This is a genomic window from Thiorhodococcus fuscus, from assembly GCF_042682685.1.
GTDB lineage: Bacteria > Pseudomonadota > Gammaproteobacteria > Chromatiales > Chromatiaceae > Imhoffiella > Imhoffiella fuscus.
The window spans coordinates 1-56,335 of the sequence record NZ_JBHUHX010000039.1; the positions used below are offsets into that span (position 1 = coordinate 1).

The 56,335-nt window shown below is 60.8% G+C and carries 55 protein-coding genes (1 of these 55 cut by a window edge); 33 read left to right on the plus strand and 22 right to left on the minus strand.

Annotated elements, in window-relative coordinates; translation table 11 throughout:
* Positions 1–48: 48 nt before the first annotated feature.
* From ACFSJC_RS13590 to ACFSJC_RS13650, 13 genes are all read right to left on the minus strand, one after another.
* A complete protein-coding gene (locus ACFSJC_RS13590; protein ID WP_386027483.1) occupies positions 49–1,023 on the minus strand; it encodes a glycosyltransferase family 2 protein in 975 nt (324 codons plus the stop codon).
* Positions 1,023–2,315, minus strand: coding sequence for a methyltransferase domain-containing protein (locus ACFSJC_RS13595; protein WP_386027485.1), 1,293 nt, complete (start codon positions 2,313–2,315; stop codon positions 1,023–1,025). Before ACFSJC_RS13595 ends, ACFSJC_RS13590 begins: the two co-directional genes overlap by 1 nt.
* The gene (locus ACFSJC_RS13600; protein WP_386027487.1) at positions 2,272–3,378 is read right to left on the minus strand and encodes an FkbM family methyltransferase; all 1,107 of its coding nucleotides are present in this window, start codon (positions 3,376–3,378) and stop codon (positions 2,272–2,274) included. Before ACFSJC_RS13600 ends, ACFSJC_RS13595 begins: the two co-directional genes overlap by 44 nt.
* Positions 3,379–5,148: a thiamine pyrophosphate-binding protein gene (locus ACFSJC_RS13605; RefSeq protein WP_386027489.1), complete on the minus strand. Its 1,770-nt coding sequence runs from the start codon at positions 5,146–5,148 to the stop codon at positions 3,379–3,381.
* A gap of 50 nt (positions 5,149–5,198) precedes the next feature.
* Complete coding sequence (locus tag ACFSJC_RS13610) at positions 5,199–6,275, minus strand: NAD-dependent epimerase/dehydratase family protein (protein ID WP_386027491.1); 1,077 nt, start codon at positions 6,273–6,275, stop codon at positions 5,199–5,201.
* A 3-nt stretch (positions 6,276–6,278) separates the two neighbouring features.
* Positions 6,279–7,886 carry a lipopolysaccharide biosynthesis protein RfbH gene (gene rfbH / locus ACFSJC_RS13615; protein WP_386027493.1) on the minus strand — a complete coding sequence of 536 codons (1,608 nt, stop codon included), beginning with the start codon at positions 7,884–7,886 and terminating at the stop codon, positions 6,279–6,281.
* On the minus strand, positions 7,876–8,127 hold the full coding sequence (locus tag ACFSJC_RS13620) for a hypothetical protein (RefSeq protein WP_386027495.1): 252 nt from the start codon (positions 8,125–8,127) through the stop codon (positions 7,876–7,878). The genes rfbH and ACFSJC_RS13620 overlap by 11 nt, the downstream gene beginning before the upstream one ends.
* A complete protein-coding gene (gene rfbG / locus ACFSJC_RS13625; RefSeq protein WP_386027496.1) occupies positions 8,103–9,257 on the minus strand; it encodes a CDP-glucose 4,6-dehydratase in 1,155 nt (384 codons plus the stop codon). The genes ACFSJC_RS13620 and rfbG overlap by 25 nt, the downstream gene beginning before the upstream one ends.
* A complete protein-coding gene (gene rfbF, locus ACFSJC_RS13630) occupies positions 9,254–10,027 on the minus strand; it encodes a glucose-1-phosphate cytidylyltransferase (RefSeq protein WP_386027498.1) in 774 nt (257 codons plus the stop codon). Before rfbF ends, rfbG begins: the two co-directional genes overlap by 4 nt.
* A gap of 18 nt (positions 10,028–10,045) precedes the next feature.
* Positions 10,046–11,965, minus strand: coding sequence for a tetratricopeptide repeat protein (locus ACFSJC_RS13635; protein WP_386027500.1), 1,920 nt, complete (start codon positions 11,963–11,965; stop codon positions 10,046–10,048).
* 162 nt (positions 11,966–12,127) lie between these two features.
* Positions 12,128–12,559 carry a pilin gene (locus tag ACFSJC_RS13640; protein ID WP_386027502.1) on the minus strand — a complete coding sequence of 144 codons (432 nt, stop codon included), beginning with the start codon at positions 12,557–12,559 and terminating at the stop codon, positions 12,128–12,130.
* Positions 12,560–12,948: 389 nt separating this feature from the next.
* Positions 12,949–13,545 (minus strand): zeta toxin family protein, encoded by a 597-nt coding sequence (locus tag ACFSJC_RS13645; protein WP_386027504.1) that lies wholly within the window; start codon positions 13,543–13,545, stop codon positions 12,949–12,951.
* Positions 13,542–13,958, minus strand: a complete 417-nt coding sequence (locus ACFSJC_RS13650; protein ID WP_386027506.1) for a TA system antitoxin ParD family protein — start codon at positions 13,956–13,958, stop codon at positions 13,542–13,544. Before ACFSJC_RS13650 ends, ACFSJC_RS13645 begins: the two co-directional genes overlap by 4 nt.
* Positions 13,959–14,270: 312 nt before the next feature.
* Between ACFSJC_RS13650 and ACFSJC_RS13655 the strand changes: the two genes are divergently transcribed.
* The gene (locus ACFSJC_RS13655) at positions 14,271–15,521 is read left to right on the plus strand and encodes a TIGR03790 family protein (protein ID WP_386027508.1); all 1,251 of its coding nucleotides are present in this window, start codon (positions 14,271–14,273) and stop codon (positions 15,519–15,521) included.
* On the opposite strand, the gene ACFSJC_RS13660 is transcribed toward ACFSJC_RS13655, so the two are convergent.
* Genes ACFSJC_RS13660 through ACFSJC_RS13670 form a run of 3 tightly spaced genes read right to left on the minus strand, consistent with a single transcriptional unit; the run spans position 15,473 to position 16,633 of the window.
* Positions 15,473–15,724 (minus strand): cysteine-rich CWC family protein, encoded by a 252-nt coding sequence (locus tag ACFSJC_RS13660; RefSeq protein WP_386027509.1) that lies wholly within the window; start codon positions 15,722–15,724, stop codon positions 15,473–15,475. The two genes, ACFSJC_RS13655 and ACFSJC_RS13660, sit on opposite strands and share 49 nt — an antisense overlap.
* The gene (locus ACFSJC_RS13665; protein ID WP_386027511.1) at positions 15,721–16,044 is read right to left on the minus strand and encodes a c-type cytochrome; all 324 of its coding nucleotides are present in this window, start codon (positions 16,042–16,044) and stop codon (positions 15,721–15,723) included. The genes ACFSJC_RS13660 and ACFSJC_RS13665 overlap by 4 nt, the downstream gene beginning before the upstream one ends.
* Before the next feature lie 4 nt (positions 16,045–16,048).
* Positions 16,049–16,633: a cytochrome c3 family protein gene (locus ACFSJC_RS13670; RefSeq protein WP_386027513.1), complete on the minus strand. Its 585-nt coding sequence runs from the start codon at positions 16,631–16,633 to the stop codon at positions 16,049–16,051.
* Between the two features lie 319 nt (positions 16,634–16,952).
* On the opposite strand from ACFSJC_RS13670, the gene ACFSJC_RS13675 reads away from it, so the two are divergent.
* From ACFSJC_RS13675 to ACFSJC_RS13685, 3 genes are all read left to right on the plus strand, one after another.
* Positions 16,953–18,104 carry an adenosylcobinamide amidohydrolase gene (locus ACFSJC_RS13675; protein WP_386027514.1) on the plus strand — a complete coding sequence of 384 codons (1,152 nt, stop codon included), beginning with the start codon at positions 16,953–16,955 and terminating at the stop codon, positions 18,102–18,104.
* Positions 18,095–19,057, plus strand: a complete 963-nt coding sequence (gene cbiB / locus ACFSJC_RS13680; protein ID WP_386027516.1) for an adenosylcobinamide-phosphate synthase CbiB — start codon at positions 18,095–18,097, stop codon at positions 19,055–19,057. Before ACFSJC_RS13675 ends, cbiB begins: the two co-directional genes overlap by 10 nt.
* Positions 19,058–19,330: 273 nt before the next feature.
* On the plus strand, positions 19,331–21,346 hold the full coding sequence (locus tag ACFSJC_RS13685) for a sensor domain-containing diguanylate cyclase (protein ID WP_386027517.1): 2,016 nt from the start codon (positions 19,331–19,333) through the stop codon (positions 21,344–21,346).
* A 21-nt stretch (positions 21,347–21,367) separates the two neighbouring features.
* Here ACFSJC_RS13685 and murJ read toward each other — a convergent pair whose 3' ends face one another.
* On the minus strand, positions 21,368–22,915 hold the full coding sequence (murJ, locus tag ACFSJC_RS13690) for a murein biosynthesis integral membrane protein MurJ (RefSeq protein WP_386027518.1): 1,548 nt from the start codon (positions 22,913–22,915) through the stop codon (positions 21,368–21,370).
* A 275-nt stretch (positions 22,916–23,190) separates the two neighbouring features.
* Between murJ and rpsT the strand changes: the two genes are divergently transcribed.
* Entirely contained in the window at positions 23,191–23,454 is a 264-nt protein-coding gene (gene rpsT, locus ACFSJC_RS13695) for a 30S ribosomal protein S20 (protein WP_007041363.1), read from the plus strand.
* 174 nt (positions 23,455–23,628) lie between these two features.
* On the opposite strand, the gene lgt is transcribed toward rpsT, so the two are convergent.
* From lgt to ACFSJC_RS13710, 3 genes are all read right to left on the minus strand, one after another.
* On the minus strand, positions 23,629–24,474 hold the full coding sequence (gene lgt / locus ACFSJC_RS13700; protein WP_386027520.1) for a prolipoprotein diacylglyceryl transferase: 846 nt from the start codon (positions 24,472–24,474) through the stop codon (positions 23,629–23,631).
* Between the two features lie 14 nt (positions 24,475–24,488).
* Entirely contained in the window at positions 24,489–26,405 is a 1,917-nt protein-coding gene (locus ACFSJC_RS13705) for a glycoside hydrolase family 17 protein (protein ID WP_386027521.1), read from the minus strand.
* Between the two features lie 92 nt (positions 26,406–26,497).
* A complete protein-coding gene (locus tag ACFSJC_RS13710; RefSeq protein WP_386027523.1) occupies positions 26,498–27,052 on the minus strand; it encodes a Smr/MutS family protein in 555 nt (184 codons plus the stop codon).
* Positions 27,053–27,467: 415 nt separating this feature from the next.
* Here ACFSJC_RS13710 and surE point away from each other — a divergent pair, with 415 nt between their 5' ends.
* The 22 genes from surE (at position 27,468) to ACFSJC_RS13820 (ending at position 48,977) form a co-directional block, all read left to right on the plus strand.
* Positions 27,468–28,217 (plus strand): 5'/3'-nucleotidase SurE, encoded by a 750-nt coding sequence (gene surE / locus ACFSJC_RS13715; RefSeq protein ID WP_386027524.1) that lies wholly within the window; start codon positions 27,468–27,470, stop codon positions 28,215–28,217.
* On the plus strand, positions 28,208–28,879 hold the full coding sequence (locus tag ACFSJC_RS13720; RefSeq protein ID WP_386027525.1) for a protein-L-isoaspartate(D-aspartate) O-methyltransferase: 672 nt from the start codon (positions 28,208–28,210) through the stop codon (positions 28,877–28,879). The genes surE and ACFSJC_RS13720 overlap by 10 nt, the downstream gene beginning before the upstream one ends.
* Before the next feature lie 170 nt (positions 28,880–29,049).
* Positions 29,050–29,817, plus strand: coding sequence for a peptidoglycan DD-metalloendopeptidase family protein (locus ACFSJC_RS13725; RefSeq protein ID WP_386027526.1), 768 nt, complete (start codon positions 29,050–29,052; stop codon positions 29,815–29,817).
* A gap of 30 nt (positions 29,818–29,847) precedes the next feature.
* On the plus strand, positions 29,848–30,873 hold the full coding sequence (gene rpoS, locus ACFSJC_RS13730; RefSeq protein WP_386027527.1) for an RNA polymerase sigma factor RpoS: 1,026 nt from the start codon (positions 29,848–29,850) through the stop codon (positions 30,871–30,873).
* Positions 30,874–31,135: 262 nt separating this feature from the next.
* Positions 31,136–32,569, plus strand: coding sequence for a cytochrome-c oxidase, cbb3-type subunit I (gene ccoN / locus ACFSJC_RS13735; RefSeq protein WP_386027529.1), 1,434 nt, complete (start codon positions 31,136–31,138; stop codon positions 32,567–32,569).
* Between the two features lie 19 nt (positions 32,570–32,588).
* The gene (ccoO, locus tag ACFSJC_RS13740) at positions 32,589–33,335 is read left to right on the plus strand and encodes a cytochrome-c oxidase, cbb3-type subunit II (protein ID WP_386027530.1); all 747 of its coding nucleotides are present in this window, start codon (positions 32,589–32,591) and stop codon (positions 33,333–33,335) included.
* Positions 33,328–33,543, plus strand: a complete 216-nt coding sequence (locus ACFSJC_RS13745; protein WP_386027532.1) for a cbb3-type cytochrome c oxidase subunit 3 — start codon at positions 33,328–33,330, stop codon at positions 33,541–33,543. The genes ccoO and ACFSJC_RS13745 overlap by 8 nt, the downstream gene beginning before the upstream one ends.
* Positions 33,530–34,426: a cytochrome-c oxidase, cbb3-type subunit III gene (ccoP, locus tag ACFSJC_RS13750; RefSeq protein ID WP_386027534.1), complete on the plus strand. Its 897-nt coding sequence runs from the start codon at positions 33,530–33,532 to the stop codon at positions 34,424–34,426. The genes ACFSJC_RS13745 and ccoP overlap by 14 nt, the downstream gene beginning before the upstream one ends.
* Positions 34,427–34,530: 104 nt before the next feature.
* Entirely contained in the window at positions 34,531–34,680 is a 150-nt protein-coding gene (locus ACFSJC_RS13755) for a hypothetical protein (RefSeq protein ID WP_386027535.1), read from the plus strand.
* A gap of 129 nt (positions 34,681–34,809) precedes the next feature.
* Entirely contained in the window at positions 34,810–36,234 is a 1,425-nt protein-coding gene (gene ccoG, locus ACFSJC_RS13760) for a cytochrome c oxidase accessory protein CcoG (RefSeq protein WP_386027536.1), read from the plus strand.
* Positions 36,235–36,273: 39 nt separating this feature from the next.
* Positions 36,274–36,783, plus strand: coding sequence for a FixH family protein (locus tag ACFSJC_RS13765; protein WP_386027537.1), 510 nt, complete (start codon positions 36,274–36,276; stop codon positions 36,781–36,783).
* 3 nt (positions 36,784–36,786) lie between these two features.
* The gene (locus ACFSJC_RS13770; protein WP_386027538.1) at positions 36,787–39,300 is read left to right on the plus strand and encodes a heavy metal translocating P-type ATPase; all 2,514 of its coding nucleotides are present in this window, start codon (positions 36,787–36,789) and stop codon (positions 39,298–39,300) included.
* A 14-nt stretch (positions 39,301–39,314) separates the two neighbouring features.
* The gene (gene ccoS, locus ACFSJC_RS13775; RefSeq protein WP_386027539.1) at positions 39,315–39,533 is read left to right on the plus strand and encodes a cbb3-type cytochrome oxidase assembly protein CcoS; all 219 of its coding nucleotides are present in this window, start codon (positions 39,315–39,317) and stop codon (positions 39,531–39,533) included.
* Positions 39,534–39,654: 121 nt separating this feature from the next.
* On the plus strand, positions 39,655–39,948 hold the full coding sequence (locus ACFSJC_RS13780) for a PilZ domain-containing protein (protein WP_386027540.1): 294 nt from the start codon (positions 39,655–39,657) through the stop codon (positions 39,946–39,948).
* A gap of 237 nt (positions 39,949–40,185) precedes the next feature.
* Positions 40,186–40,410, plus strand: a complete 225-nt coding sequence (locus tag ACFSJC_RS13785) for a DUF2835 domain-containing protein (RefSeq protein ID WP_386027541.1) — start codon at positions 40,186–40,188, stop codon at positions 40,408–40,410.
* Positions 40,411–40,518: 108 nt separating this feature from the next.
* Positions 40,519–41,679 (plus strand): DUF5610 domain-containing protein, encoded by a 1,161-nt coding sequence (locus tag ACFSJC_RS13790; protein WP_386027542.1) that lies wholly within the window; start codon positions 40,519–40,521, stop codon positions 41,677–41,679.
* Between the two features lie 942 nt (positions 41,680–42,621).
* Entirely contained in the window at positions 42,622–42,990 is a 369-nt protein-coding gene (locus ACFSJC_RS13795; RefSeq protein ID WP_386027544.1) for a response regulator, read from the plus strand.
* Positions 42,991–43,008: 18 nt separating this feature from the next.
* Positions 43,009–43,344 carry an STAS domain-containing protein gene (locus ACFSJC_RS13800; RefSeq protein ID WP_386027545.1) on the plus strand — a complete coding sequence of 112 codons (336 nt, stop codon included), beginning with the start codon at positions 43,009–43,011 and terminating at the stop codon, positions 43,342–43,344.
* A complete protein-coding gene (locus ACFSJC_RS13805; RefSeq protein ID WP_386027547.1) occupies positions 43,331–45,547 on the plus strand; it encodes a chemotaxis protein CheA in 2,217 nt (738 codons plus the stop codon). Before ACFSJC_RS13800 ends, ACFSJC_RS13805 begins: the two co-directional genes overlap by 14 nt.
* 82 nt (positions 45,548–45,629) lie before the next feature.
* Positions 45,630–47,585, plus strand: coding sequence for a methyl-accepting chemotaxis protein (locus ACFSJC_RS13810; RefSeq protein WP_386027548.1), 1,956 nt, complete (start codon positions 45,630–45,632; stop codon positions 47,583–47,585).
* Between the two features lie 13 nt (positions 47,586–47,598).
* Entirely contained in the window at positions 47,599–48,156 is a 558-nt protein-coding gene (locus tag ACFSJC_RS13815; protein WP_386027550.1) for a chemotaxis protein CheW, read from the plus strand.
* Between the two features lie 203 nt (positions 48,157–48,359).
* The gene (locus ACFSJC_RS13820; RefSeq protein ID WP_386027551.1) at positions 48,360–48,977 is read left to right on the plus strand and encodes a chemotaxis protein CheD; all 618 of its coding nucleotides are present in this window, start codon (positions 48,360–48,362) and stop codon (positions 48,975–48,977) included.
* A gap of 141 nt (positions 48,978–49,118) precedes the next feature.
* On the opposite strand, the gene ACFSJC_RS13825 is transcribed toward ACFSJC_RS13820, so the two are convergent.
* Both ACFSJC_RS13825 and ACFSJC_RS13830 read right to left on the minus strand, forming a co-directional pair.
* Complete coding sequence (locus ACFSJC_RS13825) at positions 49,119–50,735, minus strand: methyl-accepting chemotaxis protein (protein ID WP_386027553.1); 1,617 nt, start codon at positions 50,733–50,735, stop codon at positions 49,119–49,121.
* A gap of 160 nt (positions 50,736–50,895) precedes the next feature.
* Positions 50,896–51,501 (minus strand): YfbR-like 5'-deoxynucleotidase, encoded by a 606-nt coding sequence (locus ACFSJC_RS13830; RefSeq protein WP_386027554.1) that lies wholly within the window; start codon positions 51,499–51,501, stop codon positions 50,896–50,898.
* 123 nt (positions 51,502–51,624) lie between these two features.
* Between ACFSJC_RS13830 and ACFSJC_RS13835 the strand changes: the two genes are divergently transcribed.
* The 6 genes from ACFSJC_RS13835 to ACFSJC_RS13860 all read left to right on the plus strand — a co-directional run.
* Positions 51,625–53,409, plus strand: coding sequence for an AAA family ATPase (locus ACFSJC_RS13835; RefSeq protein ID WP_386027555.1), 1,785 nt, complete (start codon positions 51,625–51,627; stop codon positions 53,407–53,409).
* Between the two features lie 123 nt (positions 53,410–53,532).
* Positions 53,533–54,321 carry a putative metalloprotease CJM1_0395 family protein gene (locus ACFSJC_RS13840; protein ID WP_386027556.1) on the plus strand — a complete coding sequence of 263 codons (789 nt, stop codon included), beginning with the start codon at positions 53,533–53,535 and terminating at the stop codon, positions 54,319–54,321.
* Positions 54,322–54,389: 68 nt separating this feature from the next.
* Entirely contained in the window at positions 54,390–54,734 is a 345-nt protein-coding gene (locus ACFSJC_RS13845) for a hypothetical protein (protein ID WP_386027557.1), read from the plus strand.
* 39 nt (positions 54,735–54,773) lie between these two features.
* Positions 54,774–55,139 carry a PilZ domain-containing protein gene (locus ACFSJC_RS13850; RefSeq protein WP_386027558.1) on the plus strand — a complete coding sequence of 122 codons (366 nt, stop codon included), beginning with the start codon at positions 54,774–54,776 and terminating at the stop codon, positions 55,137–55,139.
* A gap of 273 nt (positions 55,140–55,412) precedes the next feature.
* Positions 55,413–56,168, plus strand: a complete 756-nt coding sequence (locus ACFSJC_RS13855; protein WP_386027559.1) for a hypothetical protein — start codon at positions 55,413–55,415, stop codon at positions 56,166–56,168.
* 161 nt (positions 56,169–56,329) lie between these two features.
* Positions 56,330–56,335, plus strand: partial view of an HDOD domain-containing protein gene (locus ACFSJC_RS13860; RefSeq protein ID WP_386027560.1) — the 5' end (the start) only. 1,206 nt of this gene lie beyond the right edge of the window; only the first 6 of its 1,212 coding nucleotides appear in the window; its start codon is at positions 56,330–56,332; its stop codon lies beyond the right edge, outside the window.

A 56,335-nucleotide genomic window follows, 5' to 3' on the forward strand; every position in this document is an offset into this window, starting at 1 on the left:
TATCGACCCGTATCCGGACTTTCAGTCCGTAGCTTCAACCCACCAGCTTTAGCTGGTGGTTGTTGAGTCCATGTCGAAATTAACGCGCTCTTTCTCAACCACTAAAGGGCGCCTCATGACGTGCGTATGAATTGAAGCGACATACTCACCGATGATGCCGATAAAAAACAATTGCACGGAGGCAAAGAAAAAGACGCTGATCAGGATCGGCGCCGTTCCGACCGTGAAGTAATCCCAGAAAAAAAGCTTAAGCACCAAATACATAATCGATACGCCCAGGCTGAGCAGGGCCAGCACAAACCCCGCCATTGTTGCCAAGCGAACCGGTACCTTGGAATGGCTGGTGATGCCGAGCATTGCTAGGTCATAAAGGGTGTAGAAATTATTTTTGGTGATGCCGCGCAGGCGTCTTGGCTGTTCGAACGGGATGGTCGCGTATTCGAAACCAAGCTCGGAAATGAGGCCGCGAAAATACGGATAAGGGTCGTCAATCTTTCTGATTTCCTCGATCACTGAGCGATCGTATAGCCCGAAGCCAGTGAAATCAGGAATCAACTTGACATCTGAAATGCGCCCGATAGTTCGGTAATAGGTGCGGCGCACGAGAGCCATCAAGAAAGTCTCTCTCGACTGCGGCTTGACACCAACAGCTATTTTATAGCCGGATTCCCATCGCTCTAAGAATTTACCAATCAATTCGGGTGGGTCCTGGAGGTCGGATGCCATCGCAATGACCGCAGCCCCCCTTGCCTGCATGATTGCATGAACCGGCGAGCGGATGTGTCCGAAATTTCTGGTGTTGACGATCAGCTTGATTCTTGGGTTGTTGCGGGCAATTAGCTTGATTTTTTCAACTGTGTGATCAGTCGATGCATTGTCGATAAAGATATGTTCATAGTCATATTTCGTAAATTGTGCCAGCGCCGCTCCTATTCTTGCTGCAAGTTCGGCGACATTATCCTCTTCGTTGAAGCAGGGGGTGATAATGCTGATGAGCACTGGGGATTCAGATTCGTCAGACATCAATGCTCGCCCTCGGTAATCGAATGAAATGGGTGCGCGAAGCCTAATGCAATGTAGTCCTCTTTAATTTGATCGGCGGTGACCGCAGCAGCGCAAATAACCAGTGTATTATCCGGCAGATTCTGCAGCCCAATCTCCGGACTAAGGATGAGTTTACCCGCGAAGCGCAATCCTTGTTTTTTACTGTCACGATCAACGACAGCCAGAAGAGAATGCAGAGGGAACCAAGGTTCAGTAATGAGCCGCTGCGCGAGAGATCCGGCACCCCACAACACAAATGGCGTTTTATCGCCCATAAGCGCAAGCAGGTGGGTACGCAGTTGTGTGACGCCTTCGATGCTTTCCTCAACGTATTTTGCGAGTGAAGAATACAGCGACTCACCCGGTTCAAAAGCGGTCATGCCTGTTTCAAAAAGGCCGAAAATTGCGGGATAGTCGACCCCGTTCTGGAGACAAATTTTTTTCTGTCCCATTTCAACAATCGACAGTCCCAGCGCATGAGCGAAATATGTTAGCGATCCCCGTCCAAAATGATTGATGTGCTCGGGGTCGAAGAAGTAAAGAGGCGGAAAATTCTGTAGATCGTATTCTGTGGGATCCGGTAATTCGATATAGATTTTGCCGCCAGGAGCGAGCAAGGCGAGCACCGATTTCAGCACGGCCTGCGCGTCGAATACGTGTTCAAGTACATGGCTGAGAATGATCAGGTCGAAAGATGGTTCGTTGTGATCGCTCCACCAAAGATGTTCTGCCGGCAGCACAATAGTGTACGCATTCATTCCAGTAGCACGAATTTGCTCCACGCAGACTCGTGATGGGTCAAATCCCGTCAGATCCTCGAAACCATTTTTCCTTAATTCTTTAAGCAATCCACCATTGCCGCAGCCAATGTCCGCGATACGCGCGCCTGGTGGCGCATGGCGCGATAGAAATGCGGCTAATATTTCAAGACGTTGACGATCCATCGGCTCATCACCGCCGCCAGTGGCAACGCTTGGATCTTCGTATTTTGAAAATGATCGGTAATGATCATCGTAGTCAGCTGCCCGCGCCTCTGAGTCGGCGAACCCGCTTCCACATCTCCGGCATACCGCTACATCATAGTGCGCAGGCAAAGGTGACGTTTCCGGCAGAACGAAATGCATCTTATGCAGGTAGTGGCACTCATGTGAATGACATGCTGGACAGGGTCGAGTGGATGTCGCCAGGACGACATCCTGTTTTTGTGTTTGCAGAGAGACTCGTTTTTCAGCAAACGGCATAAAGCACACTGTCAAAGGTATTGGATTCATGAATCCGATATGTCAGTTGATACCGGGGCTCAATGCGTTGCAGAAACTCAGGGATTTTCCAGATGTCGTCCCAGCGGTGATAGGCGGCAATCGCCAAGACTGGCCGGTCCCTGGCGATGATGCCTTGTGCACCTTCGAGGGCGGCGAGTTCGTGGCCTTCGATGTCGAGCTTGATGTAGTCGATGCGCTGATTCATGAGACAGTCATCCAGTGTCACGCACTGGATGCGGCTTTCGCCGCTGGACATGATCGCGCTGGCCTCACCATTTTCGCATGAGAAAGCAAGCCATTCTGTGGCGTTCGATAACCCGCAAGGAAAGCCGGTTACCGGAAAACCGAAAGTCCTGGTTTTCCGGGCAAGTTTGGAAAAGTTTGCCGGATCGGGTTCGAAGACGTAGGCGCCGGCCAGTTGGAGTCGTTCAGCGGCCTGCATCAGGGTGTCGCCATCGTAGGCACCGCCATCGACGTAGACGACCGACCGGCCAGCCGATGCGAAACGGGCAATGACCTCATCCGGATAATACTGGCAGGTGCCCGATGGCTGAGGCGCCCTTTCTGGCGATGCACCAAGCCGAAAACGCAGCGTATCCATAAACTGTTGTCGGCTTTGGTCGTCACCGAGCATCTGCAAGGCGCGTTCGATCTGCGGGCGCTTGTCGGCGTAGTGTCTGCGATCAGTCAGCCAATAGCGCCAGCCCATTTGTTGCTCGATCACCTCGAAATAATCCTGAGGCAGTCGCAGGCGGTCGATGCCCCGAGCATGGCAAGCGGCCGCCAGCAGACTGAGATCCGATGCCGCGCTACGATTGAACACCGCCAGCCACATCGGCAATGCACAGAGATTTCTATCCAGATCCTCCAGGGATACAACCGGGACATTGTCGATCATGCCAGCCGATTGGCCAGACACCACGAACGCACGCACCGGAATGCCGAGATCCTGCAGAGCGGAAAACACCGCACGCGCGAAATGACCCGCACCGAAGAGCGTAACCCCGTCATGCCTCGCCTCGTCGATTGTCGCGTTGATCTTTGAACCGATCTCGAAAAAATCGAACATCATTCAAACCTCCTCGCTTCCAGGGACAGAGCGGCGTGGCTTCGCACATTGCGCCACCGCTTCCGCCCGCACGGCTGCAAGCTCCTCGCTTGGAAGAAACGGAAACATATCGTCGAGTTCAGGCGTGGCGAATGTGCCGTCTTCCAGCATGCGCGATTTGATGCGGGGCTCAAAGGGCTGCTCGGGATCGACATCAATATGGATCAGCGCGGGACCGTCGAGCGTTAACATTTCATCCAGTTCAGGCAGATCTTCGGGGCCGGAGATACGGGCGGCCTGGAGTCCGTAAGCGCGCGCGAGGGCCGTGTAGTCCGGGAACTCAACGCCCGAGGCCGGCGTGGCGCCAACGATGCCGCCGAAGAAATTCTCATGCGTCTGGCGGATCGACAGATAGCCGTCGTTGGCGATCAAGATCACCAGCACCCGCGCGCCCAGCGTCTTCAGTGTCTGCAATTCCTGCACGTTCATCTGGAGGCTGCCGTCGCCGGCCAGGCAGATCACGCGTTTGGTGTCAGCGCCCATCGCGGCACCGATCGCTGCCGGCAGGTCGTAGCCCATCGAGGCCGAACCCGAGTTGCTGAACAGGCGTTGCCCGGCGTGCAGTCGGCCAACCTGGAATGGCAGGATGCAGGCTGAGGCATTGCCGCAGACGACGATGTCGTCATCGCGCAGTTGGCCGAAGACATGATCGACGATGGCATAAGGATTCAGGCGGGGCGCGAGTCTGTGATGCGGTTGCAAGACCGGATAACGGTCCTGCAAGGCATGACACCAGCGCGCCCAATCGCTGTAGTCGGGCAGGGCGGCGAGTTCGATTTCGGCGGCCAGGGTGTCAATGAAACGGGCGGCGTTGGCAACGATTTTCAGCGAGGGTCGAACGAACGGTTTGTCGAGTTCGGCCGGATCGATATCGATCTGGATGATGTCGGCATTCTGGGCGAACGTGGACCAGTTATAGCTGACCTGACGGATGTTGAGGCGAGAGCCGATCACCAGCAGACAATCACAGGCTTGCAGACAGAAATTCCCCGCTCGCGTGCCGATCGTGCCGGGACGCCCGGCAAACAGCGGGTGATCGCTGGCGATGAGGTCGTGGGTCCAGGCGGTGGCGATCGGAATCCCGGTCGCTTCGGCGAGTGTGAGCAAACTGGCCGTTGCGCCAGCGATGCGCACGCCGCTTCCGGCCAGAATCAGCGGCCGTTGTGCGGCGCGCAGGCGCGCGATGACCTGTTCGCAATCGCCGATCAGGGTCGGGGATGCCAGCGCAACCGGTGACGGGACGGACGGTATCTCTAGTGCAACGGTCGCGGACTGGATATCGAGCGGAACCTCAACCCAGGCCGGGCCGGGGCGACCGACCGTCGCCGCCGCGAGCGCGGCGGGGAGCAGGGTGATCAGGTCTTCGGGCCGGCGGGCTACCTCCGCGTATTTCGTGACTGGCTTCGCCATGTGGATGACCGGGCCTTCCTGATCGCCGAGCTGACGCAAGCCGGGGACCGGAACGAAATCCAGGCAGGTTTCACGTTTGACCTGTCCGGACAGCACCAGCATCGGCACCGAATCGGTATAGGCACCGAACACGCCGTTGAGCGCATTGATACCGCCGGGACCGGTGGTGACATTGACCACGGCGGGTTTGCCGGCGACACGCGCGTAACCCTCGGCCGCCATCGCACAGGCTTGCTCGTGGTGCATGTAGGTGCAGCGCAGTCGGGGATGAGTGCCGAGCGCATGATTCAGAAACATCGCCCCCCCGCCGGTGACGCAGAACACCTGCTCGATTCCCTGAGCAACCAACCAGTCGGCAATCTGTTGAGAAACATTCATGAGGCGTCCGCCTGGATTGCGTGAATGTTGGGGGTGCGCTCAAAAGACGGATCCTGCGCGCGCGCCCAACGCAAGGTGCGCTGTAGCGCCTGATCGAGCGGTGTCCATACCTCCAGGCCCAGCTCATCGCGAGCGCGTGTGATCGATGGCACATAGCGCGTCGGCGGTTGTCCCGATGGCGTACCCTGAATCCGCACGCGGTCATCGCCGCCGGCAGTCGCAACCGCATGGGCGAGATCGGCAATGCTCACCGCCACATCGGATCCGACGTTGTAGGGGCGATTCGGCTGGCCGTCGAGCAGCACCGCGAGCAGCCACACCACCAGATCGGCCGCGTACAGATAGGAACGGTAGGGCGTGCCGTCGCCCTGGATGTCTATAGGTCTGCCGTGCAGCAGGTCGCGCATGAAATTGCCCACGGCAAAATGCGCGTCGAAGGGCAGGAAGGGGCCAACGAAGGCGAAGCCGCGCGCGATCTTTACCGGCAGACCGGATGCGGCGCACAGGAACTCAGCCGCGCGCTTGCCTTCGCCGTAAGCGGATGCCGGAGAATTTGGATCGGGAGCGCCTGGGTGGCTTTCGTCCAGGCGCTCGATGTGTGCCGGCTGGGGGCCATAGACAGCGCCCGAACTCGTCAGCAGCATGGCGGTGCAGCCTGCGTGATCGGCGAATTCCAGTACGCGGCGCGTACCGCTGGTGATGGTGTCGAACATCAACAGTGGTTGCGTGCGGTTGAGTTGTTCGCTCGCGGCGGTCGCGGTATGGATCACGAACGGAAAGCTGCCGGGAGGCGGAGTGAAATCCCGCACGTCACCGCGCCACCAATCGAGCGAGTGATGTGTTGCCAACACGCTGGCTCGACGGGTAAATGTCTCGGGATCCCGGCTCAGCACCGTGATACGCAGACGCAGATCCAGCCGGTCATCGGCCCAGGTCAGCGCTTCGAGTAGCCAGCGACCGAAGAAGCCGGTGCCGCCCGTGATGAAAAGCCGCTCGCCAGCGAGTCGCCGCAGCCAAGGCTCGGCACGGGAAACGATGTCGTCGAGATCTGCGGCGAGTGGATTGAGTGACATCGCTTATTCACCTACGGCGAAGAACTCGCCGAGTCTGTCGACGGTGTAATCGAGCATCTCCCGCGTCAGTCCCGGCCACAAACCAATCCAGAAGGCATCGTTCATCACCCGATCGGTGCCTTCGAGCGAACCGGCAATGCGGTACTCGCGTCCAGCCATCGATGGCTGACGGATCAGATTGCCGCCGAACAGCAGGCGAGTGCCGATCTTGTGCGCGTCCAGGTATTTGATGAGATCGACCCGCGCGATATTCGCTTCGGGTTTGAGCGTGATCGGATAGCCGAACCAGGAGGGGGCGCTGTCCGGCGTTGCCTGCGGTAGTTCGAGCCATTCGGCGAGCGGTGCCAGGCGTTCGCTCAGGTAGGCGAAGTTGTTTTTGCGCGCCGCGATGAAATCCGGCAACCGATCGAGCTGCGCCAGCCCGCAGGCGGCCTGCATGTCGGTGATCTTGAGGTTATAGCCCAGGTGCGAATAGGTGTACTTGTGGTCGTAGCCTGGCGGCAGCGCGCCGCGCTGCCAGTCGAAGCGTTTGCCGCAGGTGTTGTCGCAACCGGGCGCGCAATAACAGTCACGTCCCCAGTCACGCAGGGATTCGAGGATCTTGCGCAACCGTCCACTGTTGGTGAAGACCGCGCCGCCCTCGCCCATGGTGATGTGGTGAGCGGGGTAGAAGCTCAGGGTGCCGATGTCGCCGAAGGTGCCGACCAGCTTGTCTTGATAGGTCGAGCCGAGCGCGTCGCAGCAATCCTCGATCAGCCACAGATCATGCTCTCGGGCGATGCGGGTGATCGTGTCCAGGGCGAAGGGGTTGCCGAGTGTGTGTGCGAGCATGATGGCGCGGGTGCGCGGCCCCAGCGCGGCTTCGATCTTGGTGATATCGATGTTGTAGGTCGGGATCTCGATATCGACGAAGACTGGCACGCAGCCATTCTGCAGGATCGGGTTCACAGTGGTCGGAAAGCCGGCGGCAACCGTAATGACCTCGTCGCCTGGCCGCAGGGCACGATCGCCAAGTGTCGGCGAGGTGAGCGCGCTGAAGGCGAGCAGATTGGCCGATGAACCCGAATTCGTCGTCAGCACATGGCGCACGCCGAGAACGTCGGCGAGACGCGACTCGAAGGCGGCGTTGAAACGCCCGGTGGTTAGCCAGCCGTCGAGGGCGGCCTCGACCATGTTCTGCATCTCGGGGGCGCCGATTACCTTGCCGGCGGGTGGCACCGGCGTTGCACCCGGTTCGAACGGACCGAGGGCTTGCTTCAACATGGCAAAGTGGGGGATCTCCCCCGTCATCAAGCGACGGTACACCTTTGCCAACGCCCCATCGTTCAATGTTGCCAATGGCTTCAGCACCAGGCTCTCGTGCAGCAGGAACGGCGTGTCCAAGCGCAAGACGCTGGGAAAGGGGAGCGGCGGTCCGAGGTAATCCGCCGTCTCTAGGACATATCCCTGCTCTGGATCGTTCGCCGATGTCGTGGTAATGAACAGAAAGCGCACATCACCGTTCGCATCCGGTGCGTTCAGTGCCAGCGCCGGCCTCGCCTGCCGGGCCGATCGATCGGTGAACGGAAACGGCAGCTTATAGATGCCACCGGCTCGAATGCTAAAGGTCATTCCACACATCCTCGGCGGGATCGGCCAAGACTTGTCGGGCAAAGCCGCTGGTTGCCTGCAAACGGGTGAGTACGATGGCTTCCTCCAACGCCACCGCCGAGTCTCCGGGCCGCGCGTCTCCGGCTTGGGTGTCTTGCTCCTCGATCACCACCACACGGATCCGTGTGCCCACCGGCCGTGCCACGCGCAGGACGACGGTACCGTTTTCACCGACCGTTAGGGTGTGTGACGTGATGGACATCCGAATGCATCCTCCCTATCGATGGTCAGGTCGTCGACCCTATCAAGAAAAGCGGCTGGGCCGACCGCTTGGTTTTCATAGGCGGCGATTTCCGCCAGCGACCAGGCGCGCATGTCAGCCCCCGCGTCCAGCGCTCGCTGCCAGGCAACGATGCGGTCTATGGTCTCGGTCAGCGGCCAGCGGGACGTCCAGCCTAGGCGGTGTCTGGCCTTGGCGCAATCCAACCGGAGTGCGTGAGCCTCGTGGGGCTGGCGCGAATCGTCGACGCACCAATGCGCACCCTCGCCCCAGGCGGCGGTCAGACGGTCGGCCAGCCACTGCACGGGACGGCTGTCGGCGTCGTCAGGTCCGAAATTCCAGGCTTCCGCAAAGACCGCGCCCTCGGTCAACAGCCGTTCGGCCAGCCGTAGATAGCCGGATAGCGGTTCCAAGACATGCTGCCAGGGACGAACGGCCTGCGGGTTGCGGATGATGGCCGGTCGGCCCGCCGCGATGGCGCGCAGAAGGTCGGGAATCAGCCGATCCTCGGCCCAGTCGCCGCCGCCGATGACGTTGCCCGCGCGAGCGCTGGCAAGAGCGACGCTGTGTCCAGGATCCGACGCATTGAAATAGGAATCGCGCCAGGCGCGCGTGATGAGTTCGGCGCACCCTTTGCTGCTGCTGTAGGGGTCATGACCGCCCATAGGTTCGTCTTCGCGGTAGCCCCACAGCCATTCGCGGTTGTCGTAGCACTTGTCGCTGGTGACGTTGACCACGGCGCGGACGCTGGCCGTGTGGCGTACCGCCTCCAGCAGATGCACGGTGCCCATGACATTGGTGGCGAAGGTGCCGACCGGATCCGCGTAGGAGGCCCGCACCAGCGGCTGCGCCGCGAGATGGAAAACCACCTCCGGGCGGTGCGCGGCGAGCGCTACGGCGAGCCGGTCGCGGTCGCGGATATCGGCGATGTTCGAGGTCATGTGCTCGCCGATGGCCGCGAGTTCGAACAGACTCGGACGGGTGGGGGGCGCCAGGGCATATCCGGCCAGATCGGCCCCCAGCGATTGCAGCCACAGCGACAGCCAGCCGCCCTTGAAACCGGTGTGCCCGGTGATGAAGACGCGCCGACCGGACCAGAACGACGGGGTCATGGCCAGATCTTCCAGGGCGCGTGACCAGTCGCCCAGAGGTCTTCGAGCAGGTTCTTTTCTCGCAGCGTATCCATGGGTTGCCAGAAGCCGCGATGGTGCCAGGCGGCAAGCTGGCCGTCGTTGGCGAGGGCTTCGATCGGGTCCGATTCAAAGGCGCAGGCGTCGCCGTCGATCAGGTCGAGCACCGCCGGTTTGAGCACGAAAAAGCCCCCATTGATCAGACCGCCATCGCCATGCGGTTTTTCCTTGAAGGACACGACACGGTCGGCGGCGAGTTCGATGGCACCGAAGCGCCCCGGCGGGGAGACTGCGGTCACGGTGGCCAGAACCCGTTGCGAGCGATGGTAGGCGATGCTCGCGCCGATATCGATGTCGCCGACGCCGTCCCCGTAGGTGAAGCAGAAGTCCTCGTCGTGTTCGACGTAGCGGCGCACGCGTGCCAGACGCCCCCCGGTTTGCGTCGCCTCTCCGGTGTCGACCAGGGTCACGCGCCAGGGTTCGGCGTGGCGTTCGTGGACTTCCATGCGGTTGTTGGCCATGTCGAAGGTCACGTCCGACATGTGCAGGAAATAATTCGCGAAATATTCCTTGATGACATAGCCGCGGTAGCCGAGACAGATGACGAAGTCGTTGATCCCGTGCGCGGCATAGATCTTCATGACGTGCCAGAGGATCGGCCGGCCACCGATCTCAACCATGGGTTTCGGCTTGAGCTGGGTTTCCTCGCTGATCCGGGTGCCGAGTCCGCCGGCCAGGATGACGGCTTTCATGTGCGGTCTTTCTGCTTGCTATGGTTTTGCGCGTTCGAGTTCGGTTTCCCAGTGGGCACAAACATCTTTTGGCGACATGGGTAAAGTGCAGATCTGGCTCAAGACTTGAGTGCGTCTTGACTGCGCATCCAGCTTCCCATCGGGAATGAAGTAATCGCTAGCTTGTGCAAAAGAAGCTTCAGCTTCTTTCCATCGATCAAGGCCGTATAGCGAGAGGGCTTTTAGTAGCCATCCGTTAGGATAAGTCGGGGCATACATCAATACTGTACGAGCGTCAGAAAAAGCCTCGGTAAATTTTCCTAGCATTAAATTTGCGGTAGCAAAATCAGTATAGATCGAGCGATAGAAGAAAGCGGCATCAAAACCGTCGATGCTCTCAATGTCTAGCTCGGAAATTCCCATGGATTGGATAAATTGATGGGGTGGCGCTGGGCTCATCTCCAAAGCGTCGCGGAACGAAGCTAGTGCTTTCTCCGGTTGATTTTTTTTTAGGTAGTATTCGCCTTTTAATAATTTTGTGATTGCGTACTGTCGTTCTAGTGTTCTGTTGTGGTTAATTGCGTAAAACGCATCTAGCTTTTCTAAGATGAGTTCTGCTCTTGAGATATCATTAAAACGCAAAGCTGACGCCGCATAGTTATTTTGAATGGCTGGAACACTCGGGTTTCTGGAGTCGGCCCAGGCCCAGAGGCTTAGTTCGTTATTCCATAGCGGAATAGTAATTCTTATGTTAGCGATAGCGGCGATAATTACCAGTAAACTCAATACGCCTGCGAAGATGGGCAGGCTTCGATGCATGGAAGGAGATAACTCAATGAACTTAAAATGTAGCGTTGCAGCACTTAAGGCCAGAAATGCAAGCGGCATTGTCAGGAAGCGTTCATGGCCGATACTGCCGCCGATGGGTAGCGGAAGAATATTGATGACGGGAAGTAATGATATACCCCAGCAAGCAAGAAGAATGGCTGGCCAGCGTCGACTCCTAATCAGGAACCCGAATGTGAGAATGCCGATAATAGCAAGCGAAATGCCGATCAAGTGCGCGCTGTGGCTCATGTTGATGGCATTGAATGGGTGTTGTGGGTTGATGTCAGTGAAGGGCCAGAGACTCATTTTTGCGTAAAAAAGCAGTGTTTGGCCTACAAATCCGATGTGGTGCCAGATGTCTTCAAATCCTGCGTTGACGCCTTGATCGCGGCTAGTGATTTGACCAAGGAGTGCATAGCGCAGCATCAGTATCAGTGCGGCTGTCGCGGCTAAGAGAGAATAAAGCCGCCATTCGCGTGAGCGGAAAAAAGAAATAATCAATGTGCGCCAAGGCGTAAGGGATCCTTGTTGCCCTAAGTAGAGTAATAGCAGTAATGCGGGTAATGTTGCTGCCATCTCTTTGCTGAGGGCCGCGAATAAGAAGCAGATGGTTACCCATAAATCTCGGCGCCAGCCATCAATCGCAAGGTACCCCCAGACGGCTAGCAATACAAAGAAAGTAACCAATAAATCAAAGCGACCGGAGATCCAAGTCACTGGCTCGATCAGCGCCGGATGTAGAGAGTAAACGAGGGTCGCAAGTAAAACTCGCCACGCCCTTGCTTTGAATTCTCTGTTCGCTGTTAAACGGATGGCAATCAACCCAACAAGCAGTGAATTGGCAAGATGTAGGCTGATATTAACAGCATGGGATATGGCCGAGTTGACTCCGGAAAGCCAAAACTCCAAGGCAAAAGAAGCCAGAGTAACGGGGCGAATATAGGCTGTTCCTGGCAGAATCGGCTCAAATAGAGCTTGCCAAAACAATTTTGGCACGCGAAGTGCTGGATTGTTGGCAAATAATTGCCAGTCATCCCAGACATATTGCGCGTCGATGGCGGGCCAATATGTCAGAGCGGTCAGGGTGATGGCCGCGATGATTAGTGCGGGAAGCCGGCGGTCAGGGTGCATAAGTTGGATTGCCCGCAATCTTAGAACTAAACCGCAAACGCCTCAATTAGTGAGGCGTTTGTGGGTGCAAACAAAAATTTTTCTGATTGAATATCCAGAACTTTCTATCGCTCAAGCGCGCATAGTTCGCATCTGGTTTCAATCTGGTCAATCAGGCCGATATTAGCGGCAGTTCGAGGGGACATACTTTGCTTTTGCGTTGTCAGAAACCTTACACGTCCATGTCATCTGGGTTGCGGTTAGATTGGGCGTGTTTGCTACAAATACCGGTGTTGGACTCAGAGTTAGGGTAACGGCACCAGCCTTCGCGGATGTGGCAATGGTGATTACACCGTTAGAGCCATCGACTGATACAGCCGAAATATTCTCGGTCGTGCCTGGAGCGTTCCATCCCACACTAGCCGTCGATGCGCCTGCATAGGCATTTTCGGCAATCGTCGCTTTTGCTGCGGAGCCGATCGACAGACCCTCAGTCACGCGGGCGCGGATGAGGTAATCCTGATACGCAGGAACTGCAATCGCCGCCAAAATACCAATGATCGCCACGACGATCATGAGTTCGATTAGTGTGAAGCCTGCTTGATGCTTTTTCATAATTCAATCCCAGTTTAAGTGATGATATCGGCTTGGCATGGAGTCCAATGCGGCCCCCTGTCTTTAGCCGCCTTTTGCTGGTCTCCTGCCAAATTTTAAGCAGTGGTTGTGCCAACCTAAGCCTGGTAGCTTGCGCAATGCCATAAGGTTATGGATTACAAGATCTAAAAACAAACGCCCTAAGGCGCTCTGCGCCTTAGGGATCACGTTTCCATTGGTTCTAATTGACGAAGTTCGTCAGATTCCGACGATAAATGTCAACTGGGGCCTGTTAACGCAAACGTAGAGCATCAGCAATCCGTGTCACAGAGTCATGAAGGCGGCAAACATGACGATGTGGCCTATGACGAGGTTACGGGGGCAGGGTTAGTCTCGCATCTCGACAATCTCTACGACGCAGTAAATTGATCTCCCAACAACCAATCGGCCCAGTCGGGCAGGGCACTGTCTGTCAGGATCTCGGCTTGGCCGGCGCGGATCACCGCGATTTGACGGAAGGGATCGTCGGCGCTGGAGTTATCCAGAATGCGGACGTGATCGCAGAGCGGGAGCGCGGTCTTCACGTGGTCGAGTAGGCGTGGGATCCGGGCCGATACCTTATCGGCCGGCACCGAATGGCCGCCTTCGCTGATGCGCTGGGCGACGCGGGCCTGGTTGAGCGCGATGGTTTCGAGATGGATGAAGACCAGCACGATCCGGTAGCCGAGTGTCTTGGCTTGGGCAATGAAATCGATCTTCGACGGGTGCGAGAAGACGGTTTCGAAGCAGAAGCTCCGTCCTTCTTTCAGGAGCCGTTGGCGCAGTTCGGTTGCGACCCAGGCGGCGTCGTAACTGCGGGCCTCGGGGGCGTCGGGATAGAGGTCTCGGGCGATCAGGTCGGCGTTGATGAAGGGCAGCCCGAGCGGGGCCAGGTGTAGGCGATAGAAGGTGCTTTTGCCGGCGCCGTTGCCTCCGGTGAGGAGCCACAGCTGCCTGCCGTCGTTCACGATTCGAGCTCGGTCGCCACGACGAATCGCCCTCCCTCGAACTGGCCGACGTCGATTTGTCCGCCCGCGCCGATGCGTTCCAGATAACCCGGATGCGCTCGGGAGGTTTGGTAGCGGATCTGGCTGGATGTCACGGCTGCGCCGAGGGTGCCTTGTGTGCGTGTTTGCTCCAGTGAGTCGAACACCTCATCTGGGTCCAATGGTGCCGTGGTGACGGGCTCCACGCGGACGCGCGCCAATCCGGCCGTGATCGACAGCAGCGCGTCCGGGTGCAGCAGGTGCGAGACCTGGCGCCCGATGCCGGCCCAATATTCGATCTGCTCTGCCGTGCTGCGATGAAAGCGCTCGCCCGTCACGGCGGCGGCCTGCATGAGTTCGCGTTGTAGGCGAATCGGTGAAGCTGATTTGGGCATGGTCGAGGCACCAAATGAAGAGGATTGAGGAAAACGTAGCAGAATGCTACGCCTGCTTCAATGCGGTGACTGTGAAGAAATCGACAGGTTCTCGACCGTCGCGGAAATCGCGTCCCGATATCTTGAGCACCTCAGGCGTTTCAGGCATATGGTGGGTTGATGTCGGTGCGCATGCATGTGCACCGACGAAAATCAGGCATCTATTCGATGCCTTTGAGCTTCGATGCAACCCAGTATGAGGTCGACCGACTGGTGTTTCGTTTCTTGAAAGCAGGCGCGTGGCGCTTGCCTGTTTCTCGTCCGGCGAACTTGATGCTGGCTGGGCTCATGCTTTGGGTGTTGCCGATTCTGGCGCTCGCCGACGCACCCGCCTTTCCTCGACCGGAGCTCATGCTGCCGACCCAGTCTCTCGGTTCGGCTGAGTTGGCGGTCGTCGTGAACGATCGGGATCCCTTGAGTCGGAGAATCGCCGATTACTACGTGGGGCGTCGCGCTATTCCTGCGGCGAATCTGGTTCATGTGGCGTTCGATCCGGGCCGGAGTGTCATGCCGGTGGATGAGTTCGCGGCCCTGCGGGCCGAGGTGGAGCGGGCGACTCCGGCGACGGTTCAGGCCTATGCGTTGACCTGGGCGGCGCCCTATCGGGTCGGTTGCATGTCCATCACGACGGCCTTCGCGGCGGGTTATGACGCGGCGTTTTGCGCCAAGAGCTGTCGCCTGACCAAGCCGAGTCCCTACTATGGCTCGGACAGTGCGCGTCCGTTCGACGATCTGGGATGGCGACCGACGATGGCGCTCGCGGGCACTAATTTCACCGAGGTCAAGGCGCTGATCGACCGTGGTGTCGCCGCCGATGGCACCCGTCCGGCTGGCACGGGTTACCTGGTGAAGACCAGCGATGCGGCGCGTAGCGTGCGGGCGGCGAGCTTCGATCGAGCGCGATCGCTTTTCGGCTCGGCGGTGAGGCTGCGGCGGATCGACGCGGACAGCATTTCGGGTCGCCAGGATGTCCTGTTCTATCTCACCGGTGCGAAACAGGTCCGCGAGATCCGCGCCAATCGCTTTCTGCCGGGGGCGATCGCCGATCATCTGACCTCGACCGGAGGGAAGTTGACCGACAGCCATCAGATGAGCGCGCTGGAGTGGCTGCGCGCCGGGGCGACCGGGAGTTATGGAACGGTCGTCGAACCATGCAATTTCACCAGCAAGTTCCCGGATCCGGTCGAGCTGATCGGCCATTATCTAAACGGTGCCACTCTGATCGAGGCCTATTGGAAGAGTGTGCGCATGCCGGGGCAGGGGATCTTCATCGGCGAGCCGTTGGCTCGCCCCTTCGGCGGCTATGGTGTGGCATTCGATGGAGCGCGCTGGGTCATGACCCTCTATGCGCTCACGCCCGGGCGCTACCGGCTGGAGGGCGCCGAGCAGCCCATGGGGCCTTATCGCTTCATCGCGGGGTTCGAGAAGTCGGGCGCGGAGCCGGTGCGGATTCGGACGGATCCGGGTGATCCGACCTATTTCCGGGTCGTGCCCGATACGGTTTCTGGTTCGGCATCGGATTGAGCGGTCGGGGTGTCGGCGCTCAGATCTTGCAGGCAGGCCGCGCAGAGGCAGTCGTCGTATCGATCTTGGATGCTAGCGGTTGTGGCGGGCGTGAGCGGGAGCTTCATGCAGTCGCAGCGGGCGATCTGCGCTGCGTGACAGAGGAAGGTCCGACCGCAGCGCGGGCAGACCTTGCGGATCCCTTGATCCGACGGGATGCTCAATGCGCCAGCATGAAGGCGGTGAGGTCGGCGATCTCCTGCTCGGTCAGCTCGACTTTGGGCATCGTCGCGCCGGGCAGGGTGCCTGTCGGATCCTTCAGATAGGCCCGGATCCAGGCGGCGTCGCGTTTGCTGCCGAGGTTGTCGAGCGAGCCGCCCATCTCGGCCATGGGGCCGGACTCACCGGCCAGGGTATGGCAGAGGTTGCAGGTCTTGGCGGCGTAGAGCCCGGCGCCCCTCTGGACGTTCCCGTCCTGGGCGAATGCGCCCGCGCTGATGAGGGCCGAGCCAATCAGCACGGCGGTGAGGCGTGGATGGATCATGCAACTACTCCGATGGGGTGTCCGCTGTGCCGGTCGTGGTCTCCGTGGATGTCTCCGGGGTCGGACTCAGGTGTTTGAGAAGATCGGTGTGGCCGACGTGCATGTGGCAGGTGACGCACTGCATGCGACCCTCGCTGGCGAAATAGCTCTGGTGGCCGAAGGCGGCGGCGGGTTGTTGGCCGGGTGCCTCGGCTAGATGGGTGTGGCAGGTCAGGCAGCCGGAGTCGTAGACGAAGGTGCCGCGATGCTCCAGATTTGCGGTCCAATCCGGCTCTCTGAATAGAGAGAGAAATTCGCCCCAGACGTCGACGATGCCGGTCTTCGCCTTGGCGACGATATAGTCGGTCTGTCCGGTATGGGGCAGATGGCAATCGGCGCAGGCCGCCGTCAGACCCTTGGGGTTGGCTCCACCGTGGATGTCGGCGGCATAGGCCTCGGCGAATGGCTTCATGGTGTGACAGACAGAGCAGAATTCCTCTCCGGCGGTCGATTCGAGCGCGCTCTGGGTCAGGATCCAAGAGCCGATCACGAACATCGGCGTCAGTAGACAGAGTCCTAGGACGAGAAACATCCAGTTGCGGGTTTTCATTGGTCTTCGATTCGGTTGTTCGATGCCTGCGATGTTACGCCTCCCAAATCCGTGTCGCCAGGGTCGCAGCCGTGCTTTAGAAGTCGCTAATTTAAGCGTTTTCATGTGGTTGGCAGGGCGATTGGTATCCTTGTGTGTGAGGGACTTGGGCGTTGTTTTCTGGATGCTTTGCTGCGTTGCAGTCAAGCTATCCTGGGCCGGGGTGTCGATTGCGACTCGCCTGTCTGTTGCCGTAACCTGATGCAAGCCCCTTGGAAACCGTCCGCTCGTCGATGGCGGCCACTTTCGGATCAGTCCGCCTTCACGATCGAGGCCAGGTATGTTGCTCGAAGACACCGACCGCTATGCCCTGCGTCGGCAGGGACGCTATCTCTACGCTGATCTCAAGCGTCCGCATCGCGTGCTCAGCACCTGCCGCGTCAACGGCGGTGTGCGCGAGGATCTGACCCACATCGCCAATCATCAGAGTTGCGAGGGTGTCGGCCATCTAGTGCCGCCCGGAACCGACCTGAGTCGGGAGGCGGTTCACGCCCGGGCCTGTTCGGAGGCAGGACTTCCGCCCGCGACCACGGCGCTGATGGCGACCGCTGCCAATATGCAGTGCGCGGTGCTCGGGCACGCCGCGTATGCCGATCTGAGCGTGACGGTGGCGGCAACGGCCGGGGTACTGAGCAACGCGACACGTGCGGGCGACCCCGCCGGCTGGCACGAGTACCCGGAGGGCAGTCGGCCCCTGGAGCGCGTGCCCGACTCGGACGTCTCTCCGGACGCGCGCGGTTCTGGCACCATCGTGACCCTGGTCTTCATCAGCCAGCCTTGCACTCCGGCCTGTCTGGTGCGAGCTGCGACGCTGGTCACCGAGGGCAAGAGCACGGCCGTGCTGGATCTGCGCATGCCGAGCATCCAGTCGTCCGGGCTCGCGACCGGGACCGGAACCGACCAGATCGCCATCGCCGCGCCTTTGGCGCGCGGTGACGACTGGGAGCGTCACTGGGCCGGCGGCCACAATACGCTGGGCGAATTGCTCGGGCGTGCGACCCACGATGCCGTGACGCGTTGTTTGCTGCTCCAGAACGGTGTCTGCGCCGAGTTGCGCCGCTCGCTCTGTAGCGCGCTGGGCCGGCACGGGTGTCACGAGACGGCCCTGTGCGAGCGCGCCCGTGCCGAGCTGGACCCGGAGACGGCGCTGCTGTTCGAGCGCAATCTGCTCGCCATCATCCACGATCCGCAGAGTGCGGCTGCGGCCTATGGTCTGGCCGAGATCGTGGATCTCACCCGTGCCGGGGTGCTGCATCGCGAGGTGGCGCGTGAGTCCATCCTCAACCAGGCCGCGCTGCTGGCGGCGGCGGTCGCGGTGGCGCCCGAGCGGTTCGCCGAGTTTCGCGACCTGTTGCGCCATCGGCATGCCCTGGATCCCGCCGATTTGGCGGCACTGGCCGTGGTCACCGGGTTTGCCCATAAATGGATCTGAGCGCACATCTGGGCCTGATCCTCGCGGCCTTCGTCTTGGATCTGATCTTAGGGGATCCCGTCTATCGATTCCATCCGATCCGGCTCCTGGGCGCCTGGAGTCTGGTCTGCGAACGCGGGCTGTTCGGGCTGGGTTTGAACGGCCGGTTCGGCGGCGTGCTGCATTGGCTGATGGTGGTCGGCGGCGCGCTGGGTGTCTGGTGGGGAGTGCGCGAGGGGCTTGGCTGGGTGCATCCCTGGTTGGCCTGGTGCTGGGATCTGTTTCTGGCCTACAGCCTCCTGTGTCTGCGCGATCTGCTGGTCCATGGTTGGCGGGTGCTGGAGGCGCTGCCGGATCTGGAGCGCGCGCGGCATGCGGTCTCGATGCTGGTGGGGCGGGATACGGATCGGCTCGGGCGCGACGGGGTCGTGCGCGCCACCATCGAGAGCCTGTCGGAAAATCTGACCGACGCGGTGCTGACCCCGCTGTGGACACTCTGTCTGTTCGGGCTGCCCGGCCTCATTCTGGTCAAGGCGGTCTCCAATCTGGACTCGATGGTGGGCTTCAAAGACGCGCGCTATGGCCGCTTCGGTTGGGCCGGGGCGCGCTCGGACGATCTGGCGCACTGGCTGCCAGCCCGACTGTCGGCCCCTTTGATCGCGCTCGCGGCGGCGCTGATGCGTCTGCATCCCGGTCTCGCGCTGAGCGCCGCATTGCGCTACCACGCCGTTCTGCCCAGTCCTAACTCCGGCTGGAGCGAGGCCGCCTTCGCTGGCGCACTGCGGGTACGGCTCATCGGTCCCATTCATGTCGGCGGTCGCCTGGTCGTCGATCTCTACATCGGCGACCCGAACTGGCCGGCCGACCTCGACGCCGGCCATTTGCGCCAGGCGCTCTGGCTCATTCTGTTCAGCGCGCTGCTGGCGCTGGCGTTTGGACTCGCTTTGGCGACCCTGCGTTCGGTCATCGGGTGAAAACCTTTACCGTTAAAACACTGCGCGCGCACAGTGGCCCGGGGATTTTTCAGTCATCCAGCGTGTCTCGGAGGGGTGTCGGCATGACCGACGGCACACTCGACGTTCCGGGGCGGGCTGGTTATAACGTCTAGGCACGCGGCTGAATGATCTTTGAGCTGCTTCACGGTTAGTCGACGCCGAAGAGGGCAGGATAGGGCGTGTGGCGACCACCGACTGGACCACCTCCGCAACATCACACTCTAGGCAACGGATCAAGTGCGATTCGATTGCATGACGGGGCCACAGGGATTGGACGATCCGAGAGATACAGCAGCAGCGGTTCGCGCGGCTTTGCGGGACGATGTCGAGGATCTTCCTCCGGCCCCGGCCGCCGCCGTCAAGCTGTTGCGCCTGACGCGAGAGGAGGACGGCGACGTCTCGACCATCGCGCACCTGATCGAGACCGAGCCGGCACTGGCTGCGAAGGTGTTGAAGATCGTCAACTCGGCCTTTTACGGTTTTCCGCGCAATATCCAGTCGATCCATCGCGCCGTCACGCTCCTGGGTCTCTCCGCTGTGCGTCAGGCGGCCGTTCAGGTGCTCTTCTTCGACAGCATGGTGAGGCGTGGCGGCAAGGGCGCGTTCGATCGGCTCTTCTTCTGGCAGCATAGTCTGCTGGTCGCCATCCTCAGCCGGGGGCTGGGCGAGCGGCTCGGTCATCCGGATCCGGACTCGCTCTACGCGGCTGGTCTGCTGCACGATCTTGGCAAGGCGATCCTCGAATCCCAGGGACGCATTCGATATAGCGACTTCCTCACTGCGTCCGCGAATAGCGGCAATCCGACGATCGAGGACGAGCGTACCTTCTTCGGCGTCTCGCACGATCTGGTCGGGGCCCTGGTGTGCGAACGCTGGGGGCTGCCTGAGATGGTCTGCCGCGTTCAGGCGCTGCATCACACGTCCGATCTGTCCCAAGCTCCGAGCCAGGAGGCGGCCCGGGAGGTGGCGATCGTGGCCATGGCCGATTTCATCGCTTGGACCCAGGGAATCGGTTCGATCGATAACTTGAGCGGTCCACCGCTGGCCTCGGACGTATTGGATCAGGTGCCTCTGGATCAGATCGATCTCTCGACCTTGCTGGAGGCGGCCGATGCGGAGATCACCGAGATCGGCCGCTTCTACGGGCTCGAATTCCCGACCTCAATGCAGCTGCGGGCGAGGATGGTCGGCACCGCCATCAGTCTGCGCCGGACTTCGACGCCAGAGAGCGGTCGGGCACGATCCGAACCAAGGGCGAGCTATACCCTTCCGCATCACAGTCTGGATCCAGACGAGTTCATCCCAAGCACGCTGGAGGCATTGCGGGACGAGTTCGGTATCGGGTCTCTGCTGATGATGCAGGTCGAGCCCAGGCGGCGCAGTTTGGTGGCGACCCATACCTGGCCCGAAACCGCGTTCGGCGCCTCCGCCCGGCTGCGTCTTGAGCTTCCGGTCGACACATTGTCCGGCGATATGGTGCGCTGTCTTCGCGAGCGTCGACCGACGCTTATCGGTGCGTCGGTCGAGAACGACGTCGTGTTGGCGGCACTCGGAGCGACCGTGGCCGCCGCCGTCCCTGTCCTGAATAACGGCCGTCTCTTGGGGGTCCTCTGGTTGGCCAACGACCCCGGAGCCCCGCCTTTTGAGGTCGGGTTGTTGCTGGAGGTTCAGCGCGTTGCCGGCGAGTTGGGAATCGCTCTGGATCGCAGTCGCGTCTTCGCCCTGGAGCGGGCCAGGGCCGAGATCGATGCGCTGACTCGGCTTTCCAACCGCGCGGCCATCGATCGGTTCCTGGATCAGGTGTTTCGCCAGTCGGCCGAGTCCGGTCTGCGTTTCGCCGTCGGTCTGGTGGACGTGGATCGCTTCAAGGACTTCAACGATACCTTCGGGCACCTGGCTGGCGACGATGTTCTGCGTATCGTGGCGGACAGTCTGCGCGGCATGACGCGTCCGAGCGATTTCATCGGCCGCTACGGCGGCGAAGAGTTTCTCTTCGTCCTGGTCGATTGCGACGGTCCTGGCGCCTTGAGCTATGCCGAGCGCATCCGGGCGGGGATCGAGCGACGCGGCCAGTTGCTCCTCGAACGTTTCCCTGGGCATCCCCTGACGGCGAGCATCGGCGTGGCGCTCTGTGACGGCCGAGGCGGGGATCCGGCTCAGGTCGTGGGTGCCGCAGACCGCGCCCTCTATCGCGCCAAGGCCGAGGGACGCAATCGGATCGTGCCGGCCTGGATGCGTGGCGATTCGTCTTCTGTCGCTCCCGCCTAAAAGGGTCGTTGAAGTGCGCCGTCAGGCGCTCGAACCCGAGTCGGGCTTCAGATGTGACGGACGGATTCCGAGCGCCAGCAGGGCGATCGCGTAGAGCATGCCGCCGACGAGGATCCAGGTGAAGAGGTGTGCGATCCGCGTCCAGGTGTCCATCGCGATCCAGTCGGCGGTCGCGCCCGTGCCGAGGATGAGCGTGAGTCCCATGACGAGACTCGCGAGCGATCCCTTGAGTAGCAGGGCCGGCCATTCGGATCCTGGCCGTAGGACTCCCGATCGCATGAGCCCATGGAGCAGCAAGCCGGCGTTGACCGTGGCAGCGACGGCGGTGCCGATGGCCAGTCCGGCATGCCCAAGCGGGTACATGAGGGCCAGGCTAACCCCGATGTCCACCACCAGGGCGATGGCGGCGATTCGTACCGGCGCACGGGTGTCGTGGCGGGCGTAGTAGCCGGGCGCCAGAACCTTGATCGCCATGAAGCCGACGATTCCGGGCGCATAGGCCATGAGGCTGTAGCTGGCCATGACGACATCTTGGGCACCGAATTCGGACGAGTGGAAGAGCGTGGCCATGAGCGGCCCCGAGAGTGCCAACAGGCCGATGGCCGCCGGCAACCCCAGCAGCAGCACCCACCGCAGTGCCCAGTCGAGCGTCGCCGAGAAGTCGGCAGGATCCTTGTCGGCGTGGCGTTGCGATAGACGCGGCAGGATAACGGTCCCGAGTGCGACGGCGAGGATGCCGAGCGGAAATTCCATCAGACGGTCGGAATAGTAGAGCCAGGAGATGCTGCCGGTGGTCAGCAGCGAGGCCAGCAGAGTATCGAGCAGCAGACTGATCTGGGCGACCGAGACCCCGAAAATGGCCGGTCCCATCGTGCGGATGACGCGCCTGACGCCTGGGTCGCCGGCGTTAACGCGCGGTCGTGGCAACAGTCCGATCCGATGCAGGAAGGGTAGCTGAACGGCGAGCTGTACGATGCCGGCGATCAGTACGCCCAGCGCGAGCGCTATGATCGGCTGCTCTAGATGCGGGGCGAGCCAGATAGCGCAGCCGATGAGACTGATGTTGAGGATGACCGGGGTGAGGGCGGGGACGCCGAAGCGTTCGTAGGTGTTGAGGATCCCGCCCGCGAGCGCCGTCAGCGAGATGAATAGCAGATAGGGGAAGGTTATCCGCAGCATTTCCACGGTCAGCTCGCGCTGGCTGGCGTCCGTGGCGAATCCAGGGGCGAACACCAGCACCAGCACGGGCGCGCCCAGGACGCCGAGCAGGGTGATGAGCGCCAGTCCGGCGCCGAGCGTGCCGGCCATGTCGTCGACGAATCTCTTGAGTGCGGTGAATCCGCGCTGTTGGCGGTATTCGTTGAGCACGGGGACGAAGGCGATGGAGAAGGCGCCCTCGGCGAAGAGGCGGCGCATGAAATTGGGGATCTTGAAGGCGACGAAGAAGGCGTCGGTCGCGGCATCGGCGCCGAAGAGCCGGGCGACGACCAGGTCGCGGCTGAATCCCAGGATGCGCGAGAGCAATGTGCTGCTGCCGACCTTGGCGAGCGATGCGGCGAGTGAGACCACGCGGCGGCTCCGAAAAAGGCGCGATTATAGGGCCTCTCGCGCTCCGTCGCGGCGGTTGGCAAGCGCTGGCGCTGGGCGTCTTTCGTTGGCGCGCGACCGATGTTTCGGGCTCGCCCCATGTCGCGGAGCGAGTGGTCCGACGGACGGCGGTGCGGACCGTGTTAGAGGGGGCGTTCGGTGCGATAAGGGGTTGACAGCTATGGGGGGATCATGAAAAATGGGCGGTCTCGAATTTACCACGCAGATTCAAGCAGCCGGATTCTCAGGAGACCCACTTGGCCAATTCACCACAAGCCCGTAAGCGCGCGCGTCAGGCAGAAGTTCGTCGTCAGCGTAACATGGCGCAGCGTAGCGCGTTGCGCACCTTCATCAAGAAGGTGGTCAAGGCGATCCGGGCGCAAGACAAGGATGCCGCTATCCAAGCCTTCAAGGAGGCTGTGCCTCAGATTGATCGCGCCGCCCGCAAGGGTGTGATTCACGCAAATAAGGCCGCTCGTCACAAGAGCCGTCTGAATGCGCACATCAAGACGATGGCCTGATACGGCAGTTTTCGGGAAGGTTCTTGCAGTGACCCAATCGGGGCCGTAGCCCTTCCTGAAAAATAAAAAACCGGCTTTAAGCCGGTTTTTTTGTGTCTGCAAGATCAATGGAATCCGAGGTGTCGATCCAGGGCGGCGAGCGGAAATCGGATCTTCACCGATTCCGCCTCATGATCATATCGGTTGCGTCTTGTGGCTGGGGCGCGGGCGGTAGGCGAGCCCTAACAGCAGCAGTCCGCTGAGGATCATGGGGGTCGAGAGAATCTGCCCCATGGTGAGCCAGTCGAAGGCGAGATAGCCGATGTGGGCGTCCGGCGTGCGCACGAATTCCAACAGAAAGCGGAAGCTGCCGTAGCAAGTCAGAAAGAGTCCCGAGACCGCCATCATGGGGCGGGGCTTGCGCGAGAAGCTCCAGAGGATTGCGAACAGCACCAGCCCTTCCAGCGTCGCTTCATAGAGCTGAGAGGCGTGCACGGCCGGGCTCAACAGGGTGCCGGGCGGCTGGTCCAGGCATTGTCCGGGGAAGTGCTCGCAGGGCAGTTGCATTCCCCAGGGCATCTCTGTGCGGTGTCCCCAGAGCTCGCCGTTGATGAAGTTGCCGATGCGCCCGGCGAACAGCCCGGGCGGGACCAGTGGTGCCAGGAAGTCTGCGACCTGGAAGAAGCGCATGCCCTGACGTCGGGCGAAGAGGAAAATGGCCACCAGGACGCCGATCAATCCGCCGTGGAACGACATGCCGCCTTCCCAGACCTTGAGGATGTTGAGCGGGTTGGCGAGGATCTGATCGAAGCCGTAGAAGAGCATATAGCCCAGGCGTCCGCCAGCGATGGTGCCCAGAATGCAATAGAAGACGAGGTCGTCAAGTTTGTCCGCGTTCCATAGGGCACCCATGCGGCCGATGCGCCAGCGCCCGAGCCCCCAGGCCGTGGCGAAGCCGATGAGATACATAAGGCCGTACCAATGGACCTTGAGTGGGCCAATGGCGAGCGCAATGGGGTCGATGTCGGGATAGGTCAGCATGGTTGCGGATGGTATCAGTGAGAGATGACAGGTTTGAACGCGGCGGCCGTTTCTGCAAAGTCGAACTCGGGGAGCTTGGAATAGAGGCGCCCTGAGAATTGTCCCGCCCACTTCTGCCCCTTCCCAAGGGGCGCGCGCAAGGTGGAGCCGGGGAGAATCCTGGTCCGAGTCGTCTGGGTGTGGAAACTGGCGACGCCTGTGTAGCCGAAAAGTCCGTAAAAGCCCTCTGCGCCTTGATTCCCTTGGGAGCTGAGCAGCGATTCGGTGTCGCTCAGGCCGGGGAGCGGAATATTCTGGCCGAATTTGTAGGGTTCGTCGAAGGCCTCGAAGAGGTGGATCTGGACGCCGTTCTTCCGCGACCAGGCGAACGCATCCGTGACGAAGGCGGTCGTCAATTCGGGGTTGCAGTAGCGGCGCATGATGGTGAGACCCTCATGGGTCAGGCGTCGCGCGTCCCGGTCGATATGAGCGGAGAGTTGGGCGGTGGCCGATCCGGCGGCTGGCGTCCTCAGGTTTGTCTGTCCCGAGAGGTTGAATGGGATGCCGTTGGTGGGCTGGCCGATCTCTCCGATCATGAGTTCGATGGAACGGCCTTCGGCGAGTTCCGAGAGGGTGTGTGTCAGACGCGTCCACTGGATGTCGAGTTCACCGGTCTTGGGCGCGAAGAAGATGTCCCAGTTGCCGGTTCTCGCGGCGATCTCCAGTGCCTCGGGGCTGGGATAGATGTTCTCCATCAGAAAGTCCACGTCCGCGAGAAGGTCCTTGACGTCACGCGTGAACTGCTGGATCGCCGGATCGCTCGACCTCGGATCCAGCGCGCGAAACTGATTGCTGCGGACCCCGACCTTGAGTCCGAGTCCGGCGAAATCGCCGCCGGGTGCCATCTGTGCCTTGGCGAAACGTACCATCTCGGTGACCTGCTCGGTCGGGGTCGGCTGACCGGGCGTCTTCGCGGCGATGGTGGCGTATTCGTTGCTGACGATGAGGTGGGTGACCGTGCCGGGGAAGCGCTCGTTCGCGACCTTGGCCTGGGCGAGTGCCGAGAGGATGGCGAAGCGCATGCGGTCGTTGATCAGGGTGCCGTAGACGGCGACGTTCTCGACGCCTTGCTCGATGGTCAGGAGGCGCTTGCCGGCACGGGCATTGATCTCGGCCGCCGCCAGGGCGATCTGGCCGTTGGCGTCTCCGGCGAAGAATCCCGGATTGAGTCTGGCGTCCGGGTCCTGTTTGCGGGCTGGCGCGAACAGCCGGAGATGCACCGTATCGAGTTTCAGGTCGCGCCCCGGTTCGCCCTGGGTTTGGATCAGGATTCGGCTCGGGTCCGGTTTCACATAGGCGGCGGTCGGCGGGAAATGGAAATGGAGTGCGTCGATCGAGCGATTGGTCGTCGTTGGGCCGCCGTCGCCAGGATGGAAGCGAACCCGGTTATCGGTCCAGACCGGAAGCGTGGCATAGCCTTCGCCGTCGAGTTCGCGCCAGTAGCCGGATTGAAAGCCGGCGCCGTAGGTTGCCAGCGTGAGCGGTGCGCCTTGGGCGGCTTCGGCCAGGTATCTGAGCTGGCGAAAGACCGAGGCCTGGTTGTCGACCTCTTGTGCCGGTCCGGGTTTCTGTCCGTCGAAGAAGCGGAAGAGGGTGCGGCTCCATTGGGCGTCGGAGGCATCCTCTAAGGCCGTCGGGTCGAAGTCGAGCCGGCCGCTGGCCTCGACGGATCTGAGTCGACCGTTTTGGGCGAAATAGAGGTCGATCCGTTGCTCGGCGCGCAAGAACGCGTGCGCCGGATCGGCAATCGAGATGCCGCCGACATAGGTGTTGAACGAGGGCGTATAGAATCGGCCGCTGGCGTAGGGGTTATCCGGGGTCTGACTCCATTGGCCGATATAGGGCTGATAGGCGAGCCCCATCTGCGGTGTCTCCGCCAAGGCTGGGGTCATGCATCCGATCCATGCGAGCAGAGCGACGAGGCCGCGCTGCTTGGCGGCTGTGGCTCTCGGTTGTGCGAAGAATGAGGTGATCGGTGAGGTAATCAGCGGCGTGCTCCCTTGTTGGCCTTGTCGGGGTTGCGTAACAACACATAGACGGCGCCGGTGCCGCCGTCGCGCTGGGGCGTCGAGCAGAAGGCCAGCACCTGGTCGTAGAGCCGCAGCCAGTAGTTGATCTTGCCCTTGAGCACGGGTTGGCGGTCCGACGACCGATGTCCCTTGCCGTGGATGATCCGTGCGCAGCGCACGCGGCGGTGGCGGCATTCGCTCAGGAATTCGCCGAGCAGTTGCCGGGCGTGCTCGGACTGGAGGCCGTGCATGTCGACCTCCAGTCCGATCTCGATCGCGCCGCGTTGAAGGTCGGCGAGCAGGCGTCGCTGAATTCCGGGCCGCGCGAACAGGAGGTACTCCGGCGTCTCGATCTCCGATTCCGACAGGCCGGCGATGCCGTCCTCGTCGGGGAGCGCGGACTCGCGCGGGCGCGGCCGGGGCGGCGGCCTCTGGCGGTAAGGCTCGGCGGTTTCCCGAGTCAGGCGCGAAACATCCCGCATCTCTCCTCGAAACAATTCCAGCTCGGATTCTTGGATCTGTTTCTTCATGTCGTGGTGCGAGATGGCGGCTCGGGTGATGGCTGGGGGCGGTGCGCGTGGCGGCCAGTATATCAGCGTGTATCGGGTCTTGAGCCCCGTGTCGGTCGTCGAGTCGAGGGCGTCCTCGCATGAGACGCCCTCGGGGGATCGAGGTTCAATCGGGGGGCGAGGCGGAGTTTCAGCGCGCACGAGTCGCCTGGGTTTGGCGGGCGGCTCGTGTGTTGGGCTCCGGGCGTCGCGGCGAGGGTGTCGGTCGCCATGCTTTTGGGTATGATCTCGGTGCTTCACCGTCGCTGTGGTCGGGATGGCCGGTTCCCGGCATCCCAGCATCCCCGTTATCGGGTCAGGATGTGCTCGGCTCATCGGGTCACCCGTATGCCTTCAGCGATCCAAGCGTCAGCCACATAGGGGCAACCGTAACTTCATGAAGATCCTCGTCAGCAACGACGATGGCTATCAGTCGCCAGGATTGATCGCCCTCGCCGGCGCGCTCGGTCAATTGGGTGAGGTGCTGGTCGTGGCGCCCGAACGTGACCGAAGCGGTGCCAGCAATTCGCTCACCCTGGAGTTTCCGCTGCGGGCCAAGCGGATGGCCAACGGCTATATCCGTGTCGATGGAACCCCGACCGACTGCGTGCATCTGGCGCTCACCGGGTTGGCCGAGTCCGACCCGGATATCGTGGTTTCCGGCATCAATCATGGTCCCAATCTGGGCGACGACGTGATCTATTCGGGTACGGTCGCGGCGGCGACCGAGGGGCGTTTTCTGGGCCTACCCTCAATGGCTGTGTCGATCGCGGCCCACGAGCCTCGCCATCTGGACACGGCGGCGCGTGTGGCCGTCGAGTTGGTGTCGCGACTGCGTGAGTCGCCGCTCGAATCGAGCATCATCCTCAATGTGAACGTGCCGGATCTCCCCTATGCCGAACTCGCGGGATTCAAGGCGACTCGACTCGGGCATCGTCACAAGGCCGAGCCGGTCATCGCCTCTCAGGATCCGAGGGGCAGGGCCATCTATTGGGTTGGTCCCGCCGGACCCGAGCAAGACGCGGGGCCGGATACCGATTTTCATGCCATCCGCAACGGATACGTCTCCATTACGCCTTTGCAGGTGGATCTGACCCGACATTCCGCGCTCGAATCGCTTGGCTGCTGGCTGACATCATGCAACTGATGGCAGACCCGATCGAATCGGGCATTGGCATGACCTCGCGCCGCACACGCGAGCGTTTGATTCGACGTCTGTCCGATGCCGGGATCCAGTCGCAAGAGGTGCTGCAGGTGATGCGCCATCTGCCGCGTCATCTGTTCGTCGACGAGGCATTGGCCAGTCGCGCCTACGAGGATTCGGCCCTGCCGATCGGTCGTGGCCAGACCATCTCGCAGCCCTATACGGTCGCCCTCATGACGCAGGCGCTGTTCGAGCGCTGTCGGCCGGATACGGTGCTTGAGGTTGGCACCGGGTCCGGTTTTCAGACGGCGGTGCTGGCCTCTCTGGTTCGGCGGGTCTACAGCGTCGAGCGGGTGTGCGAACTGCTCGAACGCGCCCAGCGGCGGCTCGGCGAACTCAAGATGCGCAACATCCGTTTTCGCCATGGCGACGGGGCCGAGGGTTGGCGCGAGTACGCACCCTTTCAGGGGATCATGGTGACGGCTGCGCCGCGCGGCGTACCCCGGATGCTCGCCGAGCAGCTCGCGCCCGGAGGGGTGATGGTGATGCCGGTCGGCGAGGGGAGTCAGCAGATGCTGGTGCGGGTGGTTCGTGGCGCCGATGGGTTCGAGCAAGAGGTATTGGATTCGGTCAGTTTCGTTCCCTTGTTGTCCGGGATCGCCTGATGGCGTGAGGCGGGCGAATTGTGCGCTGCCCGGTGAACGCCTGTCATGCGGGAGAAGGCATGCTGGATAAAGACCTGGATTCGACGCTCGATTCGATCTTGTTCCGACCGTTTCGGTCCCCATCTTGGTTGTCGAGTCGTGTGTGGGTTGCTGTGTTGGCCGTGTTATCGATGCTGGTGGCCGTACTCCTCGTCGAGGGCTGCGCCTCCAGCAGACCGGCTCCGGTCTACGGCTGGAACTGGGAGGGGCCGGTGCCGGATGGCTTCTACCTCGTGCGGCGAGGCGACAGTTTGAGCGTGGTCGCGGAGCGGCTCGGCATCAGCTCGCGCAGGCTTGCGAAGTGGAACCGTCTCAAGCCTCCATACACTATCTATGCGGACACCCTGCTGAGAACCGCGCCTCCTGGAAAGACGCCTGTGCGTCGTCCGGCGGCCACTGTTGCTTCGAGGGCGGCGGCGACGCCAACGCCTTCGGAATCTCGCCAACCGGTGTCTCGGCAAGGGGAGGGGCAGACTGCTGGACGCGGCGGTCGCGAAGGCGCCGGAAGCCGTCGAGCCCCTTCGGGGGTGGGCTGGTCCTGGCCGCTTGATGGCCCCTTGGTCCAGACCTTCAGGGAGGGAGATCGCACGCATTCGGGGATCCGTATCGGCGGCTCTCCAGGAGATATCGTGCGGGCTTCGGCAGACGGCCAAGTGGCCTATAGCGGTGGTGGACTCAAAGGTTACGGCAACCTTATCATCATCAAACATAACGATAAGTATTTGAGCGCCTATGGCTTCAATCGCCGGCTGCTGGTGGTGGAGGGGGATCGCGTCAAACGTGGGCAGGCGGTGGCGGAGGTCGGGCAGGGGGCCGAGGGCCGATACCTGTTGCACTTCGAGGTTCGCCGCAATGGAACGGCGGTCGACCCCGTACTCTACCTGCCGCAGCGCGACTGAGCTGACCGGCATAATGGAGAGAGAGGGATTATGCCCATCGCTAAAGATCGCGAGGTCAACGAACGTTCGGCGGAGATCGACAGCGAGTCCTTGCTCTTGCTTCGCGAGGACTCGGATTCGATCGAGACGGAGGATGCCGAGGAGATCGATTCGGCGAGCAGCGAGCCGATCGATGACAAGGATGAGAGCGAGATTTCGACCGAGCGGTATGCCTCTAGCGAGAGCGACTTCGACGCGACACGTCTCTATCTCAACGAGATCGGCGTATCCAAGCTCCTGAGCGCAGAGGAGGAGGTCTACTTCTCTCGTCTGGCACAGTCGGGCGACAATGCAGCCCGTCAGCGCATGATCGTCAGCAATCTGCGGCTGGTCGTGAAGATCGCGCGGCGCTATCTCAACCGCGGGCTGCCGTTGCTCGACCTGATCGAGGAGGGCAACCTGGGCCTGATTCGGGCGGTGGAGAAGTTCGATCCGGAGCGAGGCTTTCGTTTCTCGACCTACGCCACCTGGTGGATCCGCCAGACCATCGAGCGGGCCATTATGAATCAGACCCGCACGGTTCGTCTGCCCATCCATGTCGTCAAGGAAATCAACGTCTATCTCAAGGCGGCTCGCAAGCTCGCCCAGCAACTCGATCACGAGCCGACGACCGAGGATATCGCGGGTCTGCTCGACAAGCCGATCGGTGACGTCAAGCGCATGCTCGGGCTGAACGAGCGCATTGCTTCGGTCGATACGCCTTACAGCAAGGACGCCGATAAGCCTCTGGTCGACATGCTGCAGGACGAGGCGGCCAACGATCCCTCGGACCGCATTCAGGACGACGACATCCAAACCAATCTCGAACATTGGTTGGGGAAGCTCAATGACAAGCAGCGCGAGGTCGTCGAGCGGCGTTTCGGTCTGCACGGCTACGAATATTCGACACTCGAAAGCGTGGCTCAGGAGCTTGGCGTCACCCGCGAGCGCGTGCGTCAGATCCAAATGGATGCGTTGAGACGCTTGCGCGATATCCTAGAAAAAGAAGGGTTTTCGGTCGATTCGTTCTTCAAGTGAGCGATCGGCGCTGCCCTTGAAGATGTCTGACTTGATCTCTCCCGCGCAGTCTACACATATCCGATATTTTCCCCTGATTTGGCATCGCTCTCGGTTGGGCGCGGCCGTGTCATAGGCCGTATCGATATAGCGTCTGGTGTTGACGCTGGTTAGGGTTCCCGTGATATGGGCTCCTCGGAGTCCAAGGACCGAGGCATGCAGTCATGCGGCTGGATGGCCTCGAAAACGTCGTCGTTTCCCCGTGTTTCCTTGGGAGGGGTCTATGCAAGCCAGTTTGGAGCAGAAGTACAATTTCGAAATTGTACGCTGGTTCACTGTGATGGCCGTGGTCTACCTGGTGGTAGGCGCAGCGGTCGGGGTCTACATCGCGTCGGAGCTGGCCTGGCCGTTCCTGAATTTCGATAGCCCCTACATCTCCTTCGGGCGCCTGCGCCCAGTCCATACCAATGCCGTCATCTTCGCCTTCGGCGGCTGTACTCTCATGGCGACCGCCTTCTACACCGTGCAGCGGACCTGTGGGGTACGGTTGTGGAGCGACAAATGGGCGCGTTTCACCTTTTGGGGGTGGAATGCGGTGATCGTTCTCGCGGTGCTGACCCTTCCATTCGGACTCACCCAGTCCAAGGAATACGCCGAGTTGGAGTGGCCGATCGATATCCTGATCGCGGTCGTCTGGCTGTCCTTCACCATCAATTTCATCATGACCATCGCGATCCGCAAGACCTCGCACATCTATGTGTCGAATTGGTTCTTCCTGGGAATGATGGTGATGATCGTCTATCTGCACGTGGTCAATAGCCTGGCGATCCCTGTCGGACTCTTCAAATCCTATTCGATCTTCTCCGGTGTGCAGGACGCCATGATCCAGTGGTGGTGGGGACACAACGCGGTGGGTTTCTATCTGACCGCCGGCTTCCTCGGGATCATGTATTACTTCGTGCCCAAGCAGGCGGGGCGTCCCATTTATTCCTACCGTCTGTCGGTCATCCATTTCTGGGCGCTCATGTTCGGCTACGTCTGGCTCGGTGCCCACCATCTCCAGTACACCGCGCTTCCAGATTGGACCGGCTCGCTCGGCGCGGCCGTTTCCATCGCCATGATCATTCCCTCCTGGGGCGGCGCGGTGAACGGCATGATGACGCTGTCCGGGGCCTGGGACCGCCTGCGCACCGACTATGTCCTGCGCTTCCTCATCATCGCCTTGGCCTTCTACGCCATGTCGACTTTCGAGGGGCCTGTCATGTCGCTCAAGACCGTCAACGCGCTCTCGCACTACACGGACTGGACGATCGGTCACGTCCATTCGGGTGCCTTGGGCTGGGTGGCCGGCATTTCGATCGGCGCCATCTACCATCTGATGACTCGTCTCTATCACACCGAGATGTTCTCGGTGCGACTCATCAATTTCCATTTTTGGACCGCGACCATCGGTACTGTCATCTACATCGTGGCCATGTGGGTATCGGGGATCATGCAGGGCCTCATGTGGCGTGCCTACGACGAATACGGCACCCTGGCCTACACCTTCGTCGAGTCGGTTGACGCCATGCATCCCTATTATGCGATGCGCGCGATCGGCGGGATGATCTTCTTGCTGGGCGCCGTCGTGATGCTCTTCAACGTGCTCATGACCATCCGTAAATCCGTCGTTTCGGGCAGCCTGGCCAATGCCCGGGCCGTTCCTGTCGCCGCCTGATCCGCAAGGAGTCGTAGCCATGTCTGACGCAAAGGTGAAGCCAAAGTCTTTCCAGGAATGGATGGAAATCAACATCTGGGCCCTTTTGATCGTTCTCGGGTTCGTGCTCTCCATCGGTGGGCTGGTCGAGATCGTGCCGCTCTTCTTCATGAAGAACACCTTGGAGCACACCAAGTTCCCCGAGATCGTCTGGGGCAAGTCCGGCAAGGAGCCGATCGTTGCGATCGATGAAGCGGGAAAGACTCAATGGAACTGGCAGACGGGGGATGGTGTGCGCCCCTATACGGCGGTGGAACTGGCCGGGCGCGACATCTTCCAGCGCGAGGGCTGCTATCTCTGTCACTCGCAGATGATTCGCCCCTTCCGCGACGAGAAGGAGCGCTATGGCCATTATTCGCTCGCCTCCGAGTCCATCTTCGACCATCCGTTCCAATGGGGCTCCAAGCGCACTGGGCCTGATCTGGCGCGGGTCGGCGGCAAATATTCGGACGAGTGGCACCGTCAACATCTCCGTGACCCGCGCGCGCTGGTTCCGGAATCCGTGATGCCGGGCTATCCGTGGCTCGATCACTCCTACGTCAATGGAAAGAGTGTCAGGCGCCATATGAAGGGGCTGCGCCTGGTCGGTGTGCCTTACGCCGATGCCGACATCGAGGCCGCTCCGGCCTTGCTCGACGGCAAGACCGAGATGGACGCGCTCGTCGCCTATCTCCAGGTCTTGGGCACCATGGTCAAGCTTGATGATTCGAAGGCCTACCGTGAATAGTCTGGCTAGCTACTTCGAGACCGACTGGCAGGCGATGACGCTCAACGACTGGGTCGGCACCATTCTGACGGTTGTTATCTTCCTGCTCATGCTCGTGGCCTATTTTCAGGTCTTTCGTCCGAAGAATCGGGAGCGGCTCGAATCCAAGAAGCACATCCTGTTCGACGAGGACCGCGAGAACAACGGAGACAACGATGGCGGACCATAATCCCTTTCCGGGCGAAAACAACACGGGGCACATCTGGGACGACAATCTGCGCGAACTCAAGAATTTGCCACCACGCTGGTGGATGATCGGGCTCTGGGCCTCGATTCTCTGGGTCGTCGGTTACACCATCCTCTACCCTTCCTGGCCGGTCGGGCAGGAGCCGACGCAGGGTATTCTGGGCTGGACCCAGATGAAGGAGTACAAGCGGGGCCTGGAACAGGTCGCGGCCAAGCGCGCCGAGTTCGAGGACGAGATCAAGGGCATGACCGCCGACGAGATCATCGCCGATCCCGGCCTGACCCAGTACACCCTGGCCTCGGCCAAGGTGCTCTTCGGCGACAACTGTTCCGCCTGCCATGGCAGCGGTGGGCAGGGCAATCCGGGCTATCCGGTGCTTGCAGACGACGACTGGCTCTATGGCGGGACCACGGCCAAGATTGCCCAGAGCATTAGCGGAGGCCGTCAGGGTGCGATGACCGCACATCAGAGCATCCTCAAGCCGGATGAGGTGGATACGCTCGCTCACTGGGTGGTGCAGATGAGCGAGACCGCCGGGAAGGGCGGCAGCGAAGCGGGATGGGCCTTGTTCAGGACCAAGGGCTGTACCGCCTGTCATGGTCAGGCGGCGAACGGTGTCTTGGCCGAGTTGCCCAATGGCGATGTGGTCACCGTGGGTGCAGCCAATCTCACCGACGGTATCTGGCGCTTCGAGCCGGGCGGTTTCGAGAGCGCCAAGCACACCATCATGTATGGCGTGAACCAGCCGGGCGTGCCCGAGACCCGCAATGCGGTGATGCCCGCGTTCGCCTCCGTCGGCAAGCTTTCCGATGAGGAGATCAAGAAGCTCGTCGTCTATGTCCATGAGCTGGGTGGGGGGAAATGATTTCCGGCGGTTGAGGTGTTTTGTCTCGTTTCGTCGTGGGGCGGCTCATCGCTTGCCCCACGCTCGTGAGGGTTCGTCATGACAGCATGCGCGAGGAGGGGGAGATGATGGGTGGATTCTTGACTTGGGACCTGGTGACCCTAATGTCCATCGCGGGTGTCTTGGTGGCCATCGGGATCGCTGTCTTCCTTGGCTTCAAGGTCGTCGAGTTGATGAACCGCGACGCGGATTCTCGTCGCGACCAAGACGGATGACATGAGGCGAGACACGAGACGAGTCATGGTGTCGCTAGGGGGATGCTCGAATCCCCCTTTTTGTCGCCGTAAGGTTTGAGAGTAGGGTCTGTTTGAACCCGTTGATCCAGCAGTGGGGAAGTCAAGTCGATGCGTAAGCAAGAGGTCTCCGCCCCATCCGTCGTCGACGCGCTCTATCGCGAGGCGGACGATTGGCATGTCAATGCCGGCGGAGAGACGATCCATGCCAAGCGTCTTTCGGGACCCTGGCGTCGCTTCAAATGGCTCATGGCTTCGGTGTGGTTGATCTACTTCCTTGGTCCCTATCTGCGCTGGAATGGCCAGCAGGCCGTGCTGTTCGACATCCCGAATCGGCAATACCATCTCTTTTCCACGACGGTCCTGCCTCAGGACTTCTGGATGCTGTCGCTGTTGCTGCTCTTCTTCGCGATCCTGCTCGCGGTCGTCACCGCCTTGGTTGGACGGGCCTGGTGCGGCTTTTTCTGCTTCCAGACGGTGTGGACGGATGTGTTCACCTGGATCGAGGAGCGCCTCGAAGGCCCTCCGGCGGCTCGGCGCACGCTCGACAAGGCGCCGATGACCCTCGACAAGCTGCGGATCAAGGCGATCAAACATGGCCTCTGGATGCTCATCGGCTTTCTGACCGGCTTCAGTTTCGTTGCCTGGTTCACCGATGCCTTCGTGCTCTGGCGGACCTTTTTCGTCGGCGAAGCGAATGGTGCGGCCTATGCCACGGTGGCGCTTTTCACCGCCGGAACCTACGTGTTGGCCGGTTTTCTGCGCGAACAGACCTGTTTCTGGCTCTGTCCCTATGCACGCATCCAGGGAGTGATGCTCGACAGAACCACCGTCGTTCCCGCCTACGACGAGCAGCGCGGGGAGCCGAGGGGACGGGGCCGGCGCGTCGAGGAGGCAAAGGCCGTTGGGGACTGCGTCGATTGCAACCAGTGCGTCGCGGTCTGTCCGACGGGGATCGACATTCGTCAGGGCCAGCAGGAGGGCTGTATCACCTGTGCGCTCTGTATCGATGCCTGCAATCACGTCATGGACAAGGTCGGGCGTCCGCGCGGTCTGATCCGTTATGCCTCGCTCGACGAGTTGGAAGGGCGTTCGACCAAGCCCCTGCTGCTTCGGGCGCGGGTCTGGGTCTATTCCGGCATTCTGGCGCTGGCGCTTGGCGGGATTCTCTATGGCTTGACCTCGCTCGCACCCATCGAGCTCAAGGTACTGCATGAGCGCGCGCCGCTGTTCGTGCTGCAGAGCGACGGTTCGATCCAGAACGCCTACACGCTCAAGGTGCTCAACAAGACCCCTGAGCCGATTGCGGTCACGCTCAGCGTATCGGGTCATGATCGGATGACACTCGTGGGCGCGGACATGCCGATCATGGCCGATCCCGGAAACGTCACGCCGGCTAGGCTGTTCGTCAAGATCCCGCGCCGGGACCTGGCCGAGGTGCAGCAGCCCATCCTGTTCCATGCCGAGACGCAGCTTCCTTCCGGGCAGACGATCGAGACCGAACGCGAGAGCGTCTTCATCGGTCCGAATCGCTGATCCTCATCCATCGATTCCCATCCATTCACGGGGGCTCCAATGACCACCCATACGCCGTCGACCGATACGACGCCCTTCCGCAACCCCTGGGTCATTGGCTGGATCGGCCTATTGGCGACGGTGCTCGGCGTTAATCTGGTGATGGTCTATCTGGCGTTCGCGACGAATCCCGGACTGGTCAACGCCGATTACTACGAGCGCGGACAGGACTACGAAAAGACGCTCCTGTCACGCCGGGCGCGTCATCCTAGCTGGACCATGCAATCCGACATTCCGGCGGATTTGCGTGTCGACGAGCCACAAGCCATCCGTTTCTTCCTGGTCGACAAGGCGGGGCAGCCGCTGGACCCGGAATCTGTGACCTTCTATGCCTATCGTCCGTCCGATGCGGCGCGTGATTTCATGCTGCCCATGACTCGCGAGGGTCAGGGTCGCTATGTGGCGCGGGCCGGTTTCCCGCTCGTCGGGGTCTGGGACACGCTGATCGCGGTTCGATCCGGTGAGGACGAGTACAGCCTGAGCGAGCGCGTGAACGTCGGCGGACGTTGATTCGTGTCCGACCAGGCCGTCGTCTTAGTCGAATCGGAGCTCCAACCGAGCCCGTCGTCGGTCGAGGTCGGTCGCTGTTACCACTGTGGTTTGCCGCTCGATCCAAGGACCCGAGCGGCGAGTGCGCGTATCGCCGGGGATGAGCGTCATTTCTGCTGCTCCGGCTGCAAATCCGTGTGCGAGGCGATTCATGCAGCCGGGCTCGAAGGCTTCTATCGCCGCACGCCGGATGGCGAGATGCTGGGGCCGCCACCCGATCCGCCAAAGGATCTCTCGCTTTTCGACCTGGACGTCGTTCAAGAGGAATTCACCGACGTCTCTTGCGAGGGGCGCGAGATCAATTTGCTGGTCGAAGGCATCCACTGCGCCGCTTGCGTTTGGCTGATCGAGCGGGGCGTGCAGGGATTGCCGGGCGTCGAGGAGGCGCGGGTCAACCTGACAGGTCGGCGTCTGCGCGTGCGCTGGGACAATGCGCGTCTGCCGCTGTCGCGGATTCTGCGTCGTCTGAGCGACATCGGTTATCGCGCCACCCCCTTCGACCCGGCCTCGGCCGAGGATGCCATCGGTCGCGAGAACCGTGCGCTCTTGTACCGTCTCGCCTGGGCCGGTTTCGCCATGATGAACCTGTTGTGGATCTCGATCGCGCTCTATAGCGGAGCGGATCGTGGCGAGTTCCGGGATCTCTTCCACTGGATCGGCTTCATCCTGGCGACACCGACCTTGGTCTACTCGGGATCGCCCTTTTTCAAGGGGGCTTGGTCTGGATTGAAGAACGGACGTCTCGGCATGGATCTGCCGATCGCCATCGGGGTCAGTGCGACCTATGGCTATTCGCTCTACGTGACGCTCGGTGGTTCCGAAACCGGTGCCGTCTACTGGGACACGGTGGTGAACTTTCTCTTTGTGATCCTGGTTGGGCGTTATCTGGAGGCCATCTCGCGACGGCGCGCGGTCGCATCCACCCAGCGTTTGTTCGATCTGCAGCCCAAGGTCGCGACCCGTCTCGATGAGGGGCAGGAGGTGGTGGTGCCGATCCGCTCGCTCAGGATCGGCGAGCGGGTTTTGGTCCGGCCCGGAGAGCGGGTTCCGGTCGATGGGGAGGTGGTCTCCGGCCACAGTGGCGTCGATGAATCCATGCTGACCGGTGAATCGCGTTCGGTGTCCAAATCGGTTGGCGATCGGGTTGCCGCCGGGACGATCAACGGAGCGGGAGTGCTGGAGATCCGCATCTCCGCCTTGCTGCGCGAGACGGCGCTCGGGCGCATCATCCAGCTGGTCGAGGAGGCGCAGTCCAGTCGCGCGCCCATTCAGCGTTTGGCCGATCGGATCGTGCCCTGGTTCGTTGCCGTCACATTGGCGCTTGCGACTGTCACCTTCGTTTTCTGGTTCGGCAAGAACGTCGAGCAGGCCCTGATGGCCGCGACCTCGGTGCTCATCATCAGCTGTCCATGCGCCTTTGGCATGGCGACGCCCATGGCTGTCGCCGTGGCCTCGGGTCGGGGTGCCGCGCGCGGCATTCTCATCAAGAATGGCGCCGTGCTCGAACGGCTCTCGGAGATCAGTCACTTCGTCTTCGACAAGACGGGAACCCTCACCGAGGGACGCCCGGCCCTGGTCGGTTGGTCGCGGCCCGGTGGCGACTGGTGCTCGGACGTCGCTCGCTTGACCGAGTCCGAGCGCGTCGTTCTGGCCCGTTGCGGTGCGCTGGAGCGCCTTTCCGAGCATCCCGTCGCATTGGCCATCTGTGATTTCTGCACGTGCGCCGAAATCGATTGCTCTGGCGCTCGCGTGGAGAATGTGGAGGTTGCGCCAGGCATGGGGATTCGGGGGCGTGTCGAGGGCGAGAGCCTGGTGATCGGAAACCGGGAATGGCTCGTGCGCAATGGCGTCTCCATTGCGGCGGTATCCGAACCGGATTCCGAGATCGATGGACTGGTCCATTGCGCGCTCGACGGGCGGGAGGTCTTGCGTTTGCGGATCAGGGACAGGCTGCGCGCCGACGCGCGTGCCCTCATTGGGGAGATGCGTGACAAGGGGCTGGAGACGATTCTGCTGACCGGCGATCGGCGCGAGGTTGCCGAGCGCGTTGCGGCACAGCTCGGAGGTATGATCGCCGTCTCTGAGGTACTGCCGGGGGACAAGGATGCGGTCGTCGCCGATCTGCAGCGCCAGGGGCACGCGGTTGCCATGATCGGAGATGGGGTCAACGATGCGCCGGCCCTGGTGCGCGCCGACGTTGGTATCGCCATGGGCAGCGGAACCGATGTCTCCATCGCCAGTGCGGATATCGTGCTCATGTCGAGCGAACTCGATCGCGTGGTCGAGGCCGTCGAACTCTCGCGACGCACCCTGCGCACCATTCGTCAGAACATCGGCATTTCCATTCTTTACAATCTGGTCATGGTGCCATTGGCCATGGCCGGCATCGTGACCCCTCTGATCGCGGCGGTGTCCATGCCCTTGAGCTCGCTTGCCGTGATCGGAAACTCGGCGCGCATTCGTGCCGAGTCGAGCTGATCGTTGGAGGCATGATGGATGTCATCTATGGGCTGATTCCCGGTATGCTGCTCCTGGGGCTGGCGGCTGTAGCGGTGCTTTTCTGGGCGGCGCGCAGCGGTCAGTTCGACGACTTTGAGGGTGACGCGCGGCGTATTCTGCTCGACGAAGATGAGGTCGATCCGCGTCGCGTGCCGGATGCCGAACCCGACCAGGATTCGGAGCCCGATCGGGGCGCTGCGCCACGGCGCTGAGTGTTCTCGGATGGGCCTGTGTCGAGGCCTGGGGGGAGGTCGAACATGGCGCATGTCGAGGTTATGCTGTCGATCTGGATCCAATAGCGCGGCTTATAATCCAATCCACTGGGAGATGAAGATGCTACTAGATGACGAACGTCGCGATTTCATGCGTTTAGTCGCCGAGACGGAGGTCTCGATCACGCGGCTAACCTCGGGGCAGGTGATTGCCGCCAAGTTGATCAATCTGAGCGCTTCGGGTTGCGCCTTCTATACGGATAAGATCCTCGATCCCGGCGAAGAGCTGGAAATTCTGGTCCGCAGTCCCAGCGAGCGCATCGATCCCCTGCGACGTCCGGCGCGAGTCGCTCGGGTCAGTCAAGGAGAGTCGCAGCATATGGTGGGTGTCGAGTTTCTCAACGATCTCAACTGAACAAACGGTCTCGACGATTCCGTTCGGCGAGCCATCCCGTCATGGCGATCGTGTGGCGGGAGGCTCACCTTGTGCCACCGGTGCGATTCGCGGCATCCTGTCGTCCTGATCCGGTTGTGCTGGGATTGATATCGGACGCGTGACCGATCGGATGTATCCGAACGCCGCTGCGCGGTCCGGTTCATCCTGTATGTTCGGAGAGTCGGCGGGGTCGATTCATGTAGCCTTTTCCGATCCATGCAGCGCTTCTACTTCAGACTTCAAATCTCTCCCACAGAATATCTGCGTCACTACCAGGGTAGTGCCGGTCGGGTAGTGGTGCGGGCTCACGATGGCCGCAACCTGTCGTTCCCCGCATCGAATTTGCGCCAATTCGTCTCGATCAACGGTATCCATGGCGAATTCTGTCTCACCGTCGACGACAATCATCGATTGGTTTCGATCGAGCGGCGCTCGTCCTGATCGCGTTCGGCAACCCGGTTCGCAACGCTGTTTTTACACTCGCGGCACTCAAGCTCGGCAAGGTTCGGCCGATATCTTCAGGTGTGCCCACAGCCCAGGGAGTTCGCCGTGATCAATATCAGTTCTCAAGCCTCGTCGGTGTCGAGTGCTTACAGCCTCAAAAGCTATTCCAGCACCGCTGCTTCGGATGCCCAGAGCGGATCCGCCAATTCCAGTCGCGCCCTGTCCACCCTTCAGGACAAGGCGCTGTCCGGTATTGCGCGCGAGATTCCCGGTATGGATGTCAGCGACATCAAAAAACTTGACGCCAACGACTACAGCCCGGAAAAAATCGCTGGCCGCATTAGTAAATTCGTCGCCGTTGGGTTGGAGAACGCGCGTGCGCGCGGAAAATCCGATGAAGAGGTCCAGGCCTTGTACGACAGCGCGATGAAGGGCGTGGAGCAGGGGTTCAAGGAGGCCAAGGACATCCTGTCGAATCTCAAGATGCTCAATGGCGATATCGCCACTCAGGTCGCCGATACCGAGAAGAAGACCTTCGAGGCCCTTGCCGACCTGGATCCCTCGAAGGTATCGCAGCAGTCGCCAACTCTGACCGAGTCGGTCGTTGGAGCCTCAATGGCGGAGCGCTATCAGCGTGCCGAGGATTTCTCGCTCGAACTCAAGACCCGGGAGGGCGATACCGTCAAGGTGAGCTTCAGCCGCAACCTCGACATTCAGAACACGGTTGCCGCAGCTGCCGACAGTGAGGGCAATCAGGCGATGACCCTGGATCTGAGTCGGAGCGAGAGCAGCGGTTATCGATTCAGCGTCGAGGGCGATCTGAATGCGGATGAGTTGGAGGCCATTCAGAATCTGGTGCGGGATGTCGGTCAGGTTGCGTCGAACTTCTACAATGGTGACGTGCAGAAGGCCTTTGAACAGGTTTCGGATGTCTCCTTCGACAGTTCTCAGTTGTCTTCGATGAACCTTCGGATGAGCCGCTCGGAACAGTATTCTGCCGCTCAGCGCTACCAGCAGACTCAGCAGATGGACAATCCGGAGCAGACCCAAGGAGCGAGGCGACTTGCAAATCTGGGGCGCGATATGAACGATAGCGTTGCCAATCCGGCGCTCGATTTTCTCGATCAGGTCCGAGAGTCCGCTGCTCAGATCATGCGTAACCTCGTCCAGCAGGACAGCGCCTTCAAGGATGCGTCGAGCGACCAGCAGTCCCTATTCCAAGAAAGCCTCGATCGCTTCCTCGGTGCGTTCGCGCAGACAGAGTGAGTCCGTTGCGTGGGTGCTGCGGTGCTGGTTTGAGGATGCCTCAATGCGTCACCCCTGTGCTCAACGCTCGGTGGCCAGGACGATCGAATGAAGAGACATCGTGGCCTTGTGGGCATCTTAGGTGCAGGTTAGCATCAAGGCATGGGGTGTGACGCTGCTGTGTCGATCTACGGGGCGTTGAATCGACGGATGAATCGCACGAATACATAAGGAGCGGCGGCACGTGTCGATCGACCAGCAAAGCCCGAGCCGAGCGGGCAACTTCTGCCGCGCTACTCTGGTCGATGCTTCGGGTTCTTGTCTGGGCGCTTGCGTTTGTTCTTCTCGTCGCATTTCTACAGGGGGCGGATGGCCGCTCCTCTCCCCCCGCGTCTCTCGAGCCGAGATTCAACGTGAATCCTATGGGCGATCGGGGTCGAGCAGGTGCTGGCGGGCTTACGTCAGACGACCGACGCCATCAATAGCAGGTGCCAACCAACTTCGGCAGCTGAGCGGGACGCTTCGATCGGGGCCTCGCTGATTCGTATGCAGTTCCAGAATCGTATGAATCAGGTTCTGGGCCATGTTCGAGAGGGGCTGGAGGATTGCGCGGGCGATTGTTGGCCTGCTCGAAGCGCAATCTCATGCTACGCAAGCGGTATATCCTTGAGATTCATAGCTTGCTGGCCAAGATTATCTATTCCTACACTATCATCTAGGTGCTCGACCTGCATCATAGGACAGGTGCCTCGGTCGAGCGCAATACCGGATCCGAGCCGACATTTTTTAGGAGCCGCTCCAGGAGTGGATTCTTGGCTCTCGCTGGTGTGAATGTATTCGCATCACGAATGTCTCAAATGTCGATACATGCTCATCTACGCCGATAACCCTAGTTTTTAAGTCGTCCGCGACCTGGCATCGAGGTGCGCTGATGGACGCTCACTGTGTCAAATGGAGAGCCTTATGGCGAAGACCATCCTGATGGTTGATGACTCGGCGTCGCTGCGAAGCGTCGTCGCGATCGCCCTGAGAGGGGCGGGATACGACGTGATCGAGGCGAGTGATGGCCGGGATGCGCTGGCCAAACTTGCGGGCCAAAAGGTGCACCTGATCATCAGCGACGTCAACATGCCCAACATGGATGGGATTACCCTGGTCCAGGAGCTGAAGAAGCAGCCGAGTTATCGCTTCACCCCGATCATGATGCTGACGACCGAGACCCAGCCCGAGAAGAAAGAGGCCGCTCGGGCGGCTGGCGCCAAGGCATGGTTGGTCAAACCCTTTCAGCCACCGACATTGCTTGAGGCCGTATCCAAGCTGGTTCTGCCCTGAGACAGGGAGGTTCGATCGATGAATCCGCCTCGTGAGTCTTCGGAAGACGCATCTAGGCTTGCCTTTGAGGGGGAGCTGACCATCTATACGGCGGCGGAGTCATACGCCAAGCTGCGGGACTGCATGGTGGCGCATGATCGGTGCGCACTCGATCTCTCCGCCGTCTCCGAAATCGATTGTGCCGGTTTGCAATGTCTGCTCTGGATCGTGCAACTGGCCGAGCGCGAAGGCAAGAGTCTGACGTTGGTCGCTCGCAGTCAGGTCGTGGATGAGGCCATCGCCCTGCTGCATTTAGGGCCCGCCTTCGGTATCGATGCCTTTCAGTCGGAGCAGGAGTCTCATGAACCTCGATAATGCCCGCCAAGCCTTCATCGAAGAGGTCGCCGAGCTGCTGCAGTCGATGGAGGATGCCTTACTCGCCTTGGAAGACAACCCGCAGGACGCGGAGTCGCTCAATGAGGTCTTCAGGGCGATGCATACCATCAAGGGAACGGCCGGCGTTTTTGGCTACAACGCGGTGGTGGACTTCACGCATACGGTCGAGACGCTCATGGATCAGGTTCGGTCGGGGCTGCGGCCCTTGACCAATCCTCTCATCGCCACCCTCGTCGAGTGTCGCGATCATACGGAACGCCTGGTGGCGTTCGTCGCCGAGGCGGGCCCGGAGGGTGATGGGGCGGTTGCGCTCGACGAGGGGCTGCGTGAGGCGGGCGACGCGCTTCTCCAGCGATTGGGTCAGCCTGCCGCGCCGACGGAATCTGTTGAGTCGAGGTCTGCGGACCGCTTGATCGGCAAGTTCCTGCCGGTTTCGAGCGATACCTGGATGATCACGCTTGAATTCGGTTCGGACGCCTTTCGCAACGGCATGGATCCGCTGTCCTTTCTGCGTTATCTCGGGTCCTTGGGGGATCTCGTTCACGTTTCGACCCTGTTGCGACTGGATCCCGAGCGGCCAGACGCGTTCGATCCCGAGAGCTGCTACCTGTGTTTCGGAATCGCGTTCCGCAGCGATACGGACAAGGCGACCATCGCGGGGGTCTTTGAATTTGCCGAGCAGGATTGCGAGATCCGCATTCTGGAGCCCGAATCGGAACAGGCCAAATATCTCGATCTGCTTGGGGCGGTGCATGAGGATCAGGTAGGGACGATCGGCGAGCTGCTCGTTCATGTCGGTGCCTTGACGCGCCGCGAACTCGAACGCGCGCTCATGACGCAGGAGGCGGAGACTGGATTGCAGTCGTCTGGCTCCGAGATACGGCGTCGTCTCGGCGAGATCCTGGTGGCGCAGGGATCGATCAAGCCCAACGTGGTCGAGCAGGCCGCCAAGACCCAGGAGGCGGTGCGTGTCCGACGCCAGGAGGAGAGCCATTTCATTCGGGTGGATGCGCGGCGTCTCGGTCATCTGATCGATCTGGTGGGCGAATTGGTCACCAGCAGCGCGGCCATTCGCGTCATCGTCAATCGGGCGGGAATCGACGACGCGAGCGAGGTGGTCGATGGCGTCGATTATCTGGTGTCCGAAATTCGCGATAACGCGCTTCAGCTGCGGATGGTTCCGATCGAGGAGTGTCTGTCGCGTTTTCGCCGGGTGGTGCGGGATGCCTGCCAGGAACTCGGCAAGCACATCGATCTGGTCATCACTGGTGGCGAAACCGAGTTGGACAAGACCGTTATCGAGCGCATGATCGATCCGCTGACCCATCTTATTCGCAATGCCGTCGATCATGGCATCGAGACGCCCGATGTCCGACAGGCTGCGGGCAAATCTCCGGGTGGGACCCTCAATATCAATGCCTTCCATGATTCCGGTCACATCGTCATCGAGATCGCCGACGATGGCGCGGGGTTGGATTCCGCGCGCATCCGCGCCAAGGCGGAGGCGCAGGGGCTGGTCAAGCAGGAAGACAGCCTGAGCGAGGAGGAGCTCCTTCGTCTCATCTTTGCGCCCGGTCTCTCCACCAAGGAACAGGCGACCAATCTTTCGGGGCGCGGCGTTGGGATGGACGTGGTTCGGCGAAATATCGAGGAGTTGCGCGGTTCGGTCGAGCTGGAGAGCACGCTTGGGGTCGGTACCAAGATCACCATCATCTTGCCGCTGACACTTGCGATCATCGAGGGGTTCCTCGTCGCCGCTGGGGGGGACAAATTCATCATCCCGCTTTCACAGGTGGTCGAATGTGTCGAGATGAACGTCGAGAGCACGCTCGGGCGCCATGGCAACGGTCAGCATTACATCAACCTGCGAGGCGAGGTGTTGCCTTTCATTCGCCTGACCGAGCTGTTCGAGAGCCGTGAAAACAGGGGCGTCGATCAGCGCGAGAGCCTGGTGGTGGTGCGCTTCGGCCGTCACCGGATGGGGCTGGTCGTCGACGGCCTGCTCGGTGAGCTACAGACTGTGATCAAACCGCTCGGGAAGCTGTTCGAGCGTCTTCGCGGGGTCGCTGGCGCGACCATTCTGGGGACGGGCGAGATTGCCTTGATTCTGGATGTCGCCGAGCTGGCGGCAGTCGGTCAGGTAGGGCGTCCGAGTACGAATGCGATGTTGACGACACATTAGATGGCGGCGCTGTCCGGAAAGTCGGAGTTCGGGGTCGTTGCGCGCGATTTCTCTGGATACCTGAGTCGATAAGGAGAGTTCCATGTTGAGTTCGATGACCATGGCCAAGAGGCTCGCTCTTGGTTTCAGTACCGTGCTGGTGCTATTGGTTGTGGTGGGGGGGCTTTCTTTCTTGACGATCGATCGTGCCTCGGTCGGACTCTCCGAGTACCGTGGAAAGGCGATCCGCTCCAGCCGAATGGGTGAGATGCAGGCGGTTATGCTGCTGGCGCGGTTTGAGGTGAAGGACTTCATTCATACGCATAGCGCTGAAAGCGTCGCTGACTTCAGGCGTTATGTCGAATCGACCAAGGCGATGCTCAATGAGATGTCAGGACTGGTTCAGAATCCCGAGCGCAAGGCGAGGTTGGCGCAGTCTTTGACGGATATCGAGACCTACTCCCAGTCTTTCGACGCCATGGTCTCTAAAACCCAGGAAAGCGACCGTATCGAACATGAGGTGTTGATCGTCGTGGGGGCGCAGATCGAGCAGCGCCTGAACCGTATGCTTGAGAGTGCGAACGAATCCGGTGACACGGATGCCGTTTTGTCCGCCGCTCGCGGCCTCCGCTATCTACTGCTCGCTCGGCTCAATGTCCGTGGTTTCATCGCGACTGGGGCGCAGGACGATGCTGATACGGCGAATCGGGAGTGGGATGCGTTCGTCAAGCAGATGGAAACATTGGACGCTGATCTTCAAGATCCTTCGCGTCGTGTCCTGCTGGCAGAGATCATGCGTTTTAAGGACGACTACTCTACGGCCTTCGGTCAACTGGTGGGCCTCGTCCATGACCGCGATCAGATCATTTTGGGAACGCTCAATACGCTTGGACCAAAATTTGCTGAGGATATCGACAAGGTCAAAGCCTCTTATAGAGAGGAGCAAGACGCCCTCGGGTCGAAGCTTCAGGCGGCCAACGATCGCGCGGTGGTGGTGATCGCGATCTTGTCCGCGCTGGCCCTGTTGATGGGCGTTCTGATCGCCTGGTGGATCGTTCGCGTCGTGATGGGTCAGTTGGGTAAGGATCCTGCGGTGATTGCGGAGGTTACCCGTCAGATCGCGGGTGGGAACCTGGCCGTCGATTTCGATCAGACCGGGATCTGCGGTGTCTATCGGGATATGTCCCTGATGGTCGAACATTTGCGTCAGGTCGTCGGAGAGGTGCGAAGCGGATCGGATAATCTGTCTTCGGCCTCGACCGAGGTCAGCGCGACGGCGCAGTCCTTGAGCCAGGGGGCGACCCAACAGGCGGCCAGTGTCGAGGAGACCTCAGCGAGCATTGAGGAACTGAACGCCTCGGTCCAGCAGAACACCGAGAACGCCCGCGTCACCAATGGGATCGCCAAACATTCGGCTGAGGAGGCTCGGCGTGGTGGCGAAGCGGTTCAGCGTACCGTTGCGGCGATGCGCGAGATCGCGAGCAAGATCGGTCTGATCGAGGACATCGCCTATAAGACCAATCTGCTTGCGCTCAATGCGGCCATCGAGGCGGCGCGTGCTGGTGAACATGGCAAGGGCTTCACGGTGGTGGCAGCCGAGGTTCGCAAGCTGGCCGAGAACAGCGGTGCGACAGCGCAGGAGATCAAAAAGCTGGCGACCGGCAGCGTGACCATCGCCGAGGAGGCCGGCTCTTTGCTGGAGCAGATGGTGCCCAATATCGTCAAAACCGCCGACCTGATCGAGGAGATCACCGCCGCGTCCGGAGAGCAGGCGGCTGGCATCGGCCAGATCAATGAGGCCATGACGCAACTCGACAAGGCGACCCAGCAAAACGCCTCCTCATCGGAGGAGTTGGCGGCGACCTCGCAGGAGTTGAGCGGTCAGGCGAATCAACTCCAAGAGATCATGTCCTTCTTCCGCATGGAAGGTTCTGATTCCCGACCGGTCGCGCGTCCAACGCCGCGCCTGGCCAACACCCCGAATCACAGGGCCGACGATTTCGCCAATAGCTCGGCCGATCTCGCCGATTTCACGCACAAAGATTTCGAGCGCTTCTGAGCGGAGGATGGCGATGGGTGAACTCGTTGTGAGCGACAAAAGGGGCGAGGCAGCTCGGGATGGGGCGGAAGAGATGTGTCAGTATCTGACCTTTTCCGTATTCGACGAGCGTTTTGCGATGTCGATCAGTGCGGTCAAGGAGATCATCGAGACTCCGCAGGTGACGCGCGTCCCCATGACCCCGGACTACATTCGGGGCGTTATCAACCTGCGCGGCAGCGTGGTCCCCGTCGTCGATCTGGGTGCCCGTCTTGGCCGCAGTCCGCTGATTCTGACCAAGCGCAGCTGTATCGTTTTGGTCGAGGTGCTGGCCGGGGTGGGCGACGGCCATGTGCTCGGTATGCTGGTCGACGAGGTCAACAGCATCCTGGATATCGCGCGCGCCGACATCAGGCCTCCGCCCGAGTTCGGCTCCGAGATCCGGACCGACTTCATCGAGTCCATGGGGCGGGTGGACGATGTCTTCGTCGTCATACTGAGCATGGACCACCTTCTCTCCATCCAGGAACTGGCGGCGCTGCGTCGTCTCGGCGAGGAGGCGGCTCGAACGAGCCAGGATGTCGATCCTTGATTGTCCCGCCTGTGCGGTTTGCTGGACCCTCGTTCGTCTCCAAGGCCGAGGATCTCGGTCGATTCTGTCGTTGTATCGCCGAATCGGCGGATCAGTCTCCATCCGCTAATCGACTCCCTGCAGGGCCTGACCACCGGGGCGCACCTGCTTCAGCTATCCATCCCGCGTTTACGTCCAAGGTGAGTGAGGGGCCTCATGTGGAAATGCAGAGCTCGTTCGCGGACGGATTGAAAGTCGAAGGAACGCGCGTTGACAAGCGTTTCCTGTATCCGGGCGAATACTATGTGACGCGTGAGCCCATGCTGATCTCGACGCTGCTCGGATCCTGTGTGTCCGTCTGTCTGTTCGACTCGGAGGCGCACGTGATGGGGATGAATCATTTTCTGCTGCCGATGCGCTCTTGGTCGGTCGATCAGCCTTTGCTGGATTCGGAGGCCGGACGCTATGGACTGTGGGCAATGGAATTGCTGGTGAACGGCATGCTTGCTTTGGGAGCTCGGCGGGGTCGGTTGCGCGCCAAGGCCTTCGGCGGCGGGAACGTCTTGGACTCACTCACCCCACCGTCGCCGGGTCGAGAGGCGATCGGAACGGCGAATGTGCACTTCGTTCGACGCTTTTTGGATCAGGATGGGATTGCGCTGGTCGCGCAGGACCTGGGCGGCGATCATGGGCGCCAGATCCATTTCTATGGCGGTGACTATGCAGTCTATCTGCGTCGTATTCCACGGGCGCAGTCGATGTCGGTTGAAGACCTGGAACGTCGCTATCTACAGCGTGCGATGCAGCTCAATAGCAAACCTGGCACGGCTGACTTTTTCTGATGCATCCCTTGATGATTCGAGGATGTCGTCGCGGCGAGCAGGTCGCTTCCGCTCAGCTTTACAGGGACCGGTCCGAACGCCGTCAGTAGTTCGGTGAGTCGAGCGCCTGCGAGGCTCCGCAGGCGCTCGACTGCGCGCGTGTCAAACCTTGAAGTGTCCAACCAGGTTCTGAAGATCCGCCGCGAGTCGCGCCAATTGCTCCGATGCCTCTGTCGTCAGTCGCGCCGACTGGGCGTTGCCTTCCGCTGCGTCCATGATGCTGGAGACGTTGCGGTTCATCTCTTCCGCCACAGCGCTCTGCTCTTCGGCCGCGCTTGCGACCTGGGTGTTGACGTCGTTGATGGTGGTCACCGCCATAGTGATGGCGTCGAGCGAACTTTCCGCTTCGATCGAGCTCTCGCGGCTCTCGACCGCGCGCTGCTGGCTGTCCTCCATCACGGAGACCGCGCGGCGGCTTGCTTGCTGCAGTCGCTCGATCATCGCATGGATCTCTTGGGTCGAGGTCTGGGTTCGGTTGGCCAAGGAGCGGACCTCGTCCGCAACCACTGCGAATCCGCGTCCAGCTTCGCCCGCGCGGGCCGCCTCAATGGCTGCATTCAGAGCCAGCAGGTTGGTCTGTTCCGCGACGCCTCTGATGACATCGAGAACCTTGCCGATTTCTTCGCTGTCGCGTCCGAGTTCGCGGATAACCTCCGCCGCGTTCTGAACCTCGTTGGCCAGCTGCTCGATGCGGTTCATGGTACCGCTGACCACGTCCTTGCCGGCCTTGGCCGCATCTTGAGCGGCATGGGTGGCCTTCGAGCCGTGTTGGGCGTTTTTGGCCACCTCTTGGGCCGTCGCGCTCATCTCGTTCATCGCAGAGGCGAGCTGGTCGACCTCGCCCCGTTGTTGGCTCACGCCAGCATTCGTGCGCTCGGTAACGTTCGCGAGGTCCTCGGCTGCGGTTGAAAGCTGGGCGGTGGAGTCGAGGATCCGCCGGATCAGATCCCGGAAGTTGTCCATCATCGCATTGAACGCGTGACAGGCGCGCCCGATCTCGTCATCCCCTTTCGTCGAGAGCCGGCGGGCCAGGTCGCCGTCGCCCGAGGCGATACCTTTCAGGCCGAGGGTCATCTCGTCCAGTGGCCGGGTGACGAAACGCTGGGTGAAATAGTAGAGCACGAGCAGTACGGGAAGGCTCAGCAGGGCGGCCATGCTGAAGATCTTGATGGCGAACATACGGACGTCCGCGTTCACGTCGTCCAGGATGATCTCCATGCTGACGGCCCCGAGCACCGAGTCGGGCGGGGGCAGGGCATGGCAGGAGGTGCAGTCCTTGCCGAGATAGTTTTTACGCGCGAACGCAGGAGCCACCGCGCGCAGAATGCTGCCGTTTTCGGTGAGTTCCAGGTAGGATTCTCCAGTCTCCAGCACCTTGCGCTCGATATCGTCTCGGGGCTTCTCGTGGCTGGTGCCCTCACCGAACTGCATGGAGACATTCTTGCCTCGAAGCACGCGTAGATCCTTGACGTTTCGGAGTTCGATGATTTGGTCGAGGAAGGCGGCGCGTTGCGAGATGGTGCCGGTGATCATCATGGTCGTGAGACCGGCGAGGGTCATCTCGTGAAGCGTGCTGGTGAATGCCTCGGCTTGATCGATCGCCGTTTGGCGCTGTTGATCGGCAGCCCACAGGATTAGAGCGGTCCACGCTGGTATCAGAATGAGCCACATGGCACCGAGCAGGCGCATCCATATGGGCAGGTCGTTGATACGTCTCATGTGTTTTCCTGGTTGTCATTGCCGCGAGCGGTTCGGCTGGGTCGTTATTCGGCCCTATTGGTTGCGTTAGGGTCGGTTTTCGGCCGCGAGCGCTTTTCAGCGATCGATCCTAGCTATTCTGGACTCATCCGATGGGTCAGCCAAGATTGAAGCGCGCGTATTATCCTTTCGGTTGCGCTCGTTCAAAGAGAAGGCGATTATCGGCGCCGATTTCTCCGCGCATCTGTGAATAGAGTTCCATTACGGGCGACCAATCCAGGTGCGAAAAGGTCTGTTGGGCCTCTTCGGTCTTCTGCCTCAGGGCCGCTTCCGATTTCTGCGCGACCAAGGCGGCATGGCGTCCGATACCTTCCTCGTGGATGAAGAGACAGCCGTCCATCAGGTCGGCGAGTTTGATGATGAACGCCAGGGCGGAGCCCTCCAGTGCGGATTTGCGCGCGGCGATCTCGGGGGCGATCTCGCGCTCGATGCGGGTGAGGGGGTCGTTGGCACCACTGATTTCGGCGATTCTTCGTTTGAGCGGGGAAGGCAGATCGCCTGTCAGTAGCTCAGGCGCATCATGGGTGAGTGCGTATTCCAACACCTGGAGACGTGTCTCGGCGGGGAGTTCGTCACCTAAGATCCGAATCATGAGTTCCCGTGCGATCATGGTGACCAAATAATGGTGCTCGGCGAGGGTCTGGCTGCGCGCGCAACGGACCGAGTGCCAGCGGGTCACGTGGCCGGATCGGGCAATGTCCTGCATATTGAGTTTCATGTCGTTCATAGTGACTCGCTGATGGATGTAGGAGCGGCTTCACGCGGTTGCGACCGACTTGATGGCCTTGTGGGCGGCGTGTAGCATTCTGCCGACATTGAATTTCTGCACGCCTAAATTGCGAATTAAATCATGCCTTTGGATCCAGAGTGTCTGGCTCGACTCAAGCTGCGTCAACCGCCGTTCGATCCGTCTCCGAGCGAGGAGTTTCTCTACAGCGATCCGCTTCTCGAAAGTCTGATCGAGACGGCAAGTCGTGCCATGACCGCTCCCGGCGCGATTGTGATCCTGGCGGGTGCGAGCGGTTCCGGGCGCAGCATCCAGCTGATGCGCCTGCTCGGCACATTGGCCGACCGTTTCGATCTCATCGCCTTCAGGGGGCGTCCGGAGATCCCGTTCGACGCCGTGGATCTCACCATCCGCAATCACCTGCGTGCCAGTGGGTTCGACGATCCTAGTCGCTCGCTGACGGATCTGCTGCGCGACCGAGGTCGTGCCGGAGACTCCATGGTACTGGCGATCGACGATGCCCATTTTCTGGGCATGGAGAGCATTCGACAGCTTTTGCGGATGCGCTCCGAAATGCTCGAGGCCAAGGGGCAGGGATTGAGACTCGTCCTGGTGGGCGATCTTGCGCTGAGTCGTGGTCGGCTGCCTTTGACCGATCCGGCGGACGAGAATCAGGTGGTTCGTCTCAATCTGCGGCCTTTCAACCTCGAACAGGCTGGTGCCTATCTGCGTCATCGGCTACGTGTGGCGGGGATCGACGATCCCGAGACATTTCTCACCTCGGGTGACATCGCAGTGCTGCAAACCAACAGCAAGGGCATGCCCGCTGCGCTCAACGAAAACGCCAATGTCTGGTTGATGCGCCGCTGTCGCAGCGTCGGTGGGGGCAAGCAGTCGGTTGTCGGCAAGCTTGGCGGTCTGGTGACTCAGTCAGGCGCTGCCGCGTCTCCTAAACGTGAAGCTCGGAGGTCTGGTGAGCCTTCTGATGCCGAGTCTGAATCTTTGCTGTTGCCCCCAGAAGCTCTCTTGGACTTGGATGAAGATGTGTTCGAGCCGAGCGACCCTCAGTTGTCGGATTTTCTGCGACAGGAGGACCGTCGCGCCGACAGCTCCGACTTCGAGCAGGTCTTGCGACACGTCCGCAATCATGAATTGACCCAGAAGCGTCTTGCGGTCGAATCCGAGTCTACAGCGTCGATCGCTCCTCACCCCGAGCCTTCCGCACGATCGGAGCCTTACTGGAACCGGCGCTGGTTCATTCCCGCCGTCGTTACCGCTGTACTCTTGGCTATCGTCGGTCCCGTCGCCTTCCAGCTCTTCGATGATCGAAGCGTCGATCCGCTCTTGCGGAGCTCGGAGCCGTCTCCGGACAAGGTTCCGGCCGTGACGAGTCCGCCGCCTCAATCGGAGACGACCGACGGCACTCAGTCCACTGGAGCGGAAGGCGAGGGTGGGACGGGGCTGTCTCAAGAAACCGACGCTGGCCCAGCATCGCCAGCCGAGGAGGTTGTATCCGAGATGCCCGTGCCGGAATCGGGTCGTCCGGAGAGGAGCGAGGTGCCGGACGGTTCAGTGGACGCCGCCGAGCCGCCCCAGGAGATTGCGGAGCCGGCGGCTCCCTTGACCCCGCTCGATGAGGATCTGGCATGGCTGCGGCGCCAGGATCCCAGTCGTCTCACGATCCAGTTGGTCGCTGCACGGGATCTGAAAACGGCGCGTGAATTCGTTCGTCGCCATGAATTGAGTGGAGCCCACTATGTGCAGACGCGTTCCTTCGTGATCGCCGTGGTGGGCAGCTTTCCGAACCGCTCGGCCGCTAAACAAATGTTGTCGGAATTGCCCGAGGGCGCGCGTTCGTCCGGTCCCTGGATTCGCAGCATCGGCTCGGTGCTCGAATCTCGGGAATAGGCGTTCGGCTGACTTTTCTGCGTGTGATGCGCTTTGCAAGCCACTGTAATAGTAAGCGAATTCGAAAAAACTGATCGCTGCGTTCGGCTATACTGACATGCGGGAACAACGAGGAACGCACTCGTGGAAATTCGCTCCGCCGTCATTGCGCCGCTTCATGCCGCCTTTCATCCAGTCTCCTTAGGGCTGGATTCGGCGCGGGCGGATGCTTTGCGCTCGGAGGAGCCGATCGGGTCTGCGGAGACGACCTTCGCTCCGGTTGGAGCCGAATCCGGCGCGAGGGCGCTGTCCGAGGGGCAGGGCTCGGAGAGTTTGGGATCAGAGGGTTCCGGTTCGGAGGATTCCGACTCGACTCGGGCAGTGCAGGATCTGTCCGAGGAGGAGCTACAGGAGGTCCAGCTTCTACAGGCACGCGATTCCGAGGTGCGGGCTCATGAACAGGCCCATATTGCGGCGGGCGGCGCCTATGTCACGGGGTCCGCGAGCTACAGCTTTCAAACCGGACCGGATGGGCGGCAGTATGCGATTGGCGGTGAGGTCGGCATCGATACGTCTATGTCGTCGGATGCGGCCGCGAATCTCCAGAAGGCTCGCACACTGATTCGCGCGGCACTTGCGCCCGCCGAGCCTTCCGGGCAGGATCTGAGCGTCGCCGCATCCGCTCGGGCCATGGAGGCCGACGCGATGAGCGACCTTCAGCAGGAGCGTCTGGAGGAGCAGAATCAAGTGGCGGAGGGTCGGGTAGCCGACGCCGAATCCCGCATCCAAAACGGTGAATGGGGGGGCGGCGATCAGGCGAAGTCCGCCGATGAGGATTCGTCCGATCCGGATGCTTTGCGCAAGGGGCTTGAGGCGCGTATCTCCGCGCTCTTCGCTGGGCCTCAAGGGGACGGGTTAAGCCAGTTCGCCTGATCGATCGCGTTCGCTAATGGGCGCTCAGTCGCGCGCTCAAGTTCTCAGCATGCTGGCCGTTACCTTGAATGTCTTCCAATGAGGAACTGGCCATGATGCTTGCCTCTGCTAGATCAGAAGTGGCTCCCGAATCGATCCCGAGCGTCCAAAGTCTCGCCTTTACCCCGAATCTGTCCGTCGGATTTATGCCTGCCTTCCGTCATCAAGGCAGTGGCGAGGTGCGCCTGTGTCAGTTTTCTGACGGCTCTATTTCCACAGTTCATTTGATTGATTTCCTGCCGGAAGATTGGGTGATGGAACGGGACTCCGAGGGGCGACCCTTGGCGTTGGTCGGTGCGATCGAAGCCGGCTTTCTTCGCGGCGCAGATTTCTGGAGCCTTGGGGATCTGCTGCATCCAAGGCTTGATGGTTGATGGCCATGCGTCAGAGACGTCTGCGATGGGCTCGCATGGATGGCGAATCGATTGGCGTTGATGCGCCAGAGTGGCCGCTCGCCCTATGCGTTAGCCCGCATTCGCATCACATTGGAGGGGCTTGTGTCGGACCGACGTATTTATCCCCGGCTGCCGCTTGCAGTCGAGGTCGAGCTGTATGGTTGCGGCGAGCTACCGGCTGTTGTTCGAACCGAGGATCTCAGCAATGGAGGCGCTTTTCTCGTGCTTGAGGGAGTTGATTTGCCACCCATGGGAAGCCGTGTTCAGGTCAGGGTCGTTGGGCCGCTCGGTGGTGGGGAGCCAGCGCCATTGGTCGATGCCCTCGTCGTGCGCCATGCTCCGGATGGCGTCGCGGTGCAATTCATCGACAAACCGGTAGCCTGATGCGTTTGGCGTTCAGGCGCGATTCGAGGTGCAATCATGTCCATGTCGTCTGTTTCACATTTTTCCTTTGCGAGCCTGTCACGCTCGGTCTCGAGTCTGAATCTGATCAATGGGCAGTCCTCTTCCGCTTCTTCACGAAACTCGGTCGCAAGCACGGGATCCCCCGAGGGAAGCGATCTGCGTGCCGAGATTAAGAACCGCTTGGAGCAGGATCCGGATTATCAGATTTTGCGTAAGGTCTTCGCGCTGGAAACCAAGATCCATGGTTCGAGGATGGCTGAATCTTTGCGTCACTCATCGGCAGCGTCCGAGTCTTCCTCTTCCGCAGAGCAATTTTCGGAACTCCGTCTTTCCAAGGACGCCGAGTTGCGCAATGCGGTGGAGCTGACCTTCGAGCGCGAATTCGAGTCTCAGAATCGGTTGACGATCTCGACCGATGCGGGGGTGGGCGGCTGGTCCATCCAAACCGAGAGTTTCCAGCAGGCGTCGGTTCGGCTGGATGTCAGTATCGGGGGCTTCACTGGCGTTCGGGTGGGAGATCCCCTGGTTCTGGACCTTTCGGGGGAGGGCATCACGACTACGGGGGTCGAGTCGGGCGTTCGGTTCGACCTTGATGGGGATGGCTCGGAGGATCGGACGAGTTTCGCCACTGGTGGTAGCTGGTTCCTAGCGCTCGATCGCAATGGGAATGGCCGTATCGACGACGGACACGAACTCTTCGGCGATCAGAACGGCGCCGCGCATGGGTTCGCCGAGTTGGCGCGATACGACGACAACGCCGATGGCGTGATCGATGCGTCGGACAAGGTATTCTCCGAATTGCGGCTCACGCAGGTCAACGAGAAGGGCGAGCAGGTCGTCAAGACGCTTGCGGAGGCGGATGTGACTGCCTTGGATCTCGGATATCAGAATACCCGCAAGGCGCTGAATCTCTATGACACGGTCGCGCAGGTCGGGCAATTTCACCGCTCGGATGGCTCGACGGGCGAGACAGCGGATGTGCTTCTCGGATATAGCGACATCGCCTGATCCCGTTTGGATGCCGCGTTTGCGCTGCTTCTAGAGGTGGTCCAACGCGCCTTGATGCCTTTGGTTCCGGGTGAAATGGTGGCGATTTGCTCCAGCGGTTCGGAAGTCGATCCTGCTAGACTAGGGGGGGATAGTTGCCTTGCCTTTCCAGGAATCGATTCATGCAG

Bases quoted from the DNA above. Each gene is read 5' to 3' on its own strand.
- surE (WP_386027524.1), top strand. From the start codon at position 27,468: ATGAAGATCCTCGTCAGCAACGACGATGGCTATCAGTCGCCAGGATTG.
- ACFSJC_RS13780 (WP_386027540.1), top strand. From the start codon at position 39,655: ATGCTACTAGATGACGAACGTCGCGATTTCATGCGTTTAGTCGCCGAG.
- ACFSJC_RS13815 (WP_386027550.1), top strand. From the start codon at position 47,599: ATGGGTGAACTCGTTGTGAGCGACAAAAGGGGCGAGGCAGCTCGGGAT.
- ACFSJC_RS13610 (WP_386027491.1), bottom strand. From the start codon at position 6,275: ATGTCACTCAATCCACTCGCCGCAGATCTCGACGACATCGTTTCCCGT.
- ACFSJC_RS13800 (WP_386027545.1), top strand. From the start codon at position 43,009: ATGAATCCGCCTCGTGAGTCTTCGGAAGACGCATCTAGGCTTGCCTTT.
- ACFSJC_RS13850 (WP_386027558.1), top strand. From the start codon at position 54,774: ATGGCGAATCGATTGGCGTTGATGCGCCAGAGTGGCCGCTCGCCCTAT.
- cbiB (WP_386027516.1), top strand. From the start codon at position 18,095: ATGGATCTGAGCGCACATCTGGGCCTGATCCTCGCGGCCTTCGTCTTG.
- ACFSJC_RS13705 (WP_386027521.1), bottom strand. From the start codon at position 26,405: ATGACCCCAGCCTTGGCGGAGACACCGCAGATGGGGCTCGCCTATCAG.
- ACFSJC_RS13670 (WP_386027513.1), bottom strand. From the start codon at position 16,633: ATGAAAACCCGCAACTGGATGTTTCTCGTCCTAGGACTCTGTCTACTG.
- ACFSJC_RS13810 (WP_386027548.1), top strand. From the start codon at position 45,630: ATGTTGAGTTCGATGACCATGGCCAAGAGGCTCGCTCTTGGTTTCAGT.
- ACFSJC_RS13665 (WP_386027511.1), bottom strand. From the start codon at position 16,044: ATGATCCATCCACGCCTCACCGCCGTGCTGATTGGCTCGGCCCTCATC.
- ACFSJC_RS13640 (WP_386027502.1), bottom strand. From the start codon at position 12,559: ATGAAAAAGCATCAAGCAGGCTTCACACTAATCGAACTCATGATCGTC.
- ACFSJC_RS13845 (WP_386027557.1), top strand. From the start codon at position 54,390: ATGTCTTCCAATGAGGAACTGGCCATGATGCTTGCCTCTGCTAGATCA.
- ACFSJC_RS13805 (WP_386027547.1), top strand. From the start codon at position 43,331: ATGAACCTCGATAATGCCCGCCAAGCCTTCATCGAAGAGGTCGCCGAG.
- lgt (WP_386027520.1), bottom strand. From the start codon at position 24,474: ATGCTGACCTATCCCGACATCGACCCCATTGCGCTCGCCATTGGCCCA.
- ACFSJC_RS13675 (WP_386027514.1), top strand. From the start codon at position 16,953: ATGTTGCTCGAAGACACCGACCGCTATGCCCTGCGTCGGCAGGGACGC.
- ccoN (WP_386027529.1), top strand. From the start codon at position 31,136: ATGCAAGCCAGTTTGGAGCAGAAGTACAATTTCGAAATTGTACGCTGG.
- ACFSJC_RS13755 (WP_386027535.1), top strand. From the start codon at position 34,531: ATGATGGGTGGATTCTTGACTTGGGACCTGGTGACCCTAATGTCCATC.
- ACFSJC_RS13785 (WP_386027541.1), top strand. From the start codon at position 40,186: ATGCAGCGCTTCTACTTCAGACTTCAAATCTCTCCCACAGAATATCTG.
- ACFSJC_RS13825 (WP_386027553.1), bottom strand. From the start codon at position 50,735: ATGAGACGTATCAACGACCTGCCCATATGGATGCGCCTGCTCGGTGCC.
- ACFSJC_RS13795 (WP_386027544.1), top strand. From the start codon at position 42,622: ATGGCGAAGACCATCCTGATGGTTGATGACTCGGCGTCGCTGCGAAGC.
- ACFSJC_RS13620 (WP_386027495.1), bottom strand. From the start codon at position 8,127: ATGTCCATCACGTCACACACCCTAACGGTCGGTGAAAACGGTACCGTC.
- rfbF (WP_386027498.1), bottom strand. From the start codon at position 10,027: ATGAAAGCCGTCATCCTGGCCGGCGGACTCGGCACCCGGATCAGCGAG.
- ccoG (WP_386027536.1), top strand. From the start codon at position 34,810: ATGCGTAAGCAAGAGGTCTCCGCCCCATCCGTCGTCGACGCGCTCTAT.
- ACFSJC_RS13590 (WP_386027483.1), bottom strand. From the start codon at position 1,023: ATGTCTGACGAATCTGAATCCCCAGTGCTCATCAGCATTATCACCCCC.
- ACFSJC_RS13595 (WP_386027485.1), bottom strand. From the start codon at position 2,315: ATGAATCCAATACCTTTGACAGTGTGCTTTATGCCGTTTGCTGAAAAA.
- ACFSJC_RS13710 (WP_386027523.1), bottom strand. From the start codon at position 27,052: ATGAAGAAACAGATCCAAGAATCCGAGCTGGAATTGTTTCGAGGAGAG.
- ccoO (WP_386027530.1), top strand. From the start codon at position 32,589: ATGTCTGACGCAAAGGTGAAGCCAAAGTCTTTCCAGGAATGGATGGAA.
- ccoP (WP_386027534.1), top strand. From the start codon at position 33,530: ATGGCGGACCATAATCCCTTTCCGGGCGAAAACAACACGGGGCACATC.
- rpoS (WP_386027527.1), top strand. From the start codon at position 29,848: ATGCCCATCGCTAAAGATCGCGAGGTCAACGAACGTTCGGCGGAGATC.
- ACFSJC_RS13635 (WP_386027500.1), bottom strand. From the start codon at position 11,965: ATGCACCCTGACCGCCGGCTTCCCGCACTAATCATCGCGGCCATCACC.
- ACFSJC_RS13820 (WP_386027551.1), top strand. From the start codon at position 48,360: ATGCAGAGCTCGTTCGCGGACGGATTGAAAGTCGAAGGAACGCGCGTT.
- ACFSJC_RS13830 (WP_386027554.1), bottom strand. From the start codon at position 51,501: ATGAACGACATGAAACTCAATATGCAGGACATTGCCCGATCCGGCCAC.
- ACFSJC_RS13725 (WP_386027526.1), top strand. From the start codon at position 29,050: ATGCTGGTGGCCGTACTCCTCGTCGAGGGCTGCGCCTCCAGCAGACCG.
- ACFSJC_RS13720 (WP_386027525.1), top strand. From the start codon at position 28,208: ATGCAACTGATGGCAGACCCGATCGAATCGGGCATTGGCATGACCTCG.
- rfbH (WP_386027493.1), bottom strand. From the start codon at position 7,886: ATGACCTTTAGCATTCGAGCCGGTGGCATCTATAAGCTGCCGTTTCCG.
- rfbG (WP_386027496.1), bottom strand. From the start codon at position 9,257: ATGACCCCGTCGTTCTGGTCCGGTCGGCGCGTCTTCATCACCGGGCAC.
- ACFSJC_RS13765 (WP_386027537.1), top strand. From the start codon at position 36,274: ATGACCACCCATACGCCGTCGACCGATACGACGCCCTTCCGCAACCCC.
- ACFSJC_RS13650 (WP_386027506.1), bottom strand. From the start codon at position 13,958: ATGCCCAAATCAGCTTCACCGATTCGCCTACAACGCGAACTCATGCAG.
- ACFSJC_RS13855 (WP_386027559.1), top strand. From the start codon at position 55,413: ATGGCTGAATCTTTGCGTCACTCATCGGCAGCGTCCGAGTCTTCCTCT.
- ACFSJC_RS13655 (WP_386027508.1), top strand. From the start codon at position 14,271: ATGCTGGCTGGGCTCATGCTTTGGGTGTTGCCGATTCTGGCGCTCGCC.
- ACFSJC_RS13835 (WP_386027555.1), top strand. From the start codon at position 51,625: ATGCCTTTGGATCCAGAGTGTCTGGCTCGACTCAAGCTGCGTCAACCG.
- ACFSJC_RS13685 (WP_386027517.1), top strand. From the start codon at position 19,331: ATGACGGGGCCACAGGGATTGGACGATCCGAGAGATACAGCAGCAGCG.
- ccoS (WP_386027539.1), top strand. From the start codon at position 39,315: ATGGATGTCATCTATGGGCTGATTCCCGGTATGCTGCTCCTGGGGCTG.
- ACFSJC_RS13600 (WP_386027487.1), bottom strand. From the start codon at position 3,378: ATGATGTTCGATTTTTTCGAGATCGGTTCAAAGATCAACGCGACAATC.